General features: G+C 73.6%; 37 protein-coding genes, 1 rRNA gene, 1 pseudogene and 1 riboswitch. Of the genes and pseudogenes, 34 read left to right on the top strand and 5 right to left on the bottom strand.

Translation table 11 applies throughout. The annotated features are described in order from the left end of the window. Positions 1–6: 6 nt before the first annotated feature. The 3 genes from rrf (at position 7) to E1212_RS20925 (ending at position 3,279) form a co-directional block, all read left to right on the top strand. Positions 7–123, top strand: a 5S ribosomal RNA gene (gene rrf, locus E1212_RS20940). A 1,689-nt stretch (positions 124–1,812) separates the two neighbouring features. Then, entirely contained in the window at positions 1,813–2,466 is a 654-nt protein-coding gene (locus E1212_RS20930; RefSeq protein ID WP_131986033.1) for a hypothetical protein, read from the top strand. 348 nt (positions 2,467–2,814) lie between these two features. Continuing rightward, on the top strand, positions 2,815–3,279 hold the full coding sequence (locus E1212_RS20925) for a single-stranded DNA-binding protein (protein ID WP_131986031.1): 465 nt from the start codon (positions 2,815–2,817) through the stop codon (positions 3,277–3,279). 152 nt (positions 3,280–3,431) lie between these two features. Here E1212_RS20925 and E1212_RS20920 read toward each other — a convergent pair whose 3' ends face one another. Further along, entirely contained in the window at positions 3,432–4,661 is a 1,230-nt protein-coding gene (locus E1212_RS20920) for a DUF1015 family protein (RefSeq protein WP_131986029.1), read from the bottom strand. A gap of 189 nt (positions 4,662–4,850) precedes the next feature. On the opposite strand from E1212_RS20920, the pseudogene E1212_RS20915 reads away from it, so the two are divergent. The 17 genes and pseudogenes from E1212_RS20915 to E1212_RS20835 all read left to right on the top strand — a co-directional run. Next, a pseudogene (locus E1212_RS20915) lies at positions 4,851–5,858 on the top strand (HAD-IIA family hydrolase); the annotation flags it as partial. A 301-nt stretch (positions 5,859–6,159) separates the two neighbouring features. Then, positions 6,160–6,498, top strand: a complete 339-nt coding sequence (locus E1212_RS29590; protein WP_162605569.1) for a hypothetical protein — start codon at positions 6,160–6,162, stop codon at positions 6,496–6,498. A 7-nt stretch (positions 6,499–6,505) separates the two neighbouring features. Then, a complete protein-coding gene (locus E1212_RS20905; RefSeq protein ID WP_131986023.1) occupies positions 6,506–7,312 on the top strand; it encodes a TlyA family RNA methyltransferase in 807 nt (268 codons plus the stop codon). Next, positions 7,309–8,250: an NAD kinase gene (locus E1212_RS20900; RefSeq protein ID WP_131986022.1), complete on the top strand. Its 942-nt coding sequence runs from the start codon at positions 7,309–7,311 to the stop codon at positions 8,248–8,250. Before E1212_RS20905 ends, E1212_RS20900 begins: the two co-directional genes overlap by 4 nt. 57 nt (positions 8,251–8,307) lie before the next feature. Then, a complete protein-coding gene (recN, locus tag E1212_RS20895) occupies positions 8,308–10,050 on the top strand; it encodes a DNA repair protein RecN (protein WP_131986020.1) in 1,743 nt (580 codons plus the stop codon). A 195-nt stretch (positions 10,051–10,245) separates the two neighbouring features. Then, positions 10,246–12,333, top strand: a complete 2,088-nt coding sequence (locus tag E1212_RS20890; protein WP_131986018.1) for a hypothetical protein — start codon at positions 10,246–10,248, stop codon at positions 12,331–12,333. 14 nt (positions 12,334–12,347) lie between these two features. Further along, positions 12,348–13,232, top strand: coding sequence for a hypothetical protein (locus tag E1212_RS20885; RefSeq protein WP_131986016.1), 885 nt, complete (start codon positions 12,348–12,350; stop codon positions 13,230–13,232). Beyond that, on the top strand, positions 13,229–13,651 hold the full coding sequence (locus E1212_RS20880; RefSeq protein WP_162605568.1) for an RDD family protein: 423 nt from the start codon (positions 13,229–13,231) through the stop codon (positions 13,649–13,651). The genes E1212_RS20885 and E1212_RS20880 overlap by 4 nt, the downstream gene beginning before the upstream one ends. A 13-nt stretch (positions 13,652–13,664) precedes the next feature. Beyond that, on the top strand, positions 13,665–14,210 hold the full coding sequence (locus E1212_RS20875; protein WP_131986012.1) for a potassium channel family protein: 546 nt from the start codon (positions 13,665–13,667) through the stop codon (positions 14,208–14,210). Positions 14,211–14,256: 46 nt separating this feature from the next. After that, positions 14,257–14,676: an SHOCT domain-containing protein gene (locus E1212_RS20870; RefSeq protein ID WP_131986011.1), complete on the top strand. Its 420-nt coding sequence runs from the start codon at positions 14,257–14,259 to the stop codon at positions 14,674–14,676. Between the two features lie 36 nt (positions 14,677–14,712). Then, positions 14,713–17,067 (top strand): arylsulfatase, encoded by a 2,355-nt coding sequence (locus E1212_RS20865; RefSeq protein WP_131986009.1) that lies wholly within the window; start codon positions 14,713–14,715, stop codon positions 17,065–17,067. Positions 17,068–17,168: 101 nt separating this feature from the next. Further along, on the top strand, positions 17,169–18,353 hold the full coding sequence (steA, locus tag E1212_RS20860) for a putative cytokinetic ring protein SteA (RefSeq protein ID WP_131986007.1): 1,185 nt from the start codon (positions 17,169–17,171) through the stop codon (positions 18,351–18,353). Position 18,354: 1 nt separating this feature from the next. After that, positions 18,355–19,335 (top strand): copper transporter, encoded by a 981-nt coding sequence (locus E1212_RS20855; RefSeq protein ID WP_131986005.1) that lies wholly within the window; start codon positions 18,355–18,357, stop codon positions 19,333–19,335. Beyond that, positions 19,332–20,144, top strand: coding sequence for a hypothetical protein (locus tag E1212_RS20850; protein ID WP_203417052.1), 813 nt, complete (start codon positions 19,332–19,334; stop codon positions 20,142–20,144). Before E1212_RS20855 ends, E1212_RS20850 begins: the two co-directional genes overlap by 4 nt. Before the next feature lie 5 nt (positions 20,145–20,149). Then, on the top strand, positions 20,150–21,760 hold the full coding sequence (gene murJ / locus E1212_RS20845) for a murein biosynthesis integral membrane protein MurJ (protein WP_162605567.1): 1,611 nt from the start codon (positions 20,150–20,152) through the stop codon (positions 21,758–21,760). 142 nt (positions 21,761–21,902) lie between these two features. Then, positions 21,903–22,994, top strand: coding sequence for a glycosyltransferase family 4 protein (locus E1212_RS20840; protein WP_131985999.1), 1,092 nt, complete (start codon positions 21,903–21,905; stop codon positions 22,992–22,994). A 300-nt stretch (positions 22,995–23,294) separates the two neighbouring features. Further along, positions 23,295–24,938, top strand: a complete 1,644-nt coding sequence (locus E1212_RS20835; protein ID WP_420814404.1) for a CTP synthase — start codon at positions 23,295–23,297, stop codon at positions 24,936–24,938. Here E1212_RS20835 and E1212_RS20830 read toward each other — a convergent pair. Next, positions 24,935–25,522, bottom strand: a complete 588-nt coding sequence (locus E1212_RS20830; RefSeq protein ID WP_131985995.1) for a TetR/AcrR family transcriptional regulator — start codon at positions 25,520–25,522, stop codon at positions 24,935–24,937. The two genes, E1212_RS20835 and E1212_RS20830, sit on opposite strands and share 4 nt — an antisense overlap. Positions 25,523–25,595: 73 nt before the next feature. On the opposite strand from E1212_RS20830, the gene E1212_RS20825 reads away from it, so the two are divergent. From E1212_RS20825 to E1212_RS20765, 13 genes are all read left to right on the top strand, one after another. Next, a complete protein-coding gene (locus E1212_RS20825) occupies positions 25,596–27,194 on the top strand; it encodes an MFS transporter (RefSeq protein ID WP_131985993.1) in 1,599 nt (532 codons plus the stop codon). A gap of 25 nt (positions 27,195–27,219) precedes the next feature. Continuing rightward, positions 27,220–27,888, top strand: coding sequence for a ribulose-phosphate 3-epimerase (gene rpe / locus E1212_RS20820; RefSeq protein WP_131985991.1), 669 nt, complete (start codon positions 27,220–27,222; stop codon positions 27,886–27,888). A gap of 774 nt (positions 27,889–28,662) precedes the next feature. Beyond that, on the top strand, positions 28,663–29,286 hold the full coding sequence (locus E1212_RS20815) for a Uma2 family endonuclease (protein ID WP_162605566.1): 624 nt from the start codon (positions 28,663–28,665) through the stop codon (positions 29,284–29,286). A gap of 53 nt (positions 29,287–29,339) precedes the next feature. Then, a riboswitch (FMN riboswitch) is annotated at positions 29,340–29,477 on the top strand. 137 nt (positions 29,478–29,614) lie between these two features. Next, positions 29,615–30,871: a bifunctional diaminohydroxyphosphoribosylaminopyrimidine deaminase/5-amino-6-(5-phosphoribosylamino)uracil reductase RibD gene (gene ribD / locus E1212_RS20810; protein ID WP_131986037.1), complete on the top strand. Its 1,257-nt coding sequence runs from the start codon at positions 29,615–29,617 to the stop codon at positions 30,869–30,871. Positions 30,872–30,875: 4 nt separating this feature from the next. Beyond that, a complete protein-coding gene (locus tag E1212_RS20805) occupies positions 30,876–31,475 on the top strand; it encodes a riboflavin synthase (RefSeq protein ID WP_131985987.1) in 600 nt (199 codons plus the stop codon). After that, the gene (locus E1212_RS20800) at positions 31,472–32,737 is read left to right on the top strand and encodes a bifunctional 3,4-dihydroxy-2-butanone-4-phosphate synthase/GTP cyclohydrolase II (RefSeq protein WP_131985985.1); all 1,266 of its coding nucleotides are present in this window, start codon (positions 31,472–31,474) and stop codon (positions 32,735–32,737) included. The genes E1212_RS20805 and E1212_RS20800 overlap by 4 nt, the downstream gene beginning before the upstream one ends. Next, entirely contained in the window at positions 32,734–33,210 is a 477-nt protein-coding gene (ribH, locus tag E1212_RS20795) for a 6,7-dimethyl-8-ribityllumazine synthase (RefSeq protein ID WP_131985983.1), read from the top strand. Before E1212_RS20800 ends, ribH begins: the two co-directional genes overlap by 4 nt. 70 nt (positions 33,211–33,280) lie before the next feature. Then, complete coding sequence (locus tag E1212_RS20790; RefSeq protein ID WP_131985981.1) at positions 33,281–33,544, top strand: phosphoribosyl-ATP diphosphatase; 264 nt, start codon at positions 33,281–33,283, stop codon at positions 33,542–33,544. 3 nt (positions 33,545–33,547) lie between these two features. Then, positions 33,548–34,399, top strand: coding sequence for an ATP phosphoribosyltransferase (gene hisG, locus E1212_RS20785; protein ID WP_131985979.1), 852 nt, complete (start codon positions 33,548–33,550; stop codon positions 34,397–34,399). 163 nt (positions 34,400–34,562) lie between these two features. Continuing rightward, positions 34,563–35,054 (top strand): sigma factor-like helix-turn-helix DNA-binding protein, encoded by a 492-nt coding sequence (locus tag E1212_RS20780; RefSeq protein ID WP_203417050.1) that lies wholly within the window; start codon positions 34,563–34,565, stop codon positions 35,052–35,054. A gap of 59 nt (positions 35,055–35,113) precedes the next feature. Beyond that, positions 35,114–36,169, top strand: coding sequence for a hypothetical protein (locus E1212_RS20775; protein ID WP_131985977.1), 1,056 nt, complete (start codon positions 35,114–35,116; stop codon positions 36,167–36,169). 143 nt (positions 36,170–36,312) lie between these two features. Further along, positions 36,313–36,834, top strand: a complete 522-nt coding sequence (locus tag E1212_RS20770) for a SigE family RNA polymerase sigma factor (protein ID WP_131985975.1) — start codon at positions 36,313–36,315, stop codon at positions 36,832–36,834. Continuing rightward, a complete protein-coding gene (locus tag E1212_RS20765) occupies positions 36,831–38,162 on the top strand; it encodes a hypothetical protein (protein WP_131985973.1) in 1,332 nt (443 codons plus the stop codon). Before E1212_RS20770 ends, E1212_RS20765 begins: the two co-directional genes overlap by 4 nt. 6 nt (positions 38,163–38,168) lie before the next feature. Here E1212_RS20765 and E1212_RS20760 read toward each other — a convergent pair whose 3' ends face one another. Genes E1212_RS20760 through E1212_RS20750 form a run of 3 tightly spaced genes read right to left on the bottom strand, consistent with a single transcriptional unit; the run spans position 38,169 to position 41,038 of the window. Continuing rightward, positions 38,169–38,999 carry an MOSC domain-containing protein gene (locus tag E1212_RS20760; RefSeq protein WP_131985971.1) on the bottom strand — a complete coding sequence of 277 codons (831 nt, stop codon included), beginning with the start codon at positions 38,997–38,999 and terminating at the stop codon, positions 38,169–38,171. Positions 39,000–39,008: 9 nt separating this feature from the next. Further along, positions 39,009–39,752 (bottom strand): uridine kinase family protein, encoded by a 744-nt coding sequence (locus E1212_RS20755; protein ID WP_131985969.1) that lies wholly within the window; start codon positions 39,750–39,752, stop codon positions 39,009–39,011. A gap of 29 nt (positions 39,753–39,781) precedes the next feature. After that, positions 39,782–41,038 carry an amino acid deaminase/aldolase gene (locus tag E1212_RS20750; RefSeq protein WP_131985967.1) on the bottom strand — a complete coding sequence of 419 codons (1,257 nt, stop codon included), beginning with the start codon at positions 41,036–41,038 and terminating at the stop codon, positions 39,782–39,784. 129 nt (positions 41,039–41,167) lie between these two features. On the opposite strand from E1212_RS20750, the gene E1212_RS20745 reads away from it, so the two are divergent. Next, a complete protein-coding gene (locus E1212_RS20745) occupies positions 41,168–41,677 on the top strand; it encodes a SixA phosphatase family protein (RefSeq protein ID WP_162605564.1) in 510 nt (169 codons plus the stop codon). Positions 41,678–41,843 lie beyond the last annotated feature (166 nt).

Below are 41,843 nucleotides of genomic sequence, written 5' to 3'. Positions count from 1 at the left end.
AGATGTGCCGGCGGTCATAGCGGCGGGGAAACGCCCGGACCCATTCCGAACCCGGAAGCTAAGCCCACCAGCGCCGATGGTACTGCCCTCTAGCGGGGGTGGGAGAGTAGGACACCGCCGGACACTTACCCATCGTGAGGCCCCGACCCCTAGTGCGTCGGGGCCTCACGCATGTCCGGACCCCCTCCTGGACTCGCCGAGGCGGTCGACGGGGGAGAATGGGGTAACGGCATGGAGACGAGAGGATCATTGATGTCTGGTCGTGACCGCGAGGGCACGGACCCGTCCGACGACGGCCGAGCTCGGCGAGGCGGCAGCGGCCGGGACGACCGGCCGGCCCGCGGCTCTGGCGGTCCCGGCGGTCCCGGCGGCAATCGTTCGGGCGGCGCCCGATCCGGTGGTTCGGGCGGCGGCCGATCCGGTGGTTCGGGCGGCGACCGCTCCTCTGGCGGCCGCTCCTCCGGCTCGCGCTCCGACGATCCCCGCGGCAGTGGCCGCCCCTCGAGCGGCGGCCGATCCGGTGGTTCGGGCAGCGATCGCTCCCCTGGCGACCGCTCCTCCGGCTCGCGCTCCGACGAGTCCCGCGGCAGTAGCCGCCCCTCCAGCGGCGGCCGTTCCTACGGCTCCCGTCCCGATGACTCTCGCGGCGGCGGCCGTTCCTACGGTTCCCGGTCGGATGACTCTCGGGGTGGCGATCGTTCCTCCGGCGGTAGCCGCTGGAGCGGCGGCTCCGGCAGCGACCGTTCCGGCGGTGGCCGCTCCTATGGCTCGCGTTCCGATGACTCTCGTGGTGGCGACCGCTCCGGTGGCGGCCGCTCCGGTGGCGACCGTCCCTCCGGTGGTGGCCGCTCGTACGGCCCTCGTTCCGATGACTCTCGTGGTGGGTCGGGCGGTGGTCGTTCCTACGGTTCCCGTTCAGACGATTCCCGTGGTGGTGGCCGCTCGTACGGTCCCCGCTCCGGGGACGACTCGCGTGGCGGGTCCGGCGGCGGCCGCTCGTACGGCCCCCGTTCCGGGGACGATTCGCGTGGCGGGTCCGGCGGTGGCCGCTCCTACGGCTCCCGGTCCGACGATTCCCGTGGTGGCGACCGCTCTGGCGGCGGCCGTTCCTACGGTCCCCGCTCGGGCGACGATTCGCGTGGCGGGTCGGGCGGTGGCCGTTCCTACGGCTCGCGGCCCGACGATTCCCGCGGTGGCGACCGCTCCGGCGGTAGCCGCTGGAGCGGCGGCTCCGGCGGCGACCGTCCCTCCGGTGGCGGCCGCTCGTACGGTCCCCGCTCGGGCGACGACTCGCGTGGCGGGTCCGGCGGCGGCCGTTCCTACGGCTCCCGGTCCGACGATTCCCGTGGTGGCGACCGCTCCGGCGGTAACCGCTGGAGCGGCGGCTCCGGCGGCGACCGTCCTTCCGGTGGCGGCCGCTCGTACGGTCCCCGCTCGAGCGATGACTCTCGCGGTGGCGACCGCTCCGGCGGCGGCCGTTCCTACGGCCCTCGCTCCGGCGATGACTCCCGCGGCGGCGGCCGACCCTCGAGCGGTGGCCGCTCCTACGGCCCTCGCTCCGGCGATGACTCCCGCGGCTCCGGACGCGGCAACGATCGCGAGTCCGGCGGTCGCTCGGGCGGCGGCGAACGACGCGGTGGTCCGGGCGGTGCGGGCGGTGGCCGATCCGGAGGCGGACGCGGCGGTGACCGTTTCGGCGGCGGTGGCCCGCGCGGCGGGTCCCGCGGCCCGGCCGACGGCGACGACCGCTCCCGCAACGCACCGGGCCCGTCCAGCGCCCCGCGCGTCCCTGACCCCGTCGTCGACGAGGACGTGACCGGCCGCGAGCTCGACGAGGAGATCCGCGCCGAGCTCAGTGCGCTCTCCGGTCAGATGTCCGCCGCCGTCGCGCGGCACCTGGTCATGGCGCAGCGCCTGCTCGACGACGAACCGCAGCGGGCCTACGAGCACGCCATGGCCGCGCGGCGGAAAGCCGGGCGCATCGGCGTCGTGCGCGAGGCCGCCGGCGTGGCCGCATATATGGCCGGCAAGTACGCCGACGCGCTCGCGGAGCTGCGAGCCGCCCGGCGCATGACCGGCTCGGCCGAGTACCTGCCCATGATGGCCGATGCCGAGCGTGGCCTCGGCCGTCCGCGCCGAGCACTCGACCTCTCGCACGACCCCGCCGTCACCGGTCTGGACACAGCCGGGCGCATCGAGATGCTCATCGTCGCCGCCGGCGCGCGGCGCGACCTCGGCGACCACGAGGCGGCAGCGGTGTCGCTGCAGGTGCCGGAGCTGCGATCCACCGCGCATGCGGAGTGGGTCGCCCGCCTGCGCTATGCCTACGCCGACGCGCTCCTCGCCGCGGGCCGCGACAAGGAGGCCCGCCGCTGGTTCCTGCGGGCCGCCGACGCCGACATCGAGGGCGAGACCGACGCCGCCGAGCGCGCCGCCGAGATCGGCGACGGCGACAGCGACGACTGACGTGTCCCAGCGGCCCGCTGGGGCCGCTCGAACGCCCGCCCAGCAGGTCTCTCGTCCACAGCCCCGACGACTTCGCCGCTGGTTCCTGCGGGCCGCCGACGCGGACATCGAGGGCGAGCCCGACGCCGCCCGAGCGCGCGGCCGAGATTGGCGACGGCGACAGCGACGACTGACGTGTCCGAGCAGCCCGCCGGGCGCCGCTCGAACGCCCGCCCAGCAGGTCTCTCGTCCACAGCCCCGACGACTTCGGCCCGTCATCCACAAATCGACGATCCGCGGCTGCGCGACCGCCCGTCCGCGCCCACGATGGTGGACAGGACCCGATCCCCATCCGCCGAAGGAGTCGTCATGAACACCGCAACGGTGCCCGCCGAGCACCTCAACGAGGTCCGGCTCGTCGGCCGGTTGTCCGCCGAGCCCGAGGTCATCCTGTTGCCCAGCGGCGACGAGATCGTGTCGGCGCGACTGGTGGTCCAGCGCCCACGTCCGCCCGCCGGGCTGGGCGCTCCCCGCCGCGTCGACACGGTCACGTGCACGGCGTGGGCGTCCGCACAACGCCGCAAGCTCCGCGTCCTCGAAGAGGGCGACACCGTCGAGATCACCGGTGCACTCCGCCGCCGGTTCTGGCGGTCCGGAGGCGCCGGACAGAGCACCTTCGAGATCGAGATCGACTCCGCCAAGTGCATCGCGCGGCGACCACCGGTGAAGCAGAAGAAGCAGAAGGCCCGCAAGGCCGATCCACCATCCGAACCCGCCACCGCCTCGCCCGAGCGCCGGCTCGTGCTGGTCGGAGCCGAGGCCGCGGGCCAGTGACTCGGCCGGTGCTCATCGTGCTCTGAGGCTCCGGCAGGTCGGGGGCCATCCCGCATCGGTCGTGCCCGGATGCTCGGCGGGAACCGGGGCTGCCTGCGGCGCGGCTGGCGATCGTGGTGGCCGGGGTTCAGCGTCGATCATGGCGGGCGGGGCTACTGGCCGGTGGCGAGCTCGCGCATCAGCAGGCCGGTCCACGGCTTCGGCCCGAACGAGGTCGACTTGCGTGGCATCCGCTCCCCGCGGGCGGCCAAGTCGAGCACGTCGGCCAGGGCGGGCGGACGGGTCAGTACCGCGACGCCCGCGTCACGGCCTGCCGAGCGCAGCGCCTCGTCGCCGTCGTGGTGGTACGTCACGCGCGGGTCGGCATCGTCCACACCCCAGAGGTGGGCGAGCAGCACGTCGACCAGCACGCCGGCGTCCAGCTCGCGCCACCCATCGGGCCGGTCGGATGGTACGGCGTCCTCGAGGACCGACGGCCGCGGCGAGCGCAGCAGCGCCAGCCGAGGTCCCGCGCCGATGACGAACGCGGTGCCGTGCTCGCGGCCGAGCATGGTGGTGGGATCGTCGCCCGCAGCCAGCGGGACGACGTCGAAGCCCTTGGCCGCCGCGGCCACCGCGTCCTCGAACGAGAGGCCGCTGACGCTGCGGTGGATGCCGCGCAACTCCAGCGGGTGCCGGGCGGCATCGACCAGCAGGGCGAGGCCGTGATCGGCACCGGAGGGGGCCCGGTCGGCGGCCTGCACCGCGCGGTAGGCGGCGAACCGGTGGTGTCCGTCGGCGATCAGCGCGGTCCGGCCGGCCAGGTCGGAGGCGATCGTGGCCAGCTCGTCCGGCTCGGCGACGCGCCAGAGCCGGTGCACCTGGCCGGCCACGGTGAACTCCAGCATGGGGGCGGTGGCGGCCGTGCGGTCGACGACATCGCTGGCCGAGCCACCACCGTCATAGGTCAACAGGATCGGCTCGAGTTGCATCCGGGTCGCGCTCATCAGGGCGGCGCGGTCGGCCACCGGGCCGGGGAAGGTGTTCTCGTGCGGAAGTACCGGGCCGTCGATTCCGATGCCGCCCACCAGGCCGATCGCCGCGCCGCCGGCGGTCACGTGCTCGTAGACGTACAGCGCCGGGGCGGGGTCGCGCACCAGTACGCCCGACTCGCGCCAGGCCGCCAGCGAGCGCGCGGCCACCGAGTACCTGTCGCCGTCGCCGGGGGCGGGCCGGGGGAGCGTCAGGTGGACGATGTTGTGCGGGTCCTGCGCCTCGAACGCCGCGAGCCGATCGCCGATGACGTCGTACGGCGGACACACGACCGCCGCGAGGTCGGTGCCGGGGGCGTAGGTCGTCGCCCGGAACGGCGTCAACCGCAACGGTGGCGTGGCGGAGGTCATCAACGGATCGTACGCGGACCGAGAAGGGCCGGGCAGACCGGCGACAAGAGGGCGCCGGAGGCCTCATCGACGTGGTCGGTGCGAGGCGCCGAGCCAGAGCGACGTCGCCGGGCCGGTGCCCGGCCCGACGACACCTCGTGGACCGCACCGCCCGCCCGGCCGCGACCACCGTCAGAACCGGCTGGGAGGATGGGGGCCGTGCCGCATCTGACCGAGCTCTACGACGTCGCCCTGCTCGACCTCGACGGGGTCGTCTACGTCGGCCCACGGCCGGTGTCCCACGCCCCCGAGGCGTTGCGGCAGGCCCGTACCGCGGGCATGCGGCTGGCGTTCGTCACGAACAACGCCGCCCGGCCGCCGGAGCGGGTCGCGGCGCACCTGACGGAGATCGGCGTCGAGGCGTTGCCCGACGAGGTCGTCACGTCGGCGCAGGCGGCCGCACGCTTGCTGGCCGAGCAGCTGCCGGCCGGTTCGAAGGTGCTGGTGGTCGGCGGCGAGGGGCTCGAGGTCGCGCTCCGCGAGCAGGACCTCGTTCCGGTCTCCGGCGCCGACGACGGCCCGGTCGCGGTCGTGCAGGGGTTCTCGCCGACGGTCGGCTGGCCGCTGCTCGCCGAGGGCACCTACGCCGTGGCCTCCGGGCTGCCGTGGGTGGCCACCAACACCGACCCCGTCGTGCCGACCGACCGCGGCCGGGCGCCCGGCAACGGCACGTTGGTCGCGGCGATCCGGACGGCCACCGGGCGCGAACCGGTCGTCGCGGGCAAGCCGGAGCCGCCGATGCACCGCGAGGCGATCCTGCGCTCCGGCGCGACCCGGCCCCTCGTGGTCGGCGACCGGCTCGACACCGACATCGAGGGCGCCAACGCCGCCGGAGCCGACAGCCTGCTGGTGCTCACCGGAGTCACCGACCCGATCGATGTGGTGCTGGCACCGGCTCGGCTGCGGCCCACGTACGTCGGGCACGACCTGCGGGCGTTGCACGTATCGCCGGACGCGCTGCGCGTGCGGGCCGGCGACGCGACGGTGGGTGCTTGGCACGCGGTCGTCGACGGCGGGGGGCTGCGGCTCACCCGCGCCTCGGCCCACGCCGGGTCCGGCGGCGCCGAGGGCCTGGCCGGAAGTGCGGCGAGCGACGGTGCTGGGAGCGACGGCGGCGTGGCTCGGGTCCGGGGGGCGGCGAGCGACGGTGCGGGGAGCGACGGCGGCGAGGCTCCGGTCCGAGGGGCAGTGAGCGACGAGAGTCGCGTCGGGGCGGGGAGCGATGGCGGCGAGCCGGGCCAGGACGCGCTGGACGGCCTGCGGGCGGTGTGCGGTGCGGTGTGGGCCGCGGCCGACGCCACGGGGGACGCGGCCGGCGCCACGGGGAACGCGGCCCGCGCAGTGGGCGATTCGGTCGAGGCCGTGACCGGCGGCGTGGTCGACCGGGCGTCGGTAGAAGCGGCGCTCGATGCCGCCCGAATCACCCGTGCGCCCGCGCGGCCGTACTAGCGTTACTGCCATGCGGGAACTGACGGACGACGGCGGCGCCGGGGACGCACAGGTGGACGAGGCGGTGCGCACGCTCGACACGCTCGAAGGGCTGCCGGTGCACGAGCACGCGGCTGTGTTCGAGCGGGTCCATCAGGTACTGCAGGACCGCCTGACCGGCGAACCCGACGCCGACGACGCGGCTGACGCCGGCGACGCAGCCGACGCGGCTGACGCGGCTGACGCGGCTGACGCGGGCGACGCGGGCGACCCAGCTGACGCGCGCGACGCGGGCGACGCGGCTGACGCCGGCGACGCAGCCGCCACACGCGACGCGGGCGACGCGGGTCCCGACGGCGGCGAAGGCTGACCTGCCGGTGCCACCCAGACGACGCCTCGACGCGGAGCTGGTCCGCCGTGGGCTGGCCCGCTCGCGCGAGCACGCGGCCACGCTCGTCGGCGACGGCAGGGTTCTGATCAGCGGGCGGGTCGCGACGAAACCGGCCACGGCGGTCGACCCGGCCGACGCGGTCCTGGTGACCGAGCCGGCCGAGGGCGACGAGTACGTCTCGCGCGGCGGGCACAAGCTGGCCGGCGCGCTGGACGCCTTCGAATCGGCAGGACTGACGGTCGCAGGCCGACGATGCCTCGACGCCGGCGCGTCGACCGGCGGCTTCACCGACGTCCTGTTGCGGCGGGGGGCGGCGGCCGTGGTGGCGGTCGACGTCGGATACGGGCAGCTGGCGTGGTCGCTGCGATCGGACCCACGCGTCGAGGTGCATGACCGCACCAACGTCCGCGACCTCACCCCGGACGTGGTCGGCGAGCCGGTCGCCGTCGTGGTGGGCGACCTGTCGTTCATCTCGCTGCGGCTGGTGCTCGGCCCGCTGGTCGCGGTGAGCAGGCCCGACGCCGATTTCGCGCTCATGGTGAAGCCGCAGTTCGAGGTCGGCAAGGACCGCGTCGGCAAGGGCGGGGTCGTGCGCGACCCGGCACTGCGGGCCGAGGCCGTCCTCGACGTCGCCAGGGCGGCCGGCGAGCTCGGCCTCGGTGTCAGCGGTGTCACCGCGAGCCCGCTGCCCGGCCCGTCCGGCAACGTCGAGTACTTCCTCTGGCTGCGCGCCGGCGCACCCGAGGTCCGCCCCGAGGACGTCCAGCGCGCAGTAGAGGAAGGCCCGCAATGACCCGCACGGTTCTGCTCGTCACCCACACTGGGCGCGAGGAGGCCAGACAGGTCGCCGCCAAGGTGATCGACAAGCTCGGCGACGCCGGCGTCGCCGTGCGCGTCATGGCAGACGAGCGCCACGACATCCCCATCCCCGAGGCCGACGCCCGGGTCGCGTCAGTCGTCGCAGAAGGCGATCCGCTGGCCGCCGAGGGCTGCGAGCTCATCGTGGTCATCGGCGGCGACGGCACGATCCTGCGCGGCGCCGAGGTCGCCAGGCCCACGGGCACCCCGATCCTGGGCGTCAACCTCGGCCATGTCGGCTTCCTCGCCGAGTCCGAGGTCGACGATCTCGGGTACACCGTCGACCACATCGTCAAGCGCGACTACACCGTCGAGGAGCGCATGACCATCGACGTCTCCGTGCGCCACGACGGCACCGAGATCGCGACCGGCTGGGCGCTCAACGAGGTCAGCGTCGAGAAGGCCAGCCGCGAACGCATGCTCGACGTCGTCGCCGAGATCGACGGGCGGGCGCTGTCGCGGTGGGGCTGCGACGGCGTCGTCATGGCGACTCCCACGGGGTCGACGGCGTACGCGTTCAGCGCCGGCGGCCCGGTGGTGTGGCCCGAGGTCGCGGCGCTGCTCATGGTGCCGATCAGCGCGCACGCCCTGTTCGCCCGCCCGCTCGTGGTGTCGCCGTCGTCGAGCATGGCCGTGACGATCCAGCACCGCACGCCCGGCGCGGTGCTGTGGTGCGACGGGCGGCGCGCGGTCGAGCTGCCCGCCGGCGCCCGCATCGAGGTCTGCCGCGGGGCGCAGCCGGTCCGGCTCGCGCGGCTGCACGAGGCCCCGTTCACCAAGCGCCTGGTCGCCAAGTTCGCCCTGCCCGTCGAGGGCTGGCGGGGCGCCCGGCCCCGGCCGCCGGGCAGCGCCCACCCGGAGCATCCCGCGTGACACCCGGGCGGCCGACATCCCGGACCAACCGCACATCCACCGTTAGGCTGAGGTCCTGTGCTTGAGGAAATCCGTATCCGTGGACTCGGCGTCATCGACGACGCCCAGCTCGAGCTGGGGCCGGGGCTCACCGTCGTCACGGGCGAGACCGGCGCCGGCAAGACCATGGTGCTGACCGGCCTCAACCTGCTCATGGGCGGCCGCGCCGACGCCGGCGCCGTCCGCACCGGCACCAGCCGCGCCCTCGTCGAGGGCCGGGTCACCATCGACGCCGACGGCCCGGTCGCCGAGCGGGCCGCCGAGGCCGGCGCCGAGCTCGAGCCCGCCGGCACCGTCGGCAAGGGGAAGAGCAAGAAGGAGCGCGTCGAGCTGCTGCTCAGCCGCACCGTCATGGCCGAGGGCCGCTCCCGCGCCCACATCGGCGGGCACAGCGCGCCGGTGAGCCTGCTCGCCGAGTTGGCCGACGGCCTGGTCGCGGTGCACGGGCAGAGCGACCAGCAGCGGCTGCTGCGCACATCGCGCCAGCTGGCCGCGCTCGACCGGTTCGCCGGCGCCGCCGTCGCCGAGCCGCTCGCCGAGTACTCGACCCGCTACGCCCGGCTGCGCGCCGTCGAGACCGAGCTCGAGGAGGTCACCTCCAAGGCCCGCGAGCGCGCCCAAGAGGCCGACCTGCTGCGCCTCGGCCTGGGCGAGGTCGAGTCCGTCGACCCGCAACCCGGCGAGGACGAGGCCCTGCGCGCCGAAGAGAGCCGGCTCGCCCACGCCGACGCGCTGCGCACGGCCGCCGTCATGGCGCACCAGAGCCTCTCCGGCGACGAGGCCGTCCCCGACGCGCCCGACGTCATGAGCCTGCTGGCCCAGGCCAGGCAGGCGCTCGACCCCGAGCGCGACCACGACCCCGAGCTCGCCGGCCTGGCCGACCGGCTCGCCGAGGCCGCCTACCTCGTCGGCGACGTCGCTGCCGACCTCGCCTCCTACGGCGCCGGCGTCGACACCGACCCCGAGCGGCTCGCCCAGCTGCAACAACGCCGCGCCGCGCTCACCGCCCTGACCCGCAAGTACGGCGAGACCATCGACGAGGTCCTCGTCTGGGCCGAACAGGGCTCGCGCCGGCTGCTCGAGCTCGACGGCGACGACGACCGCGTCGCCACGCTCGGGCAGGAGCGCGAGTCGCTGCTCGCCGAGCTGGGCGACCTCGCCGCCACCATCACCAAGGCGCGCACCGAGGCCGCCACCCGCTTCGCCGACGACGTCAGCGTCGAGCTCACCGCGCTCGCCATGCCGCACGCCCGCATCGTCGTCGAGGTCCGCCCACGCGACGGCTTCGGCCCCACCGGCGTCGACGACGTCGAGATCCTGTTCACCGGGCACAACGGCGCCCAGCCGCGGCCGCTCGACAAGGGCGCGTCCGGCGGCGAGCTGTCCCGGCTCATGCTGGCCATCGAGGTCGTGTTCGCCGGCGCCGATCCGGTCCCGACGTTCGTGTTCGACGAGGTCGACGCGGGTGTGGGTGGCAAGGCGGCGGTCGAGGTCGGTCGCCGGTTGGCCATGCTGGCCCGGCACGCGCAGGTCCTCGTCGTGACACACCTGCCGCAGGTCGCGGCCTTCGCCGACCAGCACCTCAAGGTCGTGAAGTCCGACGACGGCCGCGTCACCAGCAGCGGCGTCGAGATGCTCGACGAGACCGGCCGGGTGAACGAGCTGTCGCGCATGCTGGCCGGCCTCGAGGGATCCGCGTCCGCGCGGGCGCACGCCGAGGAGCTGCTCGAGACCGCGGCCGGCTCGAAGCGCAGCCGCTGACGCGTGCCGCCGCCGTCGCGCCGCCGTCGCGCCGCCGTCTCCGTCCGGCGGGTCCATCACCAGGCGTACCCGAGCGTTACCAGGCCTGCAGGCCTGGTGTGGCAGGGGATTCGGTGGTGAACGTGATCATCTCGAATCGAGTCGACGGCGCCGATCGCGGCGAGATCCCGTCCGGCGGGTCCGGACGGGGCTAAGGTGATCACAGTTCGGTGGTGGAGCGACGCCGTCGCGACCCGGACCCAGGGGGCGCCCATGGTCGCGGCTCTCGTGGCCCTGCTGGCTGTGGCCGCCACGGCGGTTCCGGCGCAGCAGGCGAGTGCGGTGGATGCTGCCCCCGTGGCGGCGGCCGGCACCGTCCTCGGAGCCTCGCCCGAGCTGCCCCCGCCACCCGAGGACGAGGACGTCCCGCCGCCCGAGCCGAGCACGCCCGAGCAGGACACCGCCTCCGAGCAGCTGATCGAGCGGTACGCGCCGGTCGTGCGCGTGCGCGAGCAGCTCGAGCCATGCCGCGACGGCGAGCCGTACCTGCCGGTGAGCGTCGACGTCGTCATGGACAACGACGGCGTCGCCCTGCGCGGGCCGTGGACGTCGAACGACCTGGTCGAGATCGCGCCGGGCGCGGACCGCATCGAGACCGGCCTGCTCGAGTACCACCTGGACTTCCCGGGCGACGCGCTCGACCCGGGGTGCGGCTACGAGCAGTGGAGCCGGCAGATCAGCGAGGGCACGGCGCCGACGGTGTACGGCCGCGTGGTCACGGACCCGGCCCGTCCCGGCCACGTCGCGGTGCAGTACTGGTTCTTCTACGTCTACAACGACTTCAACAACCTGCACGAGGGCGACTGGGAGATGATCCAGCTGATCATCGACGCCCCGGACGCGGTGGAGGCCCTCGACGTCGAGCCCACGAGCGTCGGCTACAGCCAGCACGCCAGCGCCGAGCGGGCCCTGTGGGGCGACGACAAGCTCGAGATCGTCGACGGCACGCATCCGGTGGTGTACCCGGCCGAGGGGTCGCACGCCAACTTCTTCGGCGACGCCCTGTACCTGGGTGCGAGCTCGGCGGCCGGCGTCGGCTGCGACGACACGAACGGCCCGCACACCGAGCTGGGGGATCTGCGGACCGAGGCGGTCCCCACCGACACCGACGACTATCTGGCCGGCTACCCGTGGCTGGGCTTCGATGGCCGCTGGGGCGAACGCCAGGAGGCCTTCTACAACGGTCCCACCGGCCCGAACATGAAGTATCAGTGGACCGCCCCGATCCGCTGGTCCGAGACCAGCTGGCGTGACTCCAGCGCGACGGTGCCGCTGGGCTCGTCGCTGGGCCCCAGCGCGACAGGCGCGTTCTGCGGCGTCGTCGAGGCCGGCTCGAACCTGCTGCTCCAGCTGATCCGCAACCCGGCCGCCGTCCTGCTGCTGCTCGCCGGCGCCGTCCTCGCGATCGTCGTCATCGCGACCCGGACCACCTGGACGCCGAGCGACCCGTACCCCGTCGCCCAGCGGCGCAGCTGGGGCCGCATTCTCGGCGCCTCCCGGCGCATGTACGGTCGGCACCCGCTGCTGTTCACCGGCATCGGGCTGGTGTACGTGCCGGTCATGCTGCTGGCGGCCGGGCTGCAGTGGGTACTGGTCGAGGCGGGCGAGCTGACGTCGCTGGTCGACACCGACGGCGATCAGAACGCGGCGACGGTGTTCGTCGTGGTCCTGCTCGGCGGGGCCATCTCGCTGCTGGCCTACTTCTGCGTCGTCGCGGCCGTCGCGCAGGCGCTGCACGACCTCGACGCCGGCCGGCCGGTCACCGTGCTGTCCGCGTACGGCGAGGTCAGACGGCATCTCCGGCCACTGGCCCTGGTGGCGGCGCGGCTGGTGGTGGTCTGTTGGGCGCTGCTGATCTTCGTGTTCACGGCCCCGCTGGCGCTCATCTACGCCGTCCGCAACGGCTTCGCCGTCCAGGCCGTCATGATGGAGGACCGTTCCACCGGCGACGCGATCCGGCGCAGCCGAGACGTGGTGCGCGGTCACTGGTGGCGCACGACGGCGGTCGCCGCGCTGGTCGTGGGGCTGGGCGCGATCACCGGCCCGCTGGTCGGGGTCGTCCTGCTGCTGGTGTCCGACGGCTCGTTCGACGTCATCAACCTCATCACCGCTCTGGTGTACGTGGTGGCCATCCCGTTCGTGGCGATCGTCCTCGGCTACCTCTACCTCGATCTGCGCGTGCGGGCCGGATCACCTGAGCCGGGTGAGGCCCGGCCCGACGTGCCCGCGGGAGCCTGGCCGTGAGGCGAGGTGGCGCGATGGGCGGGAACGGGACGGCGGGCACCGGCCGGCCGCTGGTCCTGCGGGCCGCCGGGCGGGCCGGGCGCGTGGTCGCCGGCGCGGCCGGGCTGGCGCTCCGTGCGGCGACGGACGTGCCCACGCGGCTGGGCGGGCACCACCGCACGCCGGACGGATGGGATGCCCCGCCGGCACCACCGGCGCCGGGTGGGCACGACGAGACGGCCGCGGTCGTGCGGCTCGCGGCCGCCCGGCTGGGCGAGGCGGCCCTCGGCCTGGCCGCCGTCACGAGCCGCCGCGCCCTCGATGTCGCCGCGGCCGCCGCGCTGCCGGTCGAGGCCGCCGCCACGATCGCCGTCCGGGCGGGCACGGCCGTCGCGGGCCGGAGCCGGCTGGCGGGGCGCATCGACCGGCTGGCCCGGGTCGGCCGCGTCGAGCAGCGCCGGAACGAGCGTGAGGCGGCCCTGCTCCTGCGATCGGCCTGGCAGCGGTCGGTGGCCCGCGCCGTCGCGGCGACCGACGTCGACGCCGTCCTCGACCGGATCGACCTGGACGCCGTCGTCGCCAAGGTCGACCTCGACGCTCTCGTCGCGCAGGTCGATCTGGACGCCGTCGTCGCGCGGCTCGACGTCGACGCCGTCGTGGGCCGCGTCGACCTGGACGCCCTCATCGCGCGGCTGGACATCCCGGTGCTGGTCGAGCAGGTGCTCGACGACGTCGACCTGGGCCGGATCGTTCGCGAGTCCAGCACCGGCATGGCCGCCGAGACCGTCGACGCCGTGCGCTCGCGCAGCGCCGGCGCCGACCGCGCGATCAACGGCTTCGTCGACCGCGTCGTGCTGCGCCGCCCGCCCCGCGACGGATCCGTGCCGGCGCCGTCGGAACCCGGACGAGCGCCACCGTGACCGGCGCCGGTCTGGTGTCGCGGTGCGCCGCGGCCCTGGTCGACGTCGCCCTCGTCGCCGCCGCGTCCGCGCTGGCCGGCATCGTGCTCAGCGGAATCCGCTACACCGTCGACGGGCCGCCGTTCGCGCTCCCGCCACTGCCCGGCTGGGCGCTCGGCGTGGGCCACTCGGTGCTGGTCCTGATCTACCTGACCGCGAGCTGGACGCTCACCGGGCGCACGCCGGGCCAGCTGGTGCTCGGCCTGCGCGTCGTCACCGCGGCGGCGCGGCCGCCCGGTCCGCTGCGCGCGCTCGTGCGGGCGCTGGTCTGCGTCGTCTTCCCCATCGGGGTGCTGTGGCTGCTGGTCAGCCGCCGCACGCTCGCCGTCCACGACGTGGTGGCCCGGACGGTGCTCGTCTACGACCCGCCCCGGTGGTGAGGGAGGCCGCAGCATGACGTACATCGTTCGCAGTGTCCTGACGCTGGTCTGCGCGCTCGTCGTCTACTACACACTGCCGCTGTCGCGCCCGCACGATCCGCCCGAGGTCGTCAGCGGCGCACTGTTCCTGGCGGGGGTGGCCGGGCTGGTGTGGCTGACGGTGCACGAGGTCCGCAGGTTCGCCGCCAGGCTCGGGGAGGCGCGCACGCGGGTGTTCGGCCTGCTGTCGGTGCTCTACATCGTGGTCGTGTTCTTCGCGCTCACCTACTACCTCATGGAGCGCAACGACCCGGCGCAGTTCGACGGCCTCGCGACCCGCACGGACGCGTTGTACTTCTCCATCGTCACGCTGGGCACCGTCGGCTACGGCGACGTCCACGCCGCCGGACAGGCGGCCCGGATCGCGGTGATGGTGCAGATCGTCTTCGACCTGGTGGTGATCGGTGCGCTGTTCGCGGTCGCGTCGTCGCAGATCGCGCACCGGATGACCGTCGCGCGGGCCGGCCACGAGCACGGGGGCGCCGGACGACCGCCGCCCGAGATCACCCCGCGGGGGTGAGGATGAGCGCCGTCCCCGGCTGCCACGCTGCGACCGGAGGTGGACCATGGACGACTACCCGCTCCTGAACCTGTTCCTCACGATGCTCTGGTTCTTCCTGTTCATCGCGTGGATCTGGCTCCTGGTGACCCTGCTCACCGACGTGTTCCGCAGCGACGACCTGTCCGGCTGGACGAAGGCGCTGTGGACGATCTTCATCCTGGTGCTGCCGCTGCTCGGCGCGCTGATCTACCTGATCGTGCGCGGCTCCGGCATGACCGAGCGGATGGCGCGCGAGTACCAGCGTCGCGACGAGGCGTTCCGCGACTACGTCCGCGACGCCGCCAGCCCGAACGGGGCCGGCGCTCCGAGCACCGCCGACGAGCTGTCCAAGCTGGCCCGGCTGCGCGACGAGGGCGTGCTGAGCCCGGACGAGTTCGCGGCGCAGAAGGCGAAGCTGCTGCAGCCGCACCCGACCGCCGTCTGACACCGTCGTCGTCGAACCACACAGAGGAGCACTGCGATGCCGCTGACCGAGTACTCGCCCGGGCGGGCGTTCCCGGGCGTCGTCGGCCGGACGTTCGACGTCTCCGAGCCGGCCTGGCCGGAGCCGCGACGTGCGGCCGAGGGCGCACCGAACGTGCTGTTCGTGATCCTGGACGACACCGGCTACGGCCAGCTCGGGTGTTACGGCAGCCCGATCGAGACGCCGAACCTGGACCGACTGGCCGGCGGCGGACTGCGCTACGCGAACATGCACACGACGGCGCTGTGCTCGCCGACGCGGTCGTGCGTGCTCACCGGCCGCAACCACCATTCCAACCATCTCGCCGCCATCACCGAGGTGTCGACCGGGTTCCCGGGATACGACGGCTACATCCCGTTCGAGAACGGCTTCCTCCCCGAGATGCTGCTGCAGCACGGCTACAGCACGTACGCCGTCGGCAAGTGGCACCTGACGCCGGCCGATCAGGTGTCGGCGGCCGGGCCGTACGACCGCTGGCCGCTGGGCCGTGGCTTCGAGCGCTACTACGGGTTCCTCGGCGGCGACACGCACCAGTACTACCCGGAGCTCGTCCACGACCACCATCGGGTCGAGCCGCCCAGGTCCCCGGACGAGGGCTACCACCTCACCGAGGACCTCACCGACCGGGCCATCTCGTTCATCGCCGACGCCAAGCAGGTCGCTCCGAACAAGCCGTTCTTCCTGTACTTCGCCACCGGTGCCATGCACGCGCCGCACCACGTCCCGCGCGAGTGGGCCGATCGGTACGCGGGCGCGTTCGACGACGGCTGGGAGGCCTATCGCGAGCGCGTGTTCGCCCGGCAGCAGGAACTCGGGCTCGTCCCGGCCGGCGCCGAGCTGTCACGGCACGACCCCGACGTCCAACGCTGGGCGGACTGCACGGACGAGGAGCGGCGGCTCTACGCCCGGATGATGGAGGTGTTCGCGGGCTTCCTCACCCATACCGACCATCACATCGGCCGGCTCGTCGACTTCCTCGATGACCTCGGCGAACTGGACAACACGCTGATCATGGTGCTGAGCGACAACGGGGCCAGCGCCGAAGGCGGCCCGAGCGGCTCGGTCAACGAGAACAAGTTCTTCAACTTCGTGCCGGAGTCGCTGGAGCGGAACCTCGCCGCCATCGACGAGCTCGGCGGGCCGAAGCACTTCAACCACTACCCGTGGGGCTGGACGTGGGCCGGCAACACGCCGTTCCGGCGGTGGAAGCGCGAGACGTACCGCGGCGGCATCAGCGACCCGTTCATCGTGCACTGGCCGCGCGGGTTCGCCGCGCGGGGCGAGCTGCGCGCACAGTACGCACACGCCATCGACATGGTGCCCACCGTCCTGGACGCGCTGGGCCTGGAGCCGCCGGACCAGATCCGCGGCGTGACGCAGTCGCCGCTCGAGGGGATCAGCTTCGCGTACACGTTCGACGACGCCGCGGCGCCCTCGCGGCACGTCACCCAGTACTTCGAGATGATCGGCCACCGCTCGATCTACCACGACGGCTGGCGGGCGGTCTGCCCCTGGCCCGGGCCGTCGTTCGCCGAGACCGGGCGCGAGTTCGGCACCCCCATCACAGCGGAGGCGCTCACCGAGCTCGATGCCACCGGCTGGCAGCTCTACCACGTGGCGGAGGACTTCGCCGAGAACCACGACGTCGCGGCCGAGCACCGCGACAAGCTCATCGAGCTCATCGCCCAGTGGTACGTCGAGGCCGGGAAGTACCACGTGCTGCCCGTCGACGGACGGGGCCAGCAGCGCATCGCCGAGCAGCGGCCGTCGATCGCGCCGCCGCGCACCCGCTACGTGTTCCGTCCCGGCACCCAGGAGGTGGCGCAGGACGCCGCCCCGCGCATCGTCAACCGCGCCCACACCATCACGGCGCTGGTGACGATCCCCGACGACGGCGCCGAGGGCGTGCTCGTCTCGCAGGGCGGCGTCGACGGCGGCTTCACCTTCTACGTCCACGACGGGCGGCTGCACTACGTCTACAACTATGTCGCCGACCAGGAGTTCCACGTCGTGTCCGACACCACCGTCCCGGCCGGCCGGCACGCGCTCAGCTTCGAGTTCGAGCCGACGGGCGAGCCGCGGCCGCTGGAGGGGAAGGGCGCGCCGGGCATCGCGACGCTGTTCGTCGACGGCGATCCGATCGGCTCCGGTGAGCTGCCGGTGACCATTCCGATCACCATGGGGCTGGCGTCGGGGATCGCGGTCGGCTCCGATGCCGGGTCGCCGGTGACCGACGCCTACCGCAACCCGTTCCCGTTCACCGGCGTGATCGACCGCGTCGTGTACGACCTGTCCGGCGACGGCGTCGTCGATCATGCCGCGGAGATCCGCATCGCGCTCGCCCGCCAGTGAGCCGGGAGCCCTGGGCCGGGCGCGGGTGATCGGCAGGGAAACGGCCAACACACACCGGACCGATGCGGTGTTACGGACCCGAACGTGGCAGGATTCGCTTGGTGAGGATGCCAGCACTGCGCCGCCGCAAGCCCGATGACCTGCCCGGGGTCAGCGGCACGGTGCGTCTGGACCACCGCACGAAGAACCTCACGAAGCGCCTCAAACCGGGCGAGATCGCCGTGATCGACCACCTCGATCTCGACCGCGTCAGCGCTGAGGCCCTCGTCGCCTGTCAGGCCGGCGCGGTCGTCAACGTGCGCCCGTCAGTCAGCGGCCGTTACCCGAACCTGGGCCCCGACATCATCGTCCGGGCCGGCATCCCGCTCATCGACGACGTCGGGCCCGACCTGTTCAGCGCGGTCAAAGAGGGCGAGCGGCTGCGCGTCGACGGCACCACGCTGTACCGCGACAGCACCGGCGAGGCCGTCGGCGTCGGCATCCGGCACGACGAAGAGAGCCTCGCCAAGCTGATGAGCGCGGCCCGCGAGGGCCTGTCGGCGCAGCTCGAGGCGTTCGCCGCCAACACCATGGAGTACCTCAAGCGCGAGCGCGAGCTGCTCCTCGACGGCGTCGGCGTGCCCGAGATCCGCACCGACTTCGACGGCCGCCACGCCCTCATCGTCGTCCGCGGTTACGACTACAAAGAGGACCTCGCCACACTGCGGCCGTACATCCGCGAGTACCACCCCGTTCTCATCGGCGTCGACGGCGGCGCCGACGCGCTGCTCGAGGTCGGGCTCGAGCCGGATCTGATCGTCGGCGACATGGACTCCATCTCCGACTCCGCGCTGTCCAGCGGCGCCGAGCTGGTGGTGCACGCCTATCGAGACGGCCGCGCGCCCGGGCTGGGACGGCTCGAGCGCATGGGGCTGTCGGGCGTGCCGTTCGCCGCCACCGGCACCAGCGAGGACATCGCCATGCTGCTGGCCGACGACAAGGGCGCGAGCCTCATCGTCGCCGTCGGCACGCACGCCACGCTGGTCGAGTTCCTCGACAAGGGCCGTTCCGGCATGGCCAGTACCTTCCTCACCCGCCTGCGGGTGGGCAGTAAGCTCGTCGACGCCAAGGGCGTGAGCCGGCTCTACCACAGCAGCGTTCCCACGTGGATGCTGGCCGTGCTCATCGTCGCGGGCATCACGGCGGTCGTCGCCGCCATGTACTCGACCCCGACGGGCCAGGCCTACCTCGACATCGTGGGCTCGTGGTGGGACCGCTTCTACTTCTGGGTGCAGGGACTCTTCTGACGTGATCGACTTTCGTTATCACCTGGTCTCGATCATCGCCGTCTTCTTCGCGCTGGCGGCCGGCATCGTGCTCGGCGCGGGACCGCTCGGCGACACCGTCGACGACACACTGGCCGAGCAGACGTCGTCGCTGCGCGACGAGAACCGCGAGCTGCGCGAGCAGCTCGAGGCCACCGAGGCCGACACCGCCTACCAGCAGGCGTTCCTCCAAGAGGTGACGCCGCGGCTGGTCACCGGCCAGCTCGAGGGCCAGTACGTCGGCGTCATCGCGCTGCCGGGCGCCGACGAGGACACCGTCACCGCCGTCCGCGAGACCCTCGAGACCGCGGGCGCGACGGCCGAGCTCACCGTGCGCATCGAGCCGACGTGGACCGACCCCGACACCGAGCCGGTGCTCGACGAGCTCGCCACCGAGCTGGTGTCGTCGGGCACCGAGCTGCCGGCCACCGGCGACGGCTACGCCCGCGGTGCCGCCGTGCTGGCCGCCGCGCTGCTGGCGCCGCCGGTCGAGCCGGGTGCGTCGCACGAGACCATCGACACCGCCACCGTCACGGCGTTCGAGGAGTCCGACCTCATCACGCTCGAGCAGGACGCCTCCGTGGCGCCGTCGCTCGCGGTCCTGGTGGCCGGGTCGGTGTCCGGTGACGACGCCGAGGACCGGCTGAACCGGCTGGGCACACTGGCCGCCAGCATCGACGCCGCCGGCACCGGTGCCGTCGTGGCCGGTCCGGCGTCGACCGCCGAGGACGGCCTGCTGCGCACCATCCGCGACAACGGCGACATCGCCGAGATCGTGTCCACCGTCGACTCCGTCGACCTGCCCAGCGGCCGCGCCGCCGTGGTCTTCGCGCTCAGCGAGCAGTCCGAGGGCGGCTCCGGGCAGTACGGCGTGGTCGGCGACACCGACGGCGCGCTGCCGCCGGTGCCCGAGGAACCCGGGCAGAGCGTCACCGACGAGGCCACCGAGGGGGGATCGGAGTGAAGCGCATCGTCGGTTCCCTCGTCGCCGCCGGTGCCGCGGGCGCCGCGGCCTGGCTGGCATCCCGCCAGGTCGGTGCGGCTAAGCCGGGCGGCGCCGAGCTCTGGGAGCGCAAGAACTTCCGCGGCTCGACGGTCACCCTGGCGGCCGGTCCCGCCGTCGCCGCCGGAGCCGCCGCGGGCATCGCCGTCGCGCCGGGGCTGCCCGCGCGGGTCCGTACGGCGGGCGTGGCCGCCGCCGTCGCCGTCGGCGCCGTCGGGCTCTACGACGACCTGTTCGGCTCGACGGCGAGCAAGGGCCTGCGCGGTCACCTGTCGGCGCTGCAGTCGGGCGAGGTCACCAGCGGCGTCGTGAAGATCGGCGTCATCGGCGCGGCCGGGGTCATCGGCGGGGCGCTGGTCAGCGACAACGTCGTCGACGCCGCCATCGGCGGTGCCGCCGTCGCCGGGCACGCCAACCTGCTGAACCTGCTTGACCTGCGCCCGGGCCGGGCCAACAAGGTGGTCCTGCTGCACACGCCGTTCGTGGTGGGCGGTCCGGCGGCGCCGGTCGGGGCGGCCGCCGTGGGCGCGTCCGCGGCCACGCTGGCCGACGACCTCGGCGAGCGGACCATGCTGGGCGACGCCGGCGCCAACACGCTCGGCGCGCTGCTCGGCCTGGCGCTGGTCGCCCGCGAGGGCCGGGCCGCGCGGCTGGCGCACCTCGCCGTGGTCACCGGGCTGACGCTGGCCAGCGAGAAGGTCAGCTTCACCAAGGTCATCGAGCGCACCCCGGTCCTGCGCGAGCTCGACGGCCTCGGCCGCCTGAGCTGACGAGCGTGAACGCGCGCCGGGTCTCGGCCGGGCGGGTCGCTGCCGGGGCGGCCGCCGGCATCGCGGGCGGCGCGGCGCTGATCGCCGTGGTCAGCGTGCTGGCCCGCGTGGTGGGCTTCGGCCGGCAGCTGGTCTTCCAGGCCCAGGTGGGCGAGACGCTGCTCGGCTCCGTCTACGCCACGGCGAACGCGATCCCCAACGTCGTCTTCGAGATCGTCGCCGGCGGCGCGCTGGCCGGCGCCGTCGTGCCGCTGCTGGCCGCCGCGGCCGGGCGGGGCGACCACGCGCACGTCCGGCAGACGGTGTCGGCACTGCTCGGCTGGACGCTGGTGCTGCTGGTGCCGGTCGCACTGCTGGGCGTGCTGGTCGCCGGGCCCTTGATGTCGGTCATGCTGGGCGACGCCGGCGGCTCCGAAGGCGTCAGGGTCGGCCGGTCGATGCTGCTGCTGTTCCTGCCGCAGATCCCGCTGTACGGCATCGCCGTCGTCACCGCCGGGACGCTCCAGGCGCACAGGCGGTTCCTGGCCGCGGCGCTGGCGCCGGTGGTGTCCAGCGTCGTCGTGGCGACGGCGTACGTGGCGTTCGGGGCGGTGTTCACGGGCTCGGCGGACGACCTGTCGTCGCTGGACCGGACCTCGGAGCTGGTGCTGGCGGGCGGGACGACGGTGGGCGTGCTGGCGCTGGCGCTGGCGACGCTGCTGCCGATGCTGCTGCGGGTCACCGGCGTGCGGCCGACGCTGCGCTTCCCCGACGGCGTGCGGCGGCGGGCGGCGCTGCTGGCCGGCGCCGGGCTGGTGACGCTGGTGGCGCAGCAGCTGGCGTATCTGACGTCGTACCTGATGTCGAACGAGCACGGCGGCACCGGCGGCGCCGTCACCTACCTGAACAGCTGGATGGTGTACCTGCTGCCCTACGCGGTGCTGGCCGTCCCGATCGCGACGGCGGCGTTCCCGCGGCTGTCCGAGCACGCGGAGACGTCGCGCTCGGAGTATGCGTCCGTGCTGGCGAGGTCGACCAGGGCGGTCGTGCTGGTGTCGCTGCTGGGTGCGGCGGTGCTGGTGGCGGCCGCCTGGCCGGTCGCCCGGTTCTTCGCGGCCATCGGCGCCGGCGACGCGCCGCCCGAGCGCATGGCGTGGGCGCTGGTGGCGTTCGCGCCCGGCCTGGTGGGCTACGGGCTCGTGGCGCATCTCGGCCGGGCGCTGTACGCGCGGGGCCGCGGCAAGACCTCGGCGGCGGCGACGGCGGGCGGCTGGCTCGTGGTCATCGCGCTGGCGGTGGTGCTGACCTCGTCGGTCGGCGAGGACGGCGTGACGGCCGCGCTGGGCCTGGCGCACACGGCCGGGCTGAGCGTGGCGGGGGTGTTGCTGCTGGCGGGGGTCGTGCGCGACTCCGGCGGCGTCGCGCTGGCCGGCGTGGCCCGGACGTTCGTGGTGGGCGTGATGGCGGCCGGGGTGGGCGGAGCGACCGGCTGGGCGGTCTCGTCGGCGTTCGGCTCGGGGTCGGCGGCGTACCTGGTACTGGCCGGCGCGGCGGCGGCGCTGGCGGTGACGGCGGTCGCCGTGGCCGGGTCCTGGCCCTTCCTCCGCGGCGACCTGCGGGCGCTGCTGCGGCGCTGACGCCCGCACGAGGCGCTGCGGCCGGTTCGGTGGTGGGACGTCAGACCCCGCCCGGCGGGTGGGACCCCACCCTACGGGCGGGCACCGACACTCGCGCCCGGCGAACGTTAGGTTGGACCCTTTCCAGCACAGGAGGACAGCGATGAGGCTGACGATCGTCGTCGGCATGACGGCGGGGGGCGTCGGCATGCACGTGCGCTCGCTCGTGGAGCGGCTCGGCGGGCTGGGCATCGAGGTCGGCGTCGCCGGCCCGGCGCAGACGCAGGAGCGGTTCGACTTCACCGGCGCCGGTGCCCGGTTCGCGCCGGTCCGCATCGGCAGCGCGCCGAACCCGCCGGCCGACGTCGCCGCGGTCCGCGGCCTGCGCCGGGCGTTCCGCGGCACCGACGTGGTGCACGCGCACGGCTTCCGCGCGGCGGCGCTGTCCGGCCTGGCTCTCGGCCGGCGGCGGCCCGGGCGGGTCCCGCTCTTCGCCACCTGGCACAACGCCGTCCTGGCGACCGGGCCGAAGCGGATGCTGATCGGCGGGCTGGAGCGGCTGGCCGCACGCCGGGCCGACGTCACGCTCGGCGTCTCGTCGGACCTGGTCGCGCGGGCCCGCGAGCTCGGCGCGCCGGACGTCCGGCTGGCCCCCGTCGCCGCGCCGCGGGTCCAGCCCGCGAAACGCGACGCTGCCGCCGTCCGTTCGGAGCTCGGGGCACAGGACCGTCCGCTGCTGCTCGCGGTGAACCGGCTGGCCGAGCAGAAGGGCCTCGACGTCCTGCTGGCGGCCGCGAAGCGGTGGAAGGACCGCGACCCCGCCCCGCTGGTGGTCGTCGCCGGGGACGGGCCTCTCGAGGACGAGCTGAACCGGGCCATCGCGTGGGACGACCTGCCCGTGCGGCTGCTCGGCCGGCGCTCCGACGTCCCGGACCTGCTGGCCGCCGCCGACGTCTACGTGCTGACGTCGGTCTGGGAGGGCCGGCCGCTGGTGATCCAGGAGGCCATGCAGGTGGGGCTGCCCGTGGTCGCGACGGCGGCCGGCGGCGTCCCTGAACTGGTCGGCGACGGCGCGCAGGTGGTCCCCGTCGGCGACGTCACCGCCGTCGCCGAGGCCGTCAACGCGCTGCTCGACGACCCGCAGCGGCGCACGGAACTGGGGGAGCGCGGCCGGCGGCATGCCGCCACGTGGCCCGACGAGGACGACAACGCCCGGCTGGTCGCCGGCCTGTGCCGGGACCTCGCCGGGCGCTGACGAAGTGGTCCGCCCCCGCCAGCCGCGAGTCCGGCGGGGGCGGTCGGCCACCACGGGGGAAAGTGGCCGAAGCCAAACGTACCGGATCAAGATCGGCAAGCCACCCCGATCGGAGAAAGATCTCATCGAGTTCTGCGACGGCGAACATGTGTCACGGCGAGTCGGCACGGGGAGGTCCGAGGGACTGTTAGGCTGGAGGTCCGTGGGAACAAGGTTCAGCGTTTCTTCACCTTGAGCCACCAGCTGACGGATTGACCACGGGAGCCCCTCTTGGCCTTGCAGCCGACCACCCATGTGTTCGTGACCGGTGGAGTCGCGTCCTCTCTCGGCAAGGGGCTCACCGCCTCGTCGTTGGGGAGCCTGCTCACCGCCCGCGGCCTCCGGGTCACCATGCAGAAGCTCGACCCTTACCTCAACGTCGACCCCGGAACGATGAACCCGTTCCAGCACGGCGAGGTGTTCGTCACCGAGGACGGGGCCGAGACCGACCTCGACGTCGGCCACTACGAGCGCTTCCTCGACCGCGATCTCAACAAGTCGGCCAACGTCACCACGGGTCAGGTGTACTCCGACGTCATCGCGAAGGAGCGGCGCGGCGAATACCTGGGCGACACCGTCCAGGTCATCCCGCACATCACCAACGAGATCAAGGACCGCATGATCGGCATCGGCGACGGTGACGTCGACGTCGTCATCCACGAGATCGGCGGCACCGTCGGCGACATCGAGTCGCTGCCCTTCCTCGAGGCCGCGCGGCAGGTCCGCCACGACGTCGGCCGCGACCGCTGCTTCTTCCTGCACGTGTCGCTGGTGCCGTACCTCGCGCCGTCGGGCGAGCTGAAGACGAAGCCGACGCAGCACTCCGTCGCCGCGCTGCGCCAGGTCGGCATCACGCCCGACGCCATCGTGTGCCGGTCCGACCGGCCCATCCCTTCCGGCGTGAAGAAGAAGATCTCGCTGATGTGCGACGTCGACGCCGAGGCCGTGGTGGCCGCCGTCGACGCCCCGTCCATCTACGACATCCCGAAGGTGCTGCACGCCGAGGGCCTCGACGCCTACGTCGTCAAGCGGCTCGGGCTGTCCTTCCGCGACGTCGACTGGACCGCCTGGGACGAGCTGCTGCGCCGCGTGCACCACCCGCGCCACGACGTCACCGTCGCGCTGGTCGGCAAGTACGTCGACCTGCCCGACGCCTACCTGTCGGTCACCGAGGCGCTGCGGGCCGGCGGGTTCGCCAACGACGCCAAGGTGCACATCCGCTGGGTGCCCTCCGACGAGTGCGAGACGCCCGAGGGCGCGGCGGCCCGGCTGCACGACGTCGACGGCGTCGTCATCCCGGGCGGCTTCGGCATCCGCGGCATCGAAGGCAAGATCGGCGCCATCCGGTACGCCCGCGAACACCAGATCCCGATCCTCGGGCTGTGCCTCGGCCTGCAGTGCATGGTCATCGAGTACGCCCGGTCCGAGGCGGGCCTCGTGCAGGCCAGCTCGGCGGAGTTCGACCCCGACACACCTGAGCCGGTCATCGCGACCATGGCCGACCAGAAGAGCATCGTGGCCGGTCAGGGTGATCTGGGTGGCACCATGCGGCTCGGCTCGTACCCCGCGGTGCTGGGCGACGGCACGCTGGCGCGCGAGCTCTACGGCGCCGGCCGCGTCACCGAGCGGCACCGGCACCGCTACGAGGTCAACAACGAGCACCGCGACCGGCTGGTCAAGTCCGGGCTCGTGGTCTCGGGCACGTCGCCCGACGGCACGCTGGTCGAGTTCGTCGAGCTGCCCCGCGACGTCCACCCGTTCTTCGTGGCCACACAGGCGCACCCCGAGCTCAAGTCGCGCCCGACCCGCCCGCACCCGTTGTTCGCCGGGCTCGTCGCGGCCGCCGTCGGCCGGCAGCAGGAGACCCAGCTGGCGGTCGACGTCGAGCCGGCGGTCGTCTCCTAGCCGGTCGTGCTCGCCTCGGCCGGTCCGCCGGCCGAGGTCCCGGCCTGTCCGCCGGCCGAGGCCTCGCGCCTCAGCCGGAGCCGGACCTCGTCCAGCAGAGCGGGGTCCGGCATCGGCAGCCCGGCCAGCGCGCTCAGGTAGAGCCCGTCGCCGACCAGCCGCACGATCTCGGCCGTCACCGGGTCCTTCACGTTCCCGCGAATGATCTCGGCCCACCGGACGAAGCAGTAGATCACCAGCTCGCGGGCCTCGTCGCTGGCGATGTCATTGCTGCGCAGCGCCGCCAACAGCGGCCAGTAGACCGCGTCGTCGGAGGACGCCACCGACGACCGCAGGTAGAAGTCGACCACCTCGTCCGGCGGCATGCCTTGGACCTTCTCGAAGTCGGCCTCGACGTTGTCGGCCAGCCGCTTCGCCAGGCCGGTGATCAGCGCTTCCTTGCTGGGGAAGTGGTACAGCAGGCCGCCCTTGGAGATCCCGGCCTCGTCGGCGACGGCCTCCAGCGTGACCGCGTGCAGGCCCGTGCCGACCAGGATGCGCTGCAGCGCGTCGAGGATGCGATCGCGGGACGAAGGACGTGGCACGGGAATCGACCTCGCTTCTGACGGGTTACTGTACCGTCTGGACGGTTGAGTTTACCTCGATGGAGGGTGTGAGATGGCGATCATGGAGCAGGACCGCGAACGCGCACTGGCCGGACCGCGCGAGTGGGCCGCGCTCGTCGTCCTCCTGCTGCCGGTGCTGCTGATCTCCATCGACATGACGGTACTGAGCTTCGCCGTCCCGCACCTGAGCGCCGACCTCGCGCCGTCGGGCACCGAACTGCTGTGGATCGTCGATGTGTACGGCTTCATGATCGCCGGGCTGCTGGTCACGGCCGGCACGCTGGGGGACCGGATCGGCCGCCGGAAGTTGCTGCTGGCCGGTGCGACGGCATTCGGCGTGGCGTCGGTGCTGGCCGCGTACTCGACGTCGCCGGAGATGCTGATCGTCGCCCGGGCCCTGCTCGGCGTGGCCGGGGCGACCCTGATGCCGTCGACGCTCTCGCTCATCCGCAACATCTTCCACGACGTGCGGCAGCGGACCCTCGCGATCGCGATCTGGGCGACGATGTTCTCGGCCGGCGCCGCTCTGGGACCGGTGGTGGGCGGCTGGCTGCTCGAGCACTTCTGGTGGGGCTCGGTGTTCCTGGTGGCCCTGCCGGTGCTGGCGCTGCTGCTGATCTTCGCGCCGCTGGTGGTGCCGGAGTCGAAGGACCCGGCGCCGGGGCCGTACGACCTGCCCAGCGCCGGGCTGTCGCTGGTGGCGATGCTGGCGGCCGTGTACGGGATCAAGGGCCTGGCGACGGGCTCGCTGTCGGTGCTGTACGTCGCTGCGCTGGTGGCCGGCGTGCTGGTCGGAGTGGCGTTCGTCCGGCGGCAGCGGCGGCTGGAGACGCCGCTGCTCGACCTCGGGCTGTTCGCGCGGCCGGCCTTCCGCGCGTCGGTCGTGACGAACCTGCTGACGACGTTCGCGATGATCGGCGCGCTGTTCTTCATGACGCAGTACCTGCAGCTCGTGCTGGGCATGGAGCCGCTGGAGTCCGGCCTCGTGCTGGTGCCCGGGCTGGTGCTGGCGATCCTGACCGGGCTGGTCGCCGTGCCGCTGATGCGCCGTCTGCCGACGCCGTGGCTGCTGTTCGGCGCGCTGCTGGTGGTGGCGGCCGGGTTCGGGCTCATGGTGCTGGCCGGCCGCGGACTGGGAGCCGGGCTGGTCATCGCCGCGTTCGTGCTGGTCGGCGCCGGGGTCGGGCTGGTGCAGACGATCACCAACAACATCATCATGAGCACCGTCGATCCCGCCCGGGCCGGTGCCGCGGCGGCGGTGTCCGAGACGGCGTACGAGGTGGGCGGCGGACTGGGGACGGCCGTGCTGGGCAGCGTGCTGACCGCGGTGTACGCGTCGTCGCTGGTCGCGGTGCCCGGGGTCGACGGTCCGGCGCTGGAGTCGGCACGGGAGACGCTGGGTGGTGCGGTCGACGTGGCCGGCTCGCTGCCGTCGTCGGCGTCGGCCGCGCTGCTCGCGGCCGCGGACGACGCGTTCACCCGCGCCGTCGAGGTGACCAGCGTCATCGGCGCCCTGGTCGTGGTCGGCGCGGCCGTCCAGGCGCTGGTCGTGCTGCGCCGGGGCGGTCCGTCGCTCGCCGAGTCGTCCGTCGACCCGTCCGACGAATCGGCCGCCGAGTCGGCCGTCCAATCGTCCCTCGGCGGCCACTGAGGCCGCACCGGTACCCTGGGCGACCGTGGGGATTCAGATCGCGCCGAGCATCCTGTCGTCCGACTTCGCCAACCTCGAGTCGGAGATCGCCCGCCTCGGCGACGCCGACCTGGTGCACGTCGACGTCATGGACAACCACTTCGTCCCCAACCTCACCCTCGGCCTGCCCGTCGTCGAGGCGATCCTCGCCCGCACCGACCGGCTGATCGACTGCCACCTGATGATCGACGAGCCCGACCGCTGGGCGCCCGGGTACGCCGAGGCCGGCGCCCACAACGTCACCTTCCACGCCGAGGCGGCCGCCGCGCCGGTCCGGCTGGCTCGTGAGCTGCGGCGTCTGGGGGCGCGGGCCGGTGTCGGGCTGCGGCCCGCCACCCCGGTCGAGCCGTGGGCCGACCTCCTGCCCGAGATCGACATGCTGCTGGTCATGACGGTCGAGCCCGGCTTCGGCGGCCAGGCCTTCCTCGACGTGTGCCTGCCGAAGATCCGCCGGGCTCGCGAACTGGTGTCGCAGGCCGGCCTCGACATCTGGATCCAGGTCGACGGCGGCGTGTCCGCCGAGACGATCGAGCGCTGCGCCGGCGCCGGCGCCGACGTCTTCGTCGCCGGCTCCGCCGTCTACAGCGCCGAGGACGCGGCCGCCGCCGTCACCGAGCTTCGCGCGCTGGCTCAGAAGGCCGCCCCCGGGCACTGACCACTCTCGGCTCTGGTCGCTTCCGTCGCGCCGGCCGTGCTTCGGCCGTCCTGGCCGTGCCGGCTGCCTTGCGCGCGTTCTGTCGGCCGTGCCGGCGGAGCGCGAGCACTGCGCCGACCGCGTCGGCCGCGTCCGGCTGGCGTTCTGGCCGTGCCGGCTGCCTTGCGCGCGTTCTGTCGGCCGTGCCGGCGGAGCGCGAGCACTGCGCCGACCGCGTCGGCCGCGTCCGGCTGGCGTTCTGGCCGTGCCGGCTGCCTTGCGCGCGTTCTGTCGGCCGTGCCGGCGTCGCGCGAGCATTGCCCCGACCGCGTCGGCCGCTTCCGCCAGGCGCGGGGCTCTGCCGGCCGCGTCGGCCTCCTCGCGCGCGTTCTGTCGGCCGTGCCGGGGTCGCGCGAGCACTGCCCCGGTCGCGTCGGCCGAGTCCGGCTGGCGTAGAGGCTCTGCCGGCCGTGCCGGGCCTCGCGCGGCGCCTGCCGCCGGGAACCGGAGGTCGATCTTGGAGTAAGCGGGGTATTGGTGCCCGGAATGCCTGATAGATGGCGCACTTTCTCCACAATCAACGTGCGGTGGGACGGGGGCGGTGGGGTTAGCCCTGGAGGTTGCCCGCCGGAGTGCGCGGGGATCGGGCAAACGTGCCTGATCAGGGCAACCTTTCGGGCAACCGCCGGGCTGGTCCGGCGAGGCGACAGCGGATGATCCGGCTGCTTAGCGTGGTGTTTGTCGCGGATCGCTCGCGACGTCCCAGCCCCCGCCGAGCCCCATCGAGGAGTCCCCGTGAACGCCAGCCACGTGCTCGACCGCACCCCCGGATCGCCGGGGTACCGCACATCCGACCTGCACGCCCTGCCCGTCGACGGGCCTCGCTACGAGCTCATCGAGGGCTCGCTCGTCGTGTCGCCGCCGCCGACCGGCGCCGAGACCGCGCTGTCGCAGTGCCTGGCGAACACGCTGGAGGTCGCGAACCGGGGGAGTCCGCTGGTGGTCGATCGCGGCCAGCCGGTACGGATCGGCGAGCACGACGAGGTCCGGCCCGACATCGTCGTCGCCCACGTGTCGATGGCCGAGACGACGCCGATCCCGGCCGACGCGCTGATGCTCGTCGTCGAAGTGGTGTCGCAAAGCTCAGTGCTGCGCGACACCGCGACGAAGCGTGCCCTGTACGGAGTGGCCGGCGTGCCCGCGTACTGGATCGTGCTCCCGCAGCGCAGCCCGGTCGGCGTCGCGGTCACCGAGCTGCGCCTGAACGAGGCGACCGGCCAGTACATCGTGCGGACGCCGCCCACGTCGGCGAGGTTCGGCACCGATCATCCCTGGCCGGTCACGGTCGACGTGCCGGCACTGGCCGAGCAGTGGTCGGCGCTGGTCCTGGACGCGGGCCGACGCGGAGAGGAGGCCTGAGGCGGGGCCGGGAATGCGTTCCGGGCGGCGGCGGTTACCCTTCAAGAGACACAACGCGTGCTCCGGGGTCGGTGAAAGTCCGAACCGGCGGTGACAGTCCGCGACCCGGCCGTCGTCTACACGAGGCGTCCGGTTGACTCGGTGGAACTCCGAGACCGACGGTGAAAGTCCGGATGGGAGGCAGCACGCGCGGCCGTCTCGGCTGGTCGTGCTCGTGGAGCGCGCCCGAACCGCCGACCCGGTCGTCAGTGGCGCACCCGCGCCCGCCCCGGAGCTCGCCCGAGTAGGCGAGGAGGGGCAGGTGGCGAGTCCCGCGGAACTGGCGGCGATGCGCCGCGCCATCGAGCTGTCCCTGAACGGCGCCGACACGACTCCGCCCAACCCCGACGTCGGCTGCGTGATCCTCGACCCGGCCGGCGCGACGGTGGGTGAGGGCTGGCACGAGCGCCCTGGCGGGCCGCACGCCGAGATCAACGCACTGGCGCAGGCGGGCGAGCGGGCTCGGGGCGGTACCGCCGTGGTGACGCTGGAGCCGTGCGACCACACGGGCCGCACTGGACCGTGCACCCACGCGCTGATCGCTGCCGGGATCGCCCGGGTGGTGGTCGCGGTCGCCGACCCGAACCCGGTCGCAGCCGGGGGAGCGGCCACGCTGCGCGCGCACGGCATCGACGTCGAGTTGGGGATTCTCCGCGACGAGGCGGCCGGCGCCAACGCACGCTGGCTTACGCCGTTCCGTACGCACCGGCCGTTCGTGGTGTGGAAGTTCGCCGCCACGCTCGACGGGCGCAGCGCGGCCGCCGACGGCAGCAGCCGCTGGATCACGGGCGCCGAGGCGCGCGCCGACGTCCACCGGCTGCGGGCCGCGGTCGACACCATCGTCGCGGGGTCGGGGACCGTCCTGGCGGACGATCCGCGGCTCACCGCTCGCCTCGACGCCCCCGTCACCCCCGCCGCCGGCCTCGGGGCCGCCGCCGACCTCGGCGTTGCTGCCGTCGGGCCCACCCCCGCCCTCGACCCAGACGCTGATCTCGGCATCGCCGCCGCCGATCTCGACGTCGCCGACGCCGATCGCAGTGCTGACCTCGACGGCGCCGCTGCCGTCGGGCCCACCACGGACCTCGACGTCCCCGCCGTCGGCTCCGCCGGCGCGGCCGGCGCACGCGCCCAGCCGCTGCGCGTCGTCGTCGACAGCGCGGGCCGGACGCCCGCGAGCGCCCGCGTCCGCGACGACGCCGCGCCGACCTGGATCGCGACGGCGGCGGAGATCGGCGCCACCCCCGACGGGCGGGTCGACCTCGTGAAACTCCTGAGCGCCCTCTACGAGCAGGGACGCCGCTACGTCCTGCTCGAGGGCGGACCCACACTGGCCGGCGCGTTCTGGCAGGCGGGGCTGGTCGACCGCGTCGTCGGCTACGTCGCGCCCGCACTGCTCGGCGCCGGTCCGGCCGCGCTCGCCGACGCCGGCGTCGCCACCATCGCCGACACCATCCGGCTCGACGTCACCGACGTCCGGACGGTCGGCCCCGATCTCCGCATCACCGCGACACCACGCGAACAGCCGCAAGAGGACAGGAAGGCGTGAGGCAATGTTCACCGGGATCGTCGAAGAACTGGGCGAACTGGTCGCCATCGAGGGCGACGCCGAGGACGGCCGGCTCACCGTCCGCGGACCCAAGGTCGCGGCCGACGCCGTGCACGGCGCATCGATCGCCGTCGACGGCGTCTGTCTGACGGTCACCGCCGTCGACGGCGACACGTTCACCGTCGACGTCATGCGCGAGACGTTCGACCGCACCACGCTGGCGAAGCTGACCAGCGGCGACGCCGTCAACCTCGAGCGGGCGGTCAAGGCGTCCGACCGCCTCGGCGGCCACATCGTCCAGGGCCACGTCGACGGCGTCGGCACCGTCGTCGCGCGCACGCCCGGCACCCGCTGGGAGGTCGTCCGCATCGAGGCCGCGGCCCCGCTGCTCCGCTACGTCGCGGAGAAGGGATCGGTCGCCGTCGACGGGGTGTCGCTGACGGTGTCGGGGCTGGGTGCCGACTGGTTCGAGGTGAGCCTCATCCCGACGACGCTCGAGCTGACCACGCTCGGCCGCCGCCAGCCCGGTGACGGCGTGAACCTCGAGGTCGACGTCGTCGCCAAGTACGTGGAACGGCTGCTCGAGACAGGAGCGCGCGCATGACCGTCCACCTGGACACCGTCGAGCGGGCCATCGCCGACATCGCCGCCGGCAAGCCGGTCGTGGTCGTCGACGATGAAAACCGCGAGAACGAGGGCGACCTGGTCTTCGCCGCCGCGAAGGCGACGCCGGAGCTGATGGGCTTCATGATCCGCTACACCTCCGGCGTGGTCTGTGTGCCGATGCTGGGCAGCGAGCTCGACCGCCTGAAGCTGCCGCCCATGACCTTCGTCAACGAGGACCGCAAGGGCACCGCCTACTCGGTCTCCGTCGACGCCCGCCACGGCATCGACACCGGCATCTCCGCCGCCGACCGCGCGCACACGGTGCGGGTGCTGGCCGACTCCGCCACCGAGGCCTACGAGCTGACCCGCCCCGGCCACGTGTTCCCGCTGCGCGCGAAGGAGGGCGGCGTGCTGCGCCGGCCCGGCCACACCGAGGCCTCCGTCGACCTCGCCCAGCTCGCCGGCCTGTCGCCGGCCGCCGCCATCTGCGAGATCGTCCACGACGACGGCTCCATGATGCGGGCACCGGCGCTGCGCGAGTTCGCCGACGAGCACGGCCTGGCCATGATCTCCATCGCCGACCTCATCCGCTACCGCCGGCGCACCGAGCGGCAGATCCGGCGCGTCGCCACGACCCGCCTGCCCACCCAGCACGGCACGTTCACGGCGCACGCCTACCGCGACATCCTCGACGGCAGCGAGCACGTCGCGCTGGTCATGGGCGACGTCGCGTCCGACGAGGTCGGCGACGACGCCGTCCTGGTGCGGCTGCACTCCGAGTGCCTGACGGGCGACGCGTTCGGCTCGCTGCGCTGCGACTGCGGTCCGCAGCTGCGCGCCGCGCTGGACATGGTCGCCGGAGCGGGCCGCGGTGTGGTCGTCTACCTGCGCGGGCACGAGGGCCGCGGCATCGGCCTGGCGCACAAGCTGCAGGCGTACGAGCTGCAGGACGGCGGCCTCGACACCGTCGACGCCAACGTCGAGCTGGGCCTGCCGGCCGACGCCCGCGACTACGGCACCGGCGCGCAGATCCTCGCCGACCTCGGCGTGCGCACCATCGCGCTCATGACGAACAACCCGGCCAAGCTGACCGGCGTCGAGGGCTACGGCCTCAAGCTGGCTGAGCGGATCGCGCTGCCGGTCGCCGTCAACCCCGAGAACCTGCGCTACCTGACGACGAAGCGGGACCGCATGGGACACGACCTGCAAGATCTGCCAGGCTCTGAGCCACACGAGGAACGAGAGGACATCGGACGATGAGCGGTCAAGGCGCGCCGGAACTGCAGGTCGGCAAGGTCGGGGACCTCCGGGTCGCGGTCGTGGCGTCGCTGTGGCATCAGCAGGTCATGGACGGTCTGATCGCCGGGGCACAGCGGGCGCTCGACGAGGCGGGGGTCGAGGACCCGCTGGTGCTGCGGGTGCCGGGCTCGTTCGAGCTCCCGGTCGTCGCCGCGCGGCTGGCCCGGGCCAACTACGAGGCGGTCGTCGCGCTCGGCGTGGTCGTCCGCGGCGAGACGCCGCACTTCGACTACGTCTGCCAGGCCGCCACCGACGGGCTGACGCGGGTCGCCGTCGACACCGGTGTCCCCATCGGCTTCGGCGTGCTGACCTGCGACGACGAGGAGCAGGCGCTGGCTCGCGCAGGGCTGCCCGGGTCCAAGGAGGACAAGGGCTACGAAGCGACGCAGGCCGCGCTCGCCACCGTCGTCGCGCTGCGCAACTGCTACGCGTAGACCTGCCGCGGTGTCCGGCCCGTGAACCGGCGCGTCGTCGAGGGATGCGGTATCCGTACCCTTGTGCGACGTGAAGAGTTTCGATGACCTCTGGGTCGAGCTGTCCGCGAAGGTGGAGTCCGGTGAGGCCGGCTCCGGCACCGTCGAGGCGGTCCGCCACGGGGTCCATCACGTCGGCAAGAAGGTCGTGGAAGAGGCCGCCGAGGCATGGATGGCGGCCGAGCACGAGAGCACGGAACGGGCGGCTGAAGAGATCTCCCAGCTGCTCTACCACGTGCAGGTACTCATGCTGGCCCGCGGCGTGACTCTCGCCGACGTCTACGAAAGGCTCTGACCGATGACTCTTCGGATCGCCGTGCCCAACAAGGGCTCGCTGTCCGGGCCCGCCGCGGAGATGATGCGCGAGGCCGGCTACCGGCAGCGCTCCGACGGCGGCCGCGAGCTGGTGCTGCGCGACCCCGACAACGACGTCGAGTTCTTCTACCTGCGCCCGCGCGACATCGCCGTCTACGTCGGTGCCGGCACCGTCGACGTCGGCATCACCGGCCGTGACCTCCTGCTCGACTCCGGCGCGTCGGCCGAGGAACTGCTGCCGCTCGGCTTCGGCGGCTCCACGTTCCACTTCGCCGCCCGCCCCGGCACCGCCGAGAAGGTCACCGACTTCGGCGGCCTGCGCGTCGCCACGTCCTATGCCGGCCTGCTCCGCGACTACCTCGCCGAACGCGGCGTCGACGCCTCGGTGGTCCGGCTCGACGGCGCCGTCGAGACCGCCGTCCAGCTCGGCGTCGCCGACGTCATCGCCGACGTCGTCGAGACCGGCACCACGCTGCGACAGGCCGGCCTCGAGATCGTCGGCGAGCCCATCCTGCGCTCCGAGGCCATCCTCATCGGGCGGCCCGGCGGCGACCGCCCGGGCCCCGTCGACCTGCTGCTGCGCCGGCTCAACGGCGTCATGGTCGCCCGCGGCTACGTGATGATGGACTACGACATCCGCGCCGACCGCGTCGACGAGGCCAGCGCCCTCACGCCGGGTCTCGAGTCGCCGACGGTGTCGCCGCTGCACCGCGAGGGCTGGGTCGCCGTCCGGGCCATGGTGCCGCGGGCCGAGGCGCAGCGCGTCATGGACGACCTCTGGGCGGTCGGCGCCCGGGCCATCCTGGTCACCGAGATCCTGGCCTGCCGCATCTGACGTCGCGCACCCCCGGCCGGGCCGATGCAACCCGGAACCGCCGCCGTTCCGTGCACCCGGTGGGGACCTCACCCGGGAACGCCAGCGGAGGTGGCCGATACAGGCAGCGGACGAGACGACGTTCAAGGACTTCGTCACCGCTCGGCGTCGTGCGCTGCTGCGCATGGCCTTCCTGCTGACGGGCGACTGGCACGCCGCCGAGAACCTCGTCCAGGACGCGAAGCTGTACGTGTCGTGGCGGCGGGTGTACCGCACCGACGACATGCTGGCCTACTCCCGGCGGGTCCTGGTCAACGCCCACATCGACGGCACTCGGCGGCCGTGGCGGCGCGAGCAGGCGGTCGAGGCCGTACCGGAGCTCCCCGGCGCCGGTGACCCCGCGGACGGCGGCGACCTGTACACGCGGGAGCGGCTGTTGGCCGCGCCGGCGGCCGTCCCGCCGCGGCAGCGGGCCACGCTCGTCCTCCGGTTCTGGGAGGACCTCGCCGTCGAGCAGGTGGCCGACCTCATGAACTGCAGCACCGGCAACGTCAAGAGCCAAGACGGCGCGCGGTCTGGAGCGGCTGCGCGCCGTGCTCGGCTCCGACGCATTCGTGGAACTGAAGGAGTCGGTATACCGAGCCCTCGCTCAGAGACCTGTCCCAGAAGACGCTGACCGGCGAGCCGGCCCAGCTTGTCGTCGCCGACGAGGACGTGTCCCGCGGCCGTGCCCGCGTGCGTCGGCTGTGGCGGCACCGCGTCGCCGGTGGCGTGGCCGTCCTGGCGGTCGCCGGCCTCGGCGCGGCGGTGCTCCCGGCCGTCCTCGACGACGACCGCGACAACGTGGCGTCGGCCGACGGCGCGGGCGACCCGGCCGGCTACCCGCCGCAGGTCGGCGCCGACCCGGTCAAGCAGCGCATGTGGGACGCGATCGAGTCGGCGCTGCCGGCCGACGTCGAGGTCGTCCCCGCCGAGGACCTGGAACACGAGGTCGTGCCGGAGACCGGCCCGAGCGTCGAGGTGACGCTGACCCGAGGCGGCAGGACGAGCTTCGATCTGGCCGTGACGCTGGAGCCGACCCGGACCGACCTGCCCGAATACCGGCCGTGCAGCGAGCCGGGCCTGTTCGATGGCGTCGCGGGCCAGTGGCTGAACTGCGAGGATGGCCGCGACGACGACGGCGTCTACCGGGCCGCCGGCGATCTGAACGGCCTCGTGGCGTCAGCGGTGCTCGCGGAGAACGACGATGTCTCCGTCACAGTGCGCTGGAACGTCCGTCCGCTCTCACCGACCGGCTCCGACCAGCCGGCGCCGGACGACCCGCTCCCCATGTCGGCGCTGGACCGCGCCGAGGGCGAGGCCATCGGTGATGCCGTGCTCGCGGCGGCCGCCGGTCTGGACCCCGCCGACCTCACCAGTGGCGTCGAGCTCGCCGCCGTTGCGGAGGCATGGCCGGAGATGACCAATGTCCTCGAGGAGGCCGTTGGGGCCGAGCTGACGGCGGTCGGGCCCGAGGTCCCGGTCGTCGACCTGCAGGACGCCGAGCACCAGGCAGGCACCGTCTCGGCCGAGTACGTGACCGACGACGGTCTCGAGCTGGAGCTCTGGTTCCGTCAGCGGCCGCGGGTGTCCGAGCCGATGTGCGTCGATCGGATCATGTGGTGCTTGCGGTCACCGGCGGGCAGCCGGGGATGGGCAGCGAGGGTGGTGTGCCTGGCGTGCAGGTGGGGATGCGCGGTGACGCCTGGATTCGCCGCAGCTCCGAGAGCCCGGACGGCGAGGGTGTGGTGACGGACCTCGGCGTGGCGGTCCGGACGCTCCAGGAGCAGCTGGCGCAGTTGGTCCAGTCGCCGCTGGACGGCGACTGACCCCGATGCAACCCTGAACGCCTCCGCTACCGTCCAAGGGGTGACGGGCGTGGGGGGAGGCGATGCATGGCGATCGACGAGGCGGCGTACCGCGAGTTCGTGTCGGTACGCCGTCGCGGGCTGCTGCGTACGGCCTACCTGCTGACCGGTGACTGGCACGCCGCCGAGGACCTCGTCCAGGAGACGCTGACCAAGCTGTACCTCAGCTGGCGCCGGGTCCGCCGCCGCGAGGACGCCCCGTCATACGCCCGCCGCACCATGCTCAACGCCTACATCGACAGCACCCGGCGGCCGTGGCGGCGCGAGCAGTCCGTCGCCGTCGTCCCGGACCACCTCGGCGACGGCGACCCCGCCGACCGCGGCGCGCCCGACACCCGGTCGCGGCTGCTCACCGCCCTGGCCGGCGTTCCGCCGAGACAACGGGCCGTGCTGGTGCTGCGGTTCTGGGAGGACCTCTCCGTCGAGCAGGTCGCCGAACTGCTCGACTGCAGCACGGGCAACGTCAAGAGCCAGACGGCGCGTGGCCTCGACCGGCTGCGCGACGTGCTCGGCGAGGACCAGCTCACGGCGATCAAGGATGCGCGATGACCGACACGCTGAAGGAGCTCTTCGAGGACGCCCTCGCCGGCGAGCCCACCCGGCCCGTCAGCCCCGACGAGGACATCGCCCGCGGCCGCGCGCAGCGGGCCCGGCAACGGCGGCAGCGCTGGAGCACCGGGGTCGCCGTGGTGGCGGTCGCCTGGCTCGGCGCCCTGATCGCGCCCTCCCTGCTGGGTCCCGGCGGCGGCGACGTGACGGCCGGCGACGGGGCAGCGGCCGCCCCCTACGACGAGCTCCCCCCGATCGTCCCGCTGCAGGGCGTCCGCGCCCAGGTCGCCTCCGGAGACCATCCGGCCTCGAGCGATGCCGGCTCGCAGTCCGGCGGCTCCTTCGAGGGCGAGAGCGGCGCCGAGTCCGGCGGCGACGAGGCCGCGGGGCTCGAACCGGCGGCCATGCTGGGCGCCATCCGACGGGCACTGCCGGCGGGCTTGGCCCTCGAGACCGGCCGCACCTCGAACACCTACGCCCGCCGGCACCACCTGGTCCTCGCCGGCGAGCGCGACGGCCAGCCGGTCACCCTGCGGGTCTGGTGGCAGATCGGGACCCCTGACCCGCGGGACGAGTTCCGGCCGTGCTCAGAGCCGGTCGCCGCGTTCAGCCGCACGGCGGTGTGGGACGCATGCTCTGCGGGCATGGACGAGCAGAACCGGTGGCGGATCATCGGCACCCCGGATCCTCAGCACCGCGTCCTCGTCGTCGACGGCTTCGTCGCGGCCATCACGGTCGCCTGGGAGTCCCACGCCGGGAACGAGCCGGCGGCGGTGCTGAGCGACCACGAGGCGGACCGCATCGCCGAGGCGGCGTGGGACGTCGCCGTCGAGTCCACCGTGAGCCTCACCAACAGACCGGGCGGCAACGTGCAGGAGCTCAGAAGCGATTTCGAGCTGGGTGCCGTCATCGCCTCCTGGCCGAACGTCGAAGCCGCGCTGACGCGGGTCCTCGGCCCGCTGACTCCTGTCCGGCTGAACCAGCCCGATCCGGATGCCCTGGCCAACTGGATGGTGAGGCCGCCGGTGCCGAAGGTCGTCACGGCGACGTACCAGACAGCGGGAGGCGGCACCGTCGACCTCGCCGTCTGGCAGGCCGGGCCCATCTTCGGCGCCTTGTGCACGGTCCTCACGGCCTGTGACGTGTGGCCGGGAAGCCGCGAGTACTTCGAGCCGTTGCTCATGGCGCCGGCCGACGCGAAGGGCGGCACGGCGCTGGGCGACCAGGGCCAGGCGTACCTCGTGCTCGACGGTGTCCCCGGCGACGCCGCCGCGTTGCACCGCGCGGCACTGGAGGCCGTGTTCTCGGTGCTGCCGCCTCCGGACTGACCGGGCTCAGCCGGCGGTGACCTCGAGCTCGTCGCCGACGGCGATGGTGCCGGTGCCGTCGGGAACGAGGTTCATGCCGAACCAGACCTTGCCGTCCCAGTGGCGGTGCCGGGCCAGGGTGCGCAGCGGCTCCTTGCCGCGCCTCTGGGTGTCGGGGTCGATGGTGGTGAGGACGCACCGGTCGCACAGCTTGACCGCCCGGAACGGCACCTCGCCGATGCGGAGCTTGCACCAGGTGTCCTCGGCGAACGGCTCGGCGTTGTCGACGACGACGCTGGGCCGGAACCGGCGCATCGGCAGCGCCGCCTCGGGCGGCAACTCGCCGCGCAGCAGCGCCTCTTCGACGACCCAGTCGTTGAGCCGGGCCAGCGACCCCGTGGTGGTGACGAGCAGCGGGAACGCGTCGGCGAAGCTCACGCGGTCGGCGGGCAGGCCGTAGGCCGGGTCGACCGGCCTGCGGGTGGGGTCGTCGAGCCAGACCAGGCGGACGTCGTCGTCGAGGAGCTTGCCGAACCAGGCGTCGGCGGCGACGCTGGGCCGCACGGCGTCGAGGGCGTTCTTCCAGATCTGCACCGGCACGAGCTCGCACGACGTGGTGGCGTCGACCTCGATGGCCGCGGCGTGCGGGCCCTCGAGCAGGATGCGGCCGCGGCCCAGCGGCGTCACGCGCACGCCCAGCAGCGCCGGCCGCACGCGCGCCGTCACCACGTAGCCGGAGTCGTCGACGACCATCCAGCGGCGGTCGCCGACCAGACCCCACGGCTCGACCTCGGCCTGCGTCACCTGCAGGCCGCGGGTCGACTTGACGGGGTAGATGGCCAGCTCGACGACACGCACGCAGACAACCTAACCGCTGATGTCGTCGGGCCGAGCATGCCCCCGAGGATGGTCGCCCTGGCTCGGCGCTTCGAACCGACGATCTCGAGGAGTCCTCCGGCCCCCTCTCATCGCCGGTCTGCCCGGCCCTCCTGGGCGGAGATCCGACACGGGCTCGTCCCCGGCCTCGCCGACCACGTCTCGTAGGGGATCGTGCGGAACGGCGGACGCCGTGTCGATGCGAAGGTCGGCCCGTTCGCGGGTGTGCTCGGCGGCGAACAGCGCGTCCTCCTGGCGGGCCCAGCGCTCCCAGTACGGGCGGAAGTCGTCGCCGTCGCGCTCGATGCCGCGAGCCATGCGCACGTCGTGCGGCGCCTCGACCCAGAGCAGCAGCGCCAGGTACGCCGCGCCGGGCGTCGAGCCGCTTCCACACCCCTCGACGACGAGGATCGGCGCGGACGGGACCTCGACCCACTCGGCGTAGCGGCCGGCGTGCCAGTCCCAGCGCCGGTACCGCGCGGGCCGCCCTGCGGCGAGCGGCACCAGCACCTGCTCGGCGACGGCGGTGGCGGCGTGCGCGAGCCCGTCCCAGCCGGGGTAGAGATCGTCCATGTGCACGACCGGTGCGTCGTCGAGCCGGGCCGCCAGCCGCTCGGCCAGCGTCGTCTTGCCGGAGCCGGCCGGGCCGTCGACGGCGACCACCGTCGTCGAGCCGGCGCGCGGCAGGGTCGCTCGGACGCGGCGGGCGAGGGCATCGAGGGAGACGACGGGCACGCGCGGAGCCTACCCATCGGCAGGGTGATCTAAAGGAAGGTCTTCCCGTCGCCGCGGTACGTCGCGATGGTGTCGACCAGCCGCTCGCCGCGGACCAGGTAGTACTGGTCGAACCGTTCGGACAGCTCGCCGGCCTTCGCGTGCCGGAACCACACGCGGTCGCCGATGGCGAGGTCGTCGGCGGGGGAGCCGAGCAGCGGCGTCTGCGCCTCGCCGGCGCCCTCGTTGCGGTCCAGCGTCAGGCCCTCGGGCAGCCACGGGACGGGCAGGCGGTCGTGGCCGGCCGCGCCGCTGGCGATGTAGCCGCCGCCGGCGACGGTGACGATGCCCGGCCCGGGACGGCGGACCACCGGCACCGCGAAGAACGCCGCCGGACGCGGCGAGAAGCTCGTGTAGCCGTCGAACAGGCGGGGCGCCAGCAGCCCGGACCCGGCCGTGACCTCGGTGATCGACAGGTCGGACACCGTGCGCTCGACGGAGCCGCTGCCGCCGCCGTTGACGAACTCGAGGTCGGCGATCTTCCGGACCGCCTCGACCGCGGCGATGCGCCGCTCGGAGAGCTCCGTCCACGACCGTTTCTGCATGGACCGCACCATGCGCCCGCGCCAGCCGCGCCCGGGCGGGGCGTCCTGGACGCCGGCGATCTGCGACTCGTAGCCCATGACGCCGACCAGCCGGAACCCCGGCCGCGACTGCACCGCCTGGGCGAGCCGGACGAGGTCGTCGACGCTGTGCAGGGGGGAGCGCTTGGCCCCGACGCGGACGCGGCCGCCCATGGGCTGCCACGAGAGGTCCAGCTCGAGGCAGACCCGGATCTCGACCCGCCCGTCGGCCGGCGCGACCGCGTCGACCAGGTCGAGTTGCGCGACGTCGTCGACCATGATCGTGATGCCCGCGGCCAGCTCGTCGTCGCCCGCGAGCCGGGCCAGACCCCGCCGGTCGGCGGTGGGGTAGCCCACGACGACGTCGGAGCTCAGCTCGGTGCCCACGAGCCAGAGCGCCTCGGACAGCGTCAGCGCCAGCACGCCGTGGAAGCCGTCGCGCCCCAGCACCTCGCGCAGCAGCGTCCGGCTGCGCAGCGACTTGCTGGCCACCCGGATCGGCTTGCCCGCGGCCCGCCGGACGAGGTCGGCCGCGTTGACGTCCCACGCGTCCATGTCGACGGCCGCGAGCGGCGTCTCGAAGCCGGCCGTGGCCGTGTTGAGCCGATGCCGCAGGTCAGCGCGCGAGCTGGCGACCGGCGGCGTGGGGGCAGGAGGGGTGGGCGGCGGCGGTACGTCTGGCATGGTGGCATCGGGCACGGTGATCTCCACAGCGAATCCTTACCAGATCGGGACGATCGTGGCCATGTTCACCGAAGAACGGCGGACGACCCCTTCCTGCCGCAGGGTACTGGAGCCCCTAGTGTTGCGTGGATGGCGAGGACCCTCGTTCTCATCCGGCACGCGAAGGCCGTGCACCCTGAGGGACGCGACGACCACGCGCGCCGGCTGGCCGACCAAGGGCGCCGCGACGCGCCCGTCATCGGCCGGTGGTTGCACGAGCAGGGCGTGCCCGTCGACGTGGCGATCGTGTCGAGCGCGCGGCGGACCATGGAGACCTACCGTCTGCTGGCCACCGAGCTGGGCGCCCGCGCGCCCGACCCCGTCGTGAGCGACGACGTCTATTACGGGTCGGCCGGCGACCTGCTCGAGATCGTGCGGGCACTGCCGCCGGAGACGTCGTCGGCGGCGATCGTCGGGCACAACCCGGGGATCGGCATGCTGGCCAGCGCCTTGGACGACGGGACGTCGCTGATCGAGGCGACACGCATGCGGGCCGGCTTCCCGACCTCGTCGGTCGCGGTCTTCGCCGTCGACGGCGACTGGGCGACGGTCGATCCCGGCGGAGCGCGGCTGGTCGGCTACGCCGTCGCCCGCGGCTGAGGGTTCTGCCCCCGGAATGACGCTTCTATGTCAAGCGGCTGGCTGGTGGCAGGTCAGCGGTGGGATGTCGCGGCGGAGCGTGCGGTGGATGACGTCGGTGAGGTGGCGTTTGAGCACGCGCATGGCGCCGCGTTTGCCTTTGTTGTCGAGGTGTTTGGCGATCAGG

The sequence above is a fragment of the Jiangella ureilytica genome (genome assembly GCF_004348545.1).
In the GTDB taxonomy this organism is placed as follows: domain Bacteria; phylum Actinomycetota; class Actinomycetes; order Jiangellales; family Jiangellaceae; genus Jiangella; species Jiangella ureilytica.
Note: the sequence above shows the minus strand (reverse complement) of the source record. Positions and strands in the feature narration are given on the sequence as shown.

Coding starts and splice junctions, on each gene's coding strand:
- E1212_RS20870 (WP_131986011.1), top strand. CDS start 14,257: ATGGACGACTACCCGCTCCTGAACCTGTTCCTCACGATGCTCTGGTTC.
- ribH (WP_131985983.1), top strand. CDS start 32,734: ATGAGCGGTCAAGGCGCGCCGGAACTGCAGGTCGGCAAGGTCGGGGAC.
- ribD (WP_131986037.1), top strand. CDS start 29,615: ATGCGCCGCGCCATCGAGCTGTCCCTGAACGGCGCCGACACGACTCCG.
- E1212_RS20900 (WP_131986022.1), top strand. CDS start 7,309: ATGACCCGCACGGTTCTGCTCGTCACCCACACTGGGCGCGAGGAGGCC.
- E1212_RS20865 (WP_131986009.1), top strand. CDS start 14,713: ATGCCGCTGACCGAGTACTCGCCCGGGCGGGCGTTCCCGGGCGTCGTC.
- hisG (WP_131985979.1), top strand. CDS start 33,548: ATGACTCTTCGGATCGCCGTGCCCAACAAGGGCTCGCTGTCCGGGCCC.
- E1212_RS20800 (WP_131985985.1), top strand. CDS start 31,472: ATGACCGTCCACCTGGACACCGTCGAGCGGGCCATCGCCGACATCGCC.
- E1212_RS20875 (WP_131986012.1), top strand. CDS start 13,665: ATGACGTACATCGTTCGCAGTGTCCTGACGCTGGTCTGCGCGCTCGTC.
- E1212_RS20840 (WP_131985999.1), top strand. CDS start 21,903: ATGAGGCTGACGATCGTCGTCGGCATGACGGCGGGGGGCGTCGGCATG.
- E1212_RS20780 (WP_203417050.1), top strand. CDS start 34,563: ATGGCCTTCCTGCTGACGGGCGACTGGCACGCCGCCGAGAACCTCGTC.
- E1212_RS20770 (WP_131985975.1), top strand. CDS start 36,313: ATGGCGATCGACGAGGCGGCGTACCGCGAGTTCGTGTCGGTACGCCGT.
- E1212_RS20825 (WP_131985993.1), top strand. CDS start 25,596: ATGGCGATCATGGAGCAGGACCGCGAACGCGCACTGGCCGGACCGCGC.
- E1212_RS20925 (WP_131986031.1), top strand. CDS start 2,815: ATGAACACCGCAACGGTGCCCGCCGAGCACCTCAACGAGGTCCGGCTC.
- E1212_RS20920 (WP_131986029.1), bottom strand. CDS start 4,661: ATGACCTCCGCCACGCCACCGTTGCGGTTGACGCCGTTCCGGGCGACG.
- E1212_RS29590 (WP_162605569.1), top strand. CDS start 6,160: ATGCGGGAACTGACGGACGACGGCGGCGCCGGGGACGCACAGGTGGAC.
- E1212_RS20805 (WP_131985987.1), top strand. CDS start 30,876: ATGTTCACCGGGATCGTCGAAGAACTGGGCGAACTGGTCGCCATCGAG.
- E1212_RS20765 (WP_131985973.1), top strand. CDS start 36,831: ATGACCGACACGCTGAAGGAGCTCTTCGAGGACGCCCTCGCCGGCGAG.
- E1212_RS20745 (WP_162605564.1), top strand. CDS start 41,168: ATGGCGAGGACCCTCGTTCTCATCCGGCACGCGAAGGCCGTGCACCCT.
- E1212_RS20750 (WP_131985967.1), bottom strand. CDS start 41,038: ATGCCAGACGTACCGCCGCCGCCCACCCCTCCTGCCCCCACGCCGCCG.
- E1212_RS20885 (WP_131986016.1), top strand. CDS start 12,348: ATGGGCGGGAACGGGACGGCGGGCACCGGCCGGCCGCTGGTCCTGCGG.